At 42.7% G+C, this 57,045-nt stretch carries 59 protein-coding genes, 1 tRNA gene, 1 rRNA gene, 6 pseudogenes and 1 riboswitch (1 of these 68 only partly in view); of the genes and pseudogenes, 45 read left to right on the forward strand and 22 right to left on the reverse strand.

The window, feature by feature from the left end; genetic code table 11:
• The 6 genes and pseudogenes from NBH03_RS09145 to NBH03_RS09170 all read left to right on the forward strand — a co-directional run.
• Positions 1-183, forward strand: a 23S ribosomal RNA gene (locus tag NBH03_RS09145); the annotation flags it as partial.
• 180 nt (positions 184-363) lie between these two features.
• A tRNA-Pro gene (locus NBH03_RS09150) sits at positions 364-438 on the forward strand.
• A 397-nt stretch (positions 439-835) separates the two neighbouring features.
• On the forward strand, positions 836-1,270 hold the full coding sequence (gene rplM, locus NBH03_RS09155) for a 50S ribosomal protein L13 (protein ID WP_015515107.1): 435 nt from the start codon (positions 836-838) through the stop codon (positions 1,268-1,270).
• Between the two features lie 31 nt (positions 1,271-1,301).
• Positions 1,302-1,694: a 30S ribosomal protein S9 gene (gene rpsI / locus NBH03_RS09160; protein WP_015515108.1), complete on the forward strand. Its 393-nt coding sequence runs from the start codon at positions 1,302-1,304 to the stop codon at positions 1,692-1,694.
• Between the two features lie 523 nt (positions 1,695-2,217).
• Positions 2,218-2,652, forward strand: a complete 435-nt coding sequence (locus tag NBH03_RS16215; protein WP_442872338.1) for a helix-turn-helix domain-containing protein — start codon at positions 2,218-2,220, stop codon at positions 2,650-2,652.
• Positions 2,570-2,740: pseudogene (locus NBH03_RS09170) on the forward strand (CD1845 family protein); the annotation flags it as partial. The gene NBH03_RS16215 and the pseudogene NBH03_RS09170, both read left to right, overlap by 83 nt.
• A 73-nt stretch (positions 2,741-2,813) precedes the next feature.
• Here the strand turns inward: NBH03_RS09170 and NBH03_RS09175 are convergent.
• Positions 2,814-4,226 carry an ATP-binding protein gene (locus tag NBH03_RS09175; protein ID WP_250799462.1) on the reverse strand — a complete coding sequence of 471 codons (1,413 nt, stop codon included), beginning with the start codon at positions 4,224-4,226 and terminating at the stop codon, positions 2,814-2,816.
• Between the two features lie 117 nt (positions 4,227-4,343).
• Here NBH03_RS09175 and NBH03_RS09180 point away from each other — a divergent pair.
• A pseudogene (locus NBH03_RS09180) lies at positions 4,344-4,865 on the forward strand (relaxase/mobilization nuclease domain-containing protein); the annotation flags it as partial.
• Here NBH03_RS09180 and NBH03_RS09185 read toward each other — a convergent pair.
• A pseudogene (locus tag NBH03_RS09185) lies at positions 4,862-4,987 on the reverse strand (helix-turn-helix domain-containing protein); the annotation flags it as partial. The pseudogenes NBH03_RS09180 and NBH03_RS09185 overlap by 4 nt on opposite strands.
• A gap of 375 nt (positions 4,988-5,362) precedes the next feature.
• Here NBH03_RS09185 and NBH03_RS09190 point away from each other — a divergent pair.
• The 7 genes from NBH03_RS09190 to NBH03_RS09220 all read left to right on the forward strand — a co-directional run bounded on the left by NBH03_RS09190 (position 5,363) and on the right by NBH03_RS09220 (position 11,144).
• Complete coding sequence (locus NBH03_RS09190) at positions 5,363-6,064, forward strand: lantibiotic protection ABC transporter ATP-binding protein (protein ID WP_117528056.1); 702 nt, start codon at positions 5,363-5,365, stop codon at positions 6,062-6,064.
• A 3-nt stretch (positions 6,065-6,067) separates the two neighbouring features.
• The gene (locus NBH03_RS09195) at positions 6,068-6,793 is read left to right on the forward strand and encodes a lantibiotic immunity ABC transporter MutE/EpiE family permease subunit (protein WP_250799403.1); all 726 of its coding nucleotides are present in this window, start codon (positions 6,068-6,070) and stop codon (positions 6,791-6,793) included.
• Positions 6,794-6,799: 6 nt separating this feature from the next.
• Positions 6,800-7,531 carry a lantibiotic immunity ABC transporter MutG family permease subunit gene (locus NBH03_RS09200; RefSeq protein WP_250799406.1) on the forward strand — a complete coding sequence of 244 codons (732 nt, stop codon included), beginning with the start codon at positions 6,800-6,802 and terminating at the stop codon, positions 7,529-7,531.
• The gene (locus tag NBH03_RS09205; RefSeq protein WP_250799409.1) at positions 7,524-8,339 is read left to right on the forward strand and encodes a NisI/SpaI family lantibiotic immunity lipoprotein; all 816 of its coding nucleotides are present in this window, start codon (positions 7,524-7,526) and stop codon (positions 8,337-8,339) included. The genes NBH03_RS09200 and NBH03_RS09205 overlap by 8 nt, the downstream gene beginning before the upstream one ends.
• Before the next feature lie 69 nt (positions 8,340-8,408).
• Positions 8,409-9,068: a response regulator transcription factor gene (locus NBH03_RS09210; protein WP_044922413.1), complete on the forward strand. Its 660-nt coding sequence runs from the start codon at positions 8,409-8,411 to the stop codon at positions 9,066-9,068.
• Positions 9,059-10,423, forward strand: a complete 1,365-nt coding sequence (locus NBH03_RS09215) for a sensor histidine kinase (protein WP_250799412.1) — start codon at positions 9,059-9,061, stop codon at positions 10,421-10,423. The genes NBH03_RS09210 and NBH03_RS09215 overlap by 10 nt, the downstream gene beginning before the upstream one ends.
• Positions 10,424-11,003: 580 nt before the next feature.
• Positions 11,004-11,144 carry a hypothetical protein gene (locus NBH03_RS09220; protein WP_250799415.1) on the forward strand — a complete coding sequence of 47 codons (141 nt, stop codon included), beginning with the start codon at positions 11,004-11,006 and terminating at the stop codon, positions 11,142-11,144.
• A 51-nt stretch (positions 11,145-11,195) separates the two neighbouring features.
• Here the strand turns inward: NBH03_RS09220 and NBH03_RS09225 are convergent, their stop codons facing one another.
• The 5 genes from NBH03_RS09225 to NBH03_RS09245 form a co-directional block, all read right to left on the reverse strand.
• On the reverse strand, positions 11,196-11,564 hold the full coding sequence (locus tag NBH03_RS09225) for a helix-turn-helix domain-containing protein (protein WP_250799418.1): 369 nt from the start codon (positions 11,562-11,564) through the stop codon (positions 11,196-11,198).
• A gap of 81 nt (positions 11,565-11,645) precedes the next feature.
• A complete protein-coding gene (locus NBH03_RS09230; RefSeq protein ID WP_252193462.1) occupies positions 11,646-12,254 on the reverse strand; it encodes a response regulator transcription factor in 609 nt (202 codons plus the stop codon).
• Positions 12,232-13,812, reverse strand: coding sequence for an ATP-binding protein (locus tag NBH03_RS15990; protein ID WP_250799421.1), 1,581 nt, complete (start codon positions 13,810-13,812; stop codon positions 12,232-12,234). The genes NBH03_RS09230 and NBH03_RS15990 overlap by 23 nt, the downstream gene beginning before the upstream one ends.
• A 114-nt stretch (positions 13,813-13,926) precedes the next feature.
• Positions 13,927-15,897 (reverse strand): FtsX-like permease family protein, encoded by a 1,971-nt coding sequence (locus NBH03_RS09240; RefSeq protein ID WP_331476102.1) that lies wholly within the window; start codon positions 15,895-15,897, stop codon positions 13,927-13,929.
• Positions 15,898-15,911: 14 nt separating this feature from the next.
• Positions 15,912-16,661, reverse strand: coding sequence for an ABC transporter ATP-binding protein (locus tag NBH03_RS09245; protein ID WP_250799428.1), 750 nt, complete (start codon positions 16,659-16,661; stop codon positions 15,912-15,914).
• Positions 16,662-16,881: 220 nt separating this feature from the next.
• Between NBH03_RS09245 and NBH03_RS09250 the strand changes: the two genes are divergently transcribed.
• Entirely contained in the window at positions 16,882-17,736 is an 855-nt protein-coding gene (locus tag NBH03_RS09250; RefSeq protein WP_250799430.1) for a metallophosphoesterase, read from the forward strand.
• A gap of 226 nt (positions 17,737-17,962) precedes the next feature.
• Here NBH03_RS09250 and NBH03_RS09255 read toward each other — a convergent pair whose 3' ends face one another.
• Complete coding sequence (locus tag NBH03_RS09255; protein ID WP_250799432.1) at positions 17,963-18,400, reverse strand: MerR family transcriptional regulator; 438 nt, start codon at positions 18,398-18,400, stop codon at positions 17,963-17,965.
• A gap of 105 nt (positions 18,401-18,505) precedes the next feature.
• Between NBH03_RS09255 and NBH03_RS09260 the strand changes: the two genes are divergently transcribed.
• From NBH03_RS09260 to NBH03_RS09285, 6 genes and pseudogenes are all read left to right on the forward strand, one after another.
• The gene (locus NBH03_RS09260; RefSeq protein ID WP_250799433.1) at positions 18,506-19,045 is read left to right on the forward strand and encodes a flavodoxin family protein; all 540 of its coding nucleotides are present in this window, start codon (positions 18,506-18,508) and stop codon (positions 19,043-19,045) included.
• A gap of 3 nt (positions 19,046-19,048) precedes the next feature.
• Positions 19,049-19,813, forward strand: a complete 765-nt coding sequence (locus tag NBH03_RS09265; protein ID WP_250799437.1) for a carboxymuconolactone decarboxylase family protein — start codon at positions 19,049-19,051, stop codon at positions 19,811-19,813.
• A 2-nt stretch (positions 19,814-19,815) separates the two neighbouring features.
• A complete protein-coding gene (locus NBH03_RS09270; RefSeq protein ID WP_331476103.1) occupies positions 19,816-20,787 on the forward strand; it encodes an alpha/beta hydrolase in 972 nt (323 codons plus the stop codon).
• Positions 20,788-21,246: 459 nt separating this feature from the next.
• Positions 21,247-21,324: pseudogene (locus tag NBH03_RS09275) on the forward strand (Maff2 family mobile element protein); the annotation flags it as partial.
• 555 nt (positions 21,325-21,879) lie between these two features.
• The gene (locus NBH03_RS09280) at positions 21,880-23,898 is read left to right on the forward strand and encodes an ATP-binding protein (RefSeq protein ID WP_250799439.1); all 2,019 of its coding nucleotides are present in this window, start codon (positions 21,880-21,882) and stop codon (positions 23,896-23,898) included.
• A 40-nt stretch (positions 23,899-23,938) separates the two neighbouring features.
• Positions 23,939-24,014: riboswitch (cyclic di-GMP riboswitch) on the forward strand.
• 69 nt (positions 24,015-24,083) lie between these two features.
• Entirely contained in the window at positions 24,084-24,806 is a 723-nt protein-coding gene (locus NBH03_RS09285) for a type 2 periplasmic-binding domain-containing protein (protein WP_250799440.1), read from the forward strand.
• Between the two features lie 198 nt (positions 24,807-25,004).
• Here the strand turns inward: NBH03_RS09285 and NBH03_RS09290 are convergent, their stop codons facing one another.
• From NBH03_RS09290 to NBH03_RS09300, 3 genes are read right to left on the reverse strand one after another with little or no spacing between them, the layout of a single operon-like run.
• Positions 25,005-25,985 carry a TlpA disulfide reductase family protein gene (locus NBH03_RS09290; protein WP_215689872.1) on the reverse strand — a complete coding sequence of 327 codons (981 nt, stop codon included), beginning with the start codon at positions 25,983-25,985 and terminating at the stop codon, positions 25,005-25,007.
• Positions 25,986-26,015: 30 nt separating this feature from the next.
• Positions 26,016-26,906: a 4Fe-4S binding protein gene (locus NBH03_RS09295; protein WP_055228228.1), complete on the reverse strand. Its 891-nt coding sequence runs from the start codon at positions 26,904-26,906 to the stop codon at positions 26,016-26,018.
• Positions 26,899-27,039: a CD1871A family CXXC motif-containing protein gene (locus tag NBH03_RS09300; RefSeq protein WP_015515154.1), complete on the reverse strand. Its 141-nt coding sequence runs from the start codon at positions 27,037-27,039 to the stop codon at positions 26,899-26,901. The genes NBH03_RS09295 and NBH03_RS09300 overlap by 8 nt, the downstream gene beginning before the upstream one ends.
• 78 nt (positions 27,040-27,117) lie before the next feature.
• Between NBH03_RS09300 and NBH03_RS09305 the strand changes: the two genes are divergently transcribed.
• Both NBH03_RS09305 and NBH03_RS09310 read left to right on the forward strand, forming a co-directional pair.
• A complete protein-coding gene (locus tag NBH03_RS09305; RefSeq protein WP_250799441.1) occupies positions 27,118-27,858 on the forward strand; it encodes a response regulator transcription factor in 741 nt (246 codons plus the stop codon).
• Positions 27,855-29,033 carry a sensor histidine kinase gene (locus tag NBH03_RS09310; protein WP_015515156.1) on the forward strand — a complete coding sequence of 393 codons (1,179 nt, stop codon included), beginning with the start codon at positions 27,855-27,857 and terminating at the stop codon, positions 29,031-29,033. The genes NBH03_RS09305 and NBH03_RS09310 overlap by 4 nt, the downstream gene beginning before the upstream one ends.
• A 45-nt stretch (positions 29,034-29,078) precedes the next feature.
• Here NBH03_RS09310 and NBH03_RS09315 read toward each other — a convergent pair whose 3' ends face one another.
• A complete protein-coding gene (locus tag NBH03_RS09315) occupies positions 29,079-29,927 on the reverse strand; it encodes a hypothetical protein (RefSeq protein ID WP_215689868.1) in 849 nt (282 codons plus the stop codon).
• A gap of 261 nt (positions 29,928-30,188) precedes the next feature.
• Here NBH03_RS09315 and NBH03_RS09320 point away from each other — a divergent pair, with 261 nt between their 5' ends.
• Positions 30,189-31,265, forward strand: coding sequence for a mandelate racemase/muconate lactonizing enzyme family protein (locus NBH03_RS09320; RefSeq protein WP_178441687.1), 1,077 nt, complete (start codon positions 30,189-30,191; stop codon positions 31,263-31,265).
• 19 nt (positions 31,266-31,284) lie between these two features.
• Complete coding sequence (locus NBH03_RS09325) at positions 31,285-32,667, forward strand: transglutaminase-like domain-containing protein (RefSeq protein ID WP_250799442.1); 1,383 nt, start codon at positions 31,285-31,287, stop codon at positions 32,665-32,667.
• 3 nt (positions 32,668-32,670) lie between these two features.
• Here the strand turns inward: NBH03_RS09325 and NBH03_RS09330 are convergent, their stop codons facing one another.
• Entirely contained in the window at positions 32,671-33,651 is a 981-nt protein-coding gene (locus NBH03_RS09330; protein ID WP_250799443.1) for a D-2-hydroxyacid dehydrogenase, read from the reverse strand.
• Positions 33,652-33,799: 148 nt separating this feature from the next.
• On the opposite strand from NBH03_RS09330, the gene NBH03_RS09335 reads away from it, so the two are divergent.
• From NBH03_RS09335 to bsh, 4 genes are all read left to right on the forward strand, one after another.
• Positions 33,800-35,185, forward strand: a complete 1,386-nt coding sequence (locus tag NBH03_RS09335; RefSeq protein WP_250799444.1) for a sodium-dependent transporter — start codon at positions 33,800-33,802, stop codon at positions 35,183-35,185.
• A gap of 319 nt (positions 35,186-35,504) precedes the next feature.
• On the forward strand, positions 35,505-36,326 hold the full coding sequence (thiM, locus tag NBH03_RS09340; protein WP_178441684.1) for a hydroxyethylthiazole kinase: 822 nt from the start codon (positions 35,505-35,507) through the stop codon (positions 36,324-36,326).
• A complete protein-coding gene (thiE, locus tag NBH03_RS09345; protein WP_215632428.1) occupies positions 36,313-36,948 on the forward strand; it encodes a thiamine phosphate synthase in 636 nt (211 codons plus the stop codon). Before thiM ends, thiE begins: the two co-directional genes overlap by 14 nt.
• Positions 36,949-36,961: 13 nt before the next feature.
• A complete protein-coding gene (gene bsh / locus NBH03_RS09350; protein WP_250799445.1) occupies positions 36,962-37,936 on the forward strand; it encodes a choloylglycine hydrolase in 975 nt (324 codons plus the stop codon).
• A gap of 215 nt (positions 37,937-38,151) precedes the next feature.
• On the opposite strand, the gene NBH03_RS09355 is transcribed toward bsh, so the two are convergent.
• The 4 genes and pseudogenes from NBH03_RS09355 to NBH03_RS09370 all read right to left on the reverse strand — a co-directional run bounded on the left by NBH03_RS09355 (position 38,152) and on the right by NBH03_RS09370 (position 40,676).
• Positions 38,152-38,367 (reverse strand): ketopantoate reductase family protein, encoded by a 216-nt coding sequence (locus tag NBH03_RS09355; protein ID WP_250799446.1) that lies wholly within the window; start codon positions 38,365-38,367, stop codon positions 38,152-38,154.
• A gap of 59 nt (positions 38,368-38,426) precedes the next feature.
• Complete coding sequence (locus NBH03_RS09360) at positions 38,427-38,600, reverse strand: ketopantoate reductase family protein (protein ID WP_250799447.1); 174 nt, start codon at positions 38,598-38,600, stop codon at positions 38,427-38,429.
• A gap of 23 nt (positions 38,601-38,623) precedes the next feature.
• Positions 38,624-39,937 carry an acetyl-CoA hydrolase/transferase family protein gene (locus NBH03_RS09365; RefSeq protein WP_250799448.1) on the reverse strand — a complete coding sequence of 438 codons (1,314 nt, stop codon included), beginning with the start codon at positions 39,935-39,937 and terminating at the stop codon, positions 38,624-38,626.
• 9 nt (positions 39,938-39,946) lie between these two features.
• A pseudogene (locus tag NBH03_RS09370) lies at positions 39,947-40,676 on the reverse strand (3-hydroxyacyl-CoA dehydrogenase family protein).
• Between NBH03_RS09370 and NBH03_RS16125 the strand changes: the two are divergent.
• Entirely contained in the window at positions 40,677-40,892 is a 216-nt protein-coding gene (locus NBH03_RS16125) for a helix-turn-helix domain-containing protein (protein ID WP_284703448.1), read from the forward strand.
• 60 nt (positions 40,893-40,952) lie between these two features.
• Here NBH03_RS16125 and NBH03_RS09380 read toward each other — a convergent pair whose 3' ends face one another.
• Positions 40,953-42,293: an MATE family efflux transporter gene (locus NBH03_RS09380; RefSeq protein ID WP_215689912.1), complete on the reverse strand. Its 1,341-nt coding sequence runs from the start codon at positions 42,291-42,293 to the stop codon at positions 40,953-40,955.
• A gap of 16 nt (positions 42,294-42,309) precedes the next feature.
• On the reverse strand, positions 42,310-43,065 hold the full coding sequence (locus tag NBH03_RS09385; protein ID WP_250799449.1) for a nitroreductase family protein: 756 nt from the start codon (positions 43,063-43,065) through the stop codon (positions 42,310-42,312).
• Between the two features lie 267 nt (positions 43,066-43,332).
• Here NBH03_RS09385 and NBH03_RS09390 point away from each other — a divergent pair, with 267 nt between their 5' ends.
• Positions 43,333-43,617: an autorepressor SdpR family transcription factor gene (locus NBH03_RS09390; RefSeq protein WP_147322537.1), complete on the forward strand. Its 285-nt coding sequence runs from the start codon at positions 43,333-43,335 to the stop codon at positions 43,615-43,617.
• Positions 43,601-44,248, forward strand: a complete 648-nt coding sequence (locus NBH03_RS09395; RefSeq protein ID WP_250799450.1) for an SdpI family protein — start codon at positions 43,601-43,603, stop codon at positions 44,246-44,248. The genes NBH03_RS09390 and NBH03_RS09395 overlap by 17 nt, the downstream gene beginning before the upstream one ends.
• A 426-nt stretch (positions 44,249-44,674) precedes the next feature.
• Here the strand turns inward: NBH03_RS09395 and NBH03_RS09400 are convergent, their stop codons facing one another.
• Positions 44,675-44,890 (reverse strand): type II toxin-antitoxin system Phd/YefM family antitoxin, encoded by a 216-nt coding sequence (locus tag NBH03_RS09400; protein ID WP_250799451.1) that lies wholly within the window; start codon positions 44,888-44,890, stop codon positions 44,675-44,677.
• Between the two features lie 73 nt (positions 44,891-44,963).
• Positions 44,964-46,448: a C69 family dipeptidase gene (locus NBH03_RS09405; RefSeq protein ID WP_250799452.1), complete on the reverse strand. Its 1,485-nt coding sequence runs from the start codon at positions 46,446-46,448 to the stop codon at positions 44,964-44,966.
• A 194-nt stretch (positions 46,449-46,642) separates the two neighbouring features.
• Between NBH03_RS09405 and NBH03_RS09410 the strand changes: the two genes are divergently transcribed.
• The 4 genes and pseudogenes from NBH03_RS09410 to NBH03_RS09425 all read left to right on the forward strand — a co-directional run.
• Positions 46,643-47,638: a quinone oxidoreductase family protein gene (locus tag NBH03_RS09410; protein WP_250799453.1), complete on the forward strand. Its 996-nt coding sequence runs from the start codon at positions 46,643-46,645 to the stop codon at positions 47,636-47,638.
• Between the two features lie 97 nt (positions 47,639-47,735).
• The gene (locus NBH03_RS09415) at positions 47,736-48,131 is read left to right on the forward strand and encodes a GntR family transcriptional regulator (RefSeq protein WP_250799454.1); all 396 of its coding nucleotides are present in this window, start codon (positions 47,736-47,738) and stop codon (positions 48,129-48,131) included.
• A complete protein-coding gene (locus tag NBH03_RS09420; RefSeq protein WP_250799455.1) occupies positions 48,128-49,531 on the forward strand; it encodes a PH domain-containing protein in 1,404 nt (467 codons plus the stop codon). The genes NBH03_RS09415 and NBH03_RS09420 overlap by 4 nt, the downstream gene beginning before the upstream one ends.
• A gap of 127 nt (positions 49,532-49,658) precedes the next feature.
• Positions 49,659-49,910: pseudogene (locus tag NBH03_RS09425) on the forward strand (flavodoxin); the annotation flags it as partial.
• Positions 49,911-50,238: 328 nt separating this feature from the next.
• Here the strand turns inward: NBH03_RS09425 and NBH03_RS09430 are convergent.
• Positions 50,239-50,475 carry a helix-turn-helix domain-containing protein gene (locus tag NBH03_RS09430; RefSeq protein ID WP_250799456.1) on the reverse strand — a complete coding sequence of 79 codons (237 nt, stop codon included), beginning with the start codon at positions 50,473-50,475 and terminating at the stop codon, positions 50,239-50,241.
• Positions 50,476-50,604: 129 nt separating this feature from the next.
• Between NBH03_RS09430 and NBH03_RS09435 the strand changes: the two genes are divergently transcribed.
• The 9 genes from NBH03_RS09435 to NBH03_RS09475 all read left to right on the forward strand — a co-directional run.
• Positions 50,605-50,997, forward strand: a complete 393-nt coding sequence (locus NBH03_RS09435; RefSeq protein WP_225877015.1) for a hypothetical protein — start codon at positions 50,605-50,607, stop codon at positions 50,995-50,997.
• Positions 50,998-51,037: 40 nt separating this feature from the next.
• A complete protein-coding gene (locus NBH03_RS09440; RefSeq protein WP_005341391.1) occupies positions 51,038-51,370 on the forward strand; it encodes a DUF5720 family protein in 333 nt (110 codons plus the stop codon).
• Positions 51,371-51,557: 187 nt separating this feature from the next.
• Positions 51,558-52,466: a ParM/StbA family protein gene (locus NBH03_RS09445; protein WP_044912250.1), complete on the forward strand. Its 909-nt coding sequence runs from the start codon at positions 51,558-51,560 to the stop codon at positions 52,464-52,466.
• Positions 52,463-52,753, forward strand: coding sequence for a hypothetical protein (locus NBH03_RS09450; protein WP_006426993.1), 291 nt, complete (start codon positions 52,463-52,465; stop codon positions 52,751-52,753). The genes NBH03_RS09445 and NBH03_RS09450 overlap by 4 nt, the downstream gene beginning before the upstream one ends.
• Positions 52,754-52,907: 154 nt before the next feature.
• Positions 52,908-53,459, forward strand: coding sequence for a hypothetical protein (locus NBH03_RS09455; RefSeq protein WP_007884604.1), 552 nt, complete (start codon positions 52,908-52,910; stop codon positions 53,457-53,459).
• A gap of 70 nt (positions 53,460-53,529) precedes the next feature.
• Positions 53,530-54,825, forward strand: coding sequence for a DNA (cytosine-5-)-methyltransferase (gene dcm / locus NBH03_RS09460; protein ID WP_044919685.1), 1,296 nt, complete (start codon positions 53,530-53,532; stop codon positions 54,823-54,825).
• A gap of 2 nt (positions 54,826-54,827) precedes the next feature.
• Positions 54,828-55,784 carry an amidoligase family protein gene (locus NBH03_RS09465; RefSeq protein ID WP_006426990.1) on the forward strand — a complete coding sequence of 319 codons (957 nt, stop codon included), beginning with the start codon at positions 54,828-54,830 and terminating at the stop codon, positions 55,782-55,784.
• 12 nt (positions 55,785-55,796) lie between these two features.
• Positions 55,797-56,279 carry a gamma-glutamylcyclotransferase family protein gene (locus NBH03_RS09470; protein WP_006426989.1) on the forward strand — a complete coding sequence of 161 codons (483 nt, stop codon included), beginning with the start codon at positions 55,797-55,799 and terminating at the stop codon, positions 56,277-56,279.
• Positions 56,280-56,352: 73 nt separating this feature from the next.
• On the forward strand, positions 56,353-57,045 hold the 5' end (the start) of the coding sequence (locus NBH03_RS09475) for a SpaA isopeptide-forming pilin-related protein (protein ID WP_250799457.1). Its footprint extends 3,684 nt past the window's final position; only the first 693 of its 4,377 coding nucleotides appear in the window; its start codon is at positions 56,353-56,355; its stop codon lies off the right edge, out of view.

Genomic DNA, 57,045 nt, shown 5'->3' on the forward strand with positions numbered 1-57,045 from the left:
CAGAGTAGCCAAGTCCGGACGGGATAAACGCTGAAGGCATCTAAGCGTGAAGCCCCCCTCAAGATGAGATCTCTCATTCGAAAGAAGTAAGACCCCTTGAAGACGACGAGGTAGATAGGGCAGAGGTGGAAGGGCAGTAATGTCCGGAGCTGACTGTTACTAATCGGTCGAGGGCTTGACCTGAGACCTTAACGAAGGCGGAACGCAGTGGAGACTGAGTTTAGTTCGAAGGTCGTTCTCAGAGCGGAGCGAAGAGAACATACCCGAAAAGAGCCAGAGTTAAGAGAGCGGTTCTAAAAGGCAGAGTGTTTTATGATATGCAGTTTTGAAGGTGCATGGTTTTTATTTTATAATGCTTTATATCGGGGTGTGGCTCAGCTTGGCTAGAGCGCTTGATTTGGGATCAAGAGGTCGCAGGTTCGAATCCTGTCACCCCGACTTTTTCCAGAGATGTTTCTTCTATTTTTATAATTAATAAAATAGTAAGAGGACTCTGGTATTTTTTTTGCCTTTCAATCAAAAGGATGTATCTATTTAGGTATATGAGAGGGCGAAAAATTAAAATAAAAAATTGCTAAGAATACGCAATAAAAACATTGACAGATAAAAATATTTGCAATATAATAAGTAATTGTGACAGTATGGTTAAAAATACTTCGCCAATAGCCCCGGTGGGGTATTTGAACAATATATTTTTTAGAAAATATCTGATTGTTGGACGTTTGTTGTGATTGACGAGATCAACAGATGAAAGTGAGCTTTGATGTTTTCGGACATTTACATCAGGGAGCTAGTATTTCTTATACGATTAGATACACGAATAAGGAGGTTCACTATGAAAAGCTTTGTAGCCAGCCCGGCAACAATTGAAAGAAAATGGTATGTAGTTGACGCTGCAGATCAGACATTAGGACGTTTAACTTCACAGGTAGCAGCAATCCTGAGAGGTAAGAATAAACCAACATTTACACCAAACGTAGATACAGGTGATTATGTAATCGTAATCAATGCTGACAAGATTAAAGTAACTGGTAAGAAGATGGATCAGAAGATCTACTACAGCCACTCTGATTATGTAGGCGGTATGAAAGAAGCTACATTAAGAGAAAAAATGGCTAAGAAACCTGAAGATGTTATTACATTAGCAGTTAAGGGTATGCTTCCAAAGGGACCATTAGGAAGAGCTATGATCAAGAAGCTTCATGTATATGCAGGTCCTGAACACAACCATGCAGCTCAGAAACCAGAAGTACTTGAACTCAAGTATTAATTAATGAATTACATCGGAAGGAGAGAGAATAATGGCTTCAGTAAAATATTACGGAACAGGTAGAAGAAAAAAGAGTATTGCCAGAGTATACCTTACACCAGGTACAGGTAAGATTACAATCAACAAGAGAGATATCGATGAATATTTCGGTCTTGAAACATTAAAAGTTGTTGTTAGACAGCCACTTGTTGCAACAGAAACATTAGAGAAATTCGATGTATTAGTTAATGTTCACGGCGGCGGTTTCACAGGTCAGGCTGGTGCTATCAGACACGGTATCGCTCGTGCATTACTGAAAGCAGACGCTGAATTCAGACCAACTCTTAAGAAAGCTGGTTACCTGACAAGAGATCCACGTATGAAAGAACGTAAGAAATACGGTCTCAAAGCAGCTCGTCGCGCTCCGCAGTTCAGCAAACGATAATCTACGCGATGGCCATGAGCCATGCGACGTCAAATATGAAAAGCTTCGCCCATGCTTGCATGAGGCGGAGCTTTTTTTCATTTGACGTCATAGGGCGAAGCCCGTGACCGAGGAAAACCGAAGGTTTTTCGAGGGAAGCAAGGCGAATGTTCCCGGAAAATCAAGGTTTTCCGGGGTTTTCTTATACCTAAACGGGCTGATATAGTTTGACTTGATTTGACCAAACGAGAGCCGTTTTCACCCAATTTTTAGTGGTTAAATATAGGACAACCGGCAAAAATGGGGTCAAAAAACGGCCTTAGTGGTTAAAAAATAGGACAACCAGAGAGCAATTTCGGGGATATTTTTGAGGGTGATTTTGGTACTCTCAGACACCGGATTTTTCGCTGGAGGGTTTGGCATAATCTGACCAAATCTGAACAATTAAATACGATTCTAATGCAGGCACTCAGTAACAAATAATGATATGATACCTCTAAAGTAGATAAGGAAAATAACTAAAATCTACTTTGGAGGTATTTTTATGGGAAGAAAACCCAAATGTACGGTTGAAGAAAAAATTTCTGCTGTTGAGGATTATCTGAACGGAATACGTTCTGTCTCTCAAATTATGGTAGATTTATCTATTAAAAGCACACGAACCATAAGGGACTGGATACTGGCATATCAGAATGGAGGGATAGAAGCCATCTTTCCTGTTACAGCTAATCACTCCTATTCCAAAGAGTTTAAAACCGAAATGGTTCAAAGATATATCGACGGGGAGGGATCTGTTACCGATTTATGCGCCAGATATGGGATTCCTGCACATGTTACACTACAAAACTGGATTTCATTGTATAATGCCAATAGAGAACTTAGGGATTATGAACCCAATTGCTCTGCTTGGCGTGGCTGTGCTTATTACCTATTCCCCGCAGAATGGTGCAATTTTGCTGGTTATGGCATTTTTGATTAGCCCGATGGGGCTGCCGCTGGCTGCGATCTGGCTGCTGGGCAAGGTGCAGAGTTTGAAATTTGCGATCCAGGATTGGGTGTATGGGTAAATGATGTGAATATAATTTGGAATGAAAAGAAGCAGGACAATGGGAGATGAGACCCAATGCCCTGCTTCTCTGTTTATTCGGAACGAACTGTAATATATTTTTGATTGCGACTTTTAGGTTTATCGGGAATAGTCATTTCTAATTGCCCGGATTCTAAAAGCGGATTGATATGCTTCAAAGTGAAGTTTCTTAAATCTTTGAAGCCGCAAAATACTGCAAGCTCTTTCTTGGATTTTGGTGTTGTGCAAAAAGCCAAAATCTGTTTGGACATCGTTGATAGTTCAATATCTTGGTGGGTAACTTGGTGGATAACTTGGTGGGTATCACCCTCTAAGTTGTAGTTTACATTTTTCAAGATGACTCTGAAATCTGTCGCTGTTGAGGAAAATTCGGGCTTATATGCCTCTGTGTATCCAGGCAGCTTTTCAGTTTCACTGACAATTTTGCGTAGGCCACTTCCACGGCGTTCCATGTACTTCATGCGGTGGAACAGGTCAGCAATCACAGGGTTTCGTCGCATGGAACGGATACTGTAAATATCGTATTCCTGAATTGAGCCGCCGCCAAACATACCGCCAGGAGATGTGATTTCCACCCGATCATCAAACATATCAATATGGATTTCGCTGCCAAGCACAATATAATCACGATGGATAAGCGCATTAACAAGAGCCTCTGTCACAGCTCGTTCAGCATAATCCGGCTTGTCTACACGATACTGTGCCTCTTTGACAAAACGGACTTTGGAATTATTGCGAATAAATTCACTGCCGCTTTTCAGTAGATAAATCAGATTCCCTTCGTATTCTTTATCGTCCAGTGCATCATCAAAGATAGAGCCTTTTTCCAAGCCATTCCACCGGGTACAGAACATACGGGAGTTATAAACCGTGTGCTGATCGGTCATGAGTTTTCCGGCATTGGTCAGGAGTCCATTTTTATCAGTCAACCCAAAGGAAACATAATCGGATGGCTCAAAGCGGAGACCGGTTCGTTCCAGATAGGTTGCTTCCAGAAGTGTAAAGCTGTAATCCTTTTTTACCGCACCTGTTGTTAGGGTATCAAAGGACTGATTGGTTCCCTTTAAGATCAATTCATTTACAATGTAATCCGGGGCAATTACGCTTTCATTTCCAACACGGATATATGCTTCCATCACGCCGTCTGCCTTGTAATAATATGGGGTGCTGCGGCCGGGAGAAACCTCCAGAGCTAATAGATTATTACCATCTTCCGGTAATGGTTTTAAGATAAACTGAGGTAATGGTGTGATTCGTTCTTTGATTAAGCGGCTGATCGCCTCAGCATCCTTTTGAACATCGGACAAGCCAATAGGTTTCCGGTCATCAGAGACCCCGAAAAACAGAGTGCCGCCGATTCCATTGGAAAAGGCACTGACACTTTTTAACCAGCTTTTGGGTTTCTTTATTTCAAGTGCAACTTTGAAATCACATTCGGTTGCTTCAGCAATGAGCTGTTCTATCATAAAATCCCTCCTTTGAGGTAATGGTAGTTTCTTTATATTATACCCATAAGGAGAGTTTATTTCAACGATAGGAACAAAGAGTTCAGAGAAAATATTTTGAGAGGAGGGCCTTCTATTATGGCAACTACAAGAATCATGCCGCTTCATGTTGGCAAGGGCCGCACAGAAAGTCGGGCGATCAGTGACATCATCGACTATGTAGCAAACCCACAGAAAACAGATAACGGCAAGCTCATTACCAGCTATGCGTGTGACAGCCGGACTGCGGATGCAGAGTTTCTTCTGGCAAAGAGGCAATACATTGCCGCTACCGGACGAGTGCGTGGCGCAGATGATGTGATCGCCTATCATGTGCGCCAGTCCTTCCGTCCCGGTGAGATTACCCCGGAAGAAGCAAACAGGCTGGGTGTGGAATTTGCCAAGCGATTCACCAAGGGGAATCATGCCTTTGTGGTCTGCACTCACATAGACAAGTCGCACATTCATAATCACATTATCTGGTCATCGGTCAGCTTAGAATATGACCGGAAGTTCCGAAACTTTTGGGGCAGCACCAAGGCGGTTCGCCGGCTAAGTGACACCATCTGTATTGAGAATGAACTGTCCATTGTAGAGAATCCGAAACCTCACGGATTTTCGATATTGGCGATTTGCTTTACAGAAACATGGCTCAGATCCGTAAGCTCTTGCTGTGTCAGGTCTTTTTTTTCTCGGGCTTCCCGCATTTTTTGCCCCAAAGCAGTCAAATCATCAATCGGCATAATCGTTCACCTCAATAATATTGTATCGTTCCGGTTTATGTGATGGAATGACCTTATTATGCCGGTTAATGGGCTTGATTATACCGATTATAAAACTGAGGATACAAATTCCATTAAAGAGTAATGAAGGATGCAAACTTACCTGTATCTGTGACAGCATTCGGTGTGGTCTGAAGCAACTGGCAAAGTATTTTTAGGATAGAATAACAAAGGGCGCAAGGTCTCAAAATGTTTCCAGCACAGGGGCTTGCGCCTTATCTATATTTGGCCATTTAATAGGTTTGATTATGCAGATTAAAATTTAATATCTTTATGAAATCTTCAAATTTCCCTTGTATCCTCTTGTTGAAACCAAAAGAAAGGACAGTACAAAATATGAGTATAATCTTGAAAACAACAAATCTCTGCAAATCGTTCAACGGGCAGACAGCCGTAAATAACATATCGCTGAACATTGAAAGAAATTCCGTCTATGGATTGTTAGGACCAAATGGAGCCGGAAAATCTACAACACTCAAAATGATAACAGGTATTTTGAGGCCCACATCTGGGAGTATTGAGTTTGACGGCCACGCATGGAAACGCAGCGACTTAAACCATATTGGAGCGTTAATTGAAATGCCGCCGCTTTATGAAAATTTGACTGCCTATGAAAATCTGAAAGTAAGGACTACTATTTTAGGGCTGACAGATAAGCGGATTGACGAAGTGCTGCAAATCGTCCGGCTGACGGAAACAGGCAAGAAAAGAGCCGGACAGTTTTCTCTTGGTATGAAACAGCGTCTTGGAATTGCAGTTGCATTACTAAACAACCCGAAGCTGCTCATACTTGATGAACCAACCAACGGGCTTGACCCGATTGGGATTGAAGAACTTAGAGAGCTTATCCGTTCCTTTCCTGCAAAGGGTATTACCGTTATTTTATCAAGTCATATTCTCTCCGAGGTACAACAGACCGCTGACCACATCGGCATTATTGCGGGCGGCGTCTTAGGCTATGAGGGGAAACTTAATGCAAACGAAAATTTGGAACATCTTTTTATGGACGTTGTAAAAAGCAATCACAGGGAGGGTTAAGGCATGGACTATCTAAAATCAGAACATTTGAAATTCAAGAGGACAATATCGAACAAACTGATTTTCATTGTTCCGCTAATTACGGCTATTTTTGCATGGCTTATGGGTGGATATATAGGGTATCAGTACATGACGCTTTACTGGTGGTATGCGTTCCTGCTTCCGGGAGCAATCGCAATTTTGTGTTCTTTGTCACACAGAAAAGAAGAAAACGCCGGGAAATACTATTCGGTATTTTCTATGCCTGTAAATCTTTCGAGATTTGAATTTGCCAAGGGCATTATCTTAGTCGAAAAACTGCTTGTTTCAGCGATATTTTTAGCATTGCTTATTTCTATCAGTAATATCATTGCTCCGGCAACGGCAGTATATTCTCTTTTACACAGCATTACAGGAAGTATCGGAATTATCCTTGCGTCTGTCTGGCAAATCCCTTTGTGTCTGTACTTAGCACGCAAAACGGGAATGTTTGTGACGATTGTGTTAAATACAATACTTGGGATTGTCCTATCTACTGCTACCGCATTAGGAAATACAATAGCATGGTGGTTTGTACCGTATTGTTGGGCAGCAAAACTGGCAGAGCCACTTATGGGAATTGAAATGAACGGAACTTATGCGGGGAATTGTGGATTTTCTATAGCCATTATGATTTCCATTTCGTTGTCAATACTCTTGTTTCTTATTTTATCCTATGCCGACGCAAAGGATTTTTCCAAAGGGAGGTAGACAGAAATGGGGTTTATTTATGCGCTTCGTTCTGAACAGGAAAAAACGAAGCATACATCGTTTTGGGCTATTCATTTTTGTGTACCTGTTATGGGGGCATTGTTATTTCTTGCTTACTATTCCCTGTATGCCAGCACCGCAGACAGTAAAAAGCTCAAAATGATATTGGAAATTACGACAACGTTTTTTCCGGTGTTGATAAGCGTTATTGTTGGTCTGAACGTTGCACTGGAAGAAAAGGCTTCACACTTCCAAACGCTGCTTGCTGTACCAAACAGACACAAAAGTATGCTTGCAAAATTAACTTATCTTTATGGTTCAGGGGTATTTGCATTGTTCTTTCTGTTCCTGTTATTTGTGATTGGCATACATCTTTTGGGAATGGCTGATACAGTGCAGCTCGGAATGCTCATTGGAGCCGCCGCCGGGATGGCCTTTTGTAATTTTATAATATACATCTTGCACCTGTTCCTTAGCTTCAAATTTGGATTAGGGTTATCCCTGTTTTGGGGCGTGTTTGAAAGTCTGCAATGTATCTTATATAGCAATATTGAGCTGAAAGGTGTAGCCCGGTATATCCCCTTTGCATGGTCTATGAATTGGGTACAGGATATTTTGAGCCGACAAATTTTCAACTATGGAACAGAAAAAATATGGATTGCAGCATTAACGACAGGCGGCTTATTGCTGACCTTATTATGGTTTTCTCATTGGGAGGGAAGAAAAAATTATGAATAAAAGCAAAAAAATAATGCTACTTCTGCTGTTTACCTTTATCGTTTGTGTGGCTCTTGCTGGCTGTACTTTACAGGACAGAATCGAAGAATATTCCAGTGACAAGGAACAATGTTATTTGAATACGGAAAATGTAACACGTTTTTCCTATAAAGGTAACGATTACACCATTTTGGCAGATACCGTATCAAATGGCGGGCTTGGAGAATGGATTGGATATATCCGGCAGCTTGCCGCCATAGACGAGAACGGAAAAATATTGCTGCAAGAAAATGTTGAACCGGCAACTTTTCAATCCTTAGCGGATTTGGCGGAGAAAGCACCAGAAGCCGCTTACATTATTCCTTTTCTCAATGTATATGCGGCTCCTAACGCAGACGATTATCTTATTGTAGATGTAAACGGAGGGTATCATAAAGCTGTTATCAGCGAAAATGTCAAAGATAGCGATACTGTTTTTGATTTTAAGAAAACAGAAGAATCTATAAATGACAGCTTTGAAGTCAATCCAGAAAATGCGACACAACTTCTTTGGGGCGGGACGGTTTATCAAGTAACGTCTGATATGGTATCAGATGATGAATTAGGCAGCTACATTGATATTCTCGCTGAAAGTGTTACATTCGATACAGAAACGAAAATCCCTTTGTCAAAAGAAGATTTAAGCAAGATTGACTGGTACGGGGAAAATGACAGACAGGGGCGAGAGTCTTGGTTTTACACAGATGTCTATGAGATTTACGGAACCGATAAAGCGGAAGCGGTTGCGGTCAATGTAAATGATAACTACTATATTGCAAAGCGACAATGACAGCTTTCCTACCTTCTTACCCTTGGAGCTTGTGCTATACTAAAAAGGACAACGAAAGGAGGCAACAATATGGCGGCGATCCTTATGATTGATGATGAACGGGCTATTTTAGAGCTTGTCAAAAACGGGCTGCGAAAGGATGGGCATTTTGTGACCACTTATACCTCTGCTGCACAGGTACCGCTTGATAAGCTGAACAGATATGACTTGATTATACTGGATATTATGATGCCAGATGTAGACGGCTTTTCCTATTGTGATAAAATTCGTTCCCTTGTAGACTGTCCTATTCTTTTTCTGACAGCAAAGACAATGGAGCATGACATCACATTTGGGCTTGGTCTGGGAGCAGACGACTATCTGACAAAACCATTTCGTATTGCAGAATTGCGGGCGAGAGTAAACGCCCACCTACGGCGTGAACGTAGGGAACGACATACCGCACTTACCTTTGACCGCATAAAAATTGATTTATCTGAAAAAGAATTACGGGTAGATAACACGCCTGTTGCCTTAACGAAAAGCGAATATCTGATTTGTGAATATCTTGCAAGGAATAAAGGACAGGTATTTTCAAAAGAACAGATTTACGAAGCTGTTTTCAGCTTAGAGGGCGACAGTGATAATTCTACGATTTCTACTCATATCAAGAATATCCGGTCAAAATTGAACAAACTGGATATTCAGCCGATAGCGACAGTCTGGGGGATTGGATATAAATGGGAATGAAAAAAACAACATCACTGAAAGCGTCTTTTTGGAAATTCTTATGTATGCTGTTGATTGGACTAATAGGTGCGGTGGCAATACCATTTAGTCTTATTTTAGCTGGAACCAGTACAGGACTTATTACCTATGCGGATTATTCAGAACGCTGCACAAAAGATCTTGCTCCTGTTATTGCCGCAACGCCGGATTTGGCAGATGTGCAGCTTCCTATGGGCTGTGAATATTTGGTGCTGGATAAAAATTATCAAGTGACGGAAACGACCTTAGAGGGCGACGATTTGGACCGGGCTATGGAATACGCAATATCTGGGCAGATAAATACAAACCTCAACAAACAGTATTTGCTTGTGACCCGCGAAAATGAATATGTAGTGCTGCAATATTACATAGGTTCACAGTTTACAAATGAATGGCTTTATGAGCATTTTCCCTCACCGGAAATTCTACTTTATATTTTTATAGCAATCAACTGTATTGCAGTATGCGTGATATTGATAGCGAAGTTTGCAAAAAATATGCGGACGCAGCTCTCTCCGCTTTTTGAAGCGACAAGGCAGGTAGCAGAACAAAATCTTGATTATGAAGTGGGACATTCAAAAATCAAAGAATTTGAGGATGTACTTTGTTCTTTTGCAAATATGAAAGATAATCTGAAAATATCTTTAGAGAAGCAATGGAACGCGGAACAGTTACAGAGAGAACAGATTGCAGCACTCGCTCACGATTTGAAAACACCTCTGACCGTCATTCAAGGAAATATTGATTTGATAAATGAAACGGAGCTTGACGACGAACAACGTCTATATGCGAGTTACATCACTGAAAGCTCCGAGCGGATAGGCATTTATATTAAAGCGTTAATTGACATTTCCCGGACAATCGCCGGGTATCAGCTTCATTTGGAGAAATTTGATATAGCTGATTACATGGGCCAGATTAAAGCGCAGGCAAGCTCTTTATGTCTTACCAAAGGAATTTGTTTGCAACTGGAAACGGGGGTTAACCTGGGCACACTCAAGGCGGATAAGCTGCTGTTGGAACGGGCAATTATGAATGTGATAAGCAATGCGTTAGACTATTCTCCACCACAGGGGACAATTTATGTAACGGTGCAAAAAACGGACTGCTTTTTGCATATATCTATAACGGACGAGGGAGGCGGCTTCACACCGGAGGCTCTACATCATGCACAGGAACAGTTTTTCATGGGCGACAAAAGTCGTACTTCTAATATGCACTTTGGTATGGGACTTTATATCACAAGCAGCATTATCAAGCAACATGGCTGGCAGCTTGTTTTAAGCAATTCTAAAAAGACTGGCGGCGCACAGGTTATTATCAAAATTCCATATTAAAAGTAGTGGGCGGTACTGTGGTATCGCTCATTATTTTTTCAAATCTTTATGAAATCTACAAACTTTCCATATAGCATATGGGTAAAGAATAAAACTACAATCTGCCGGACGACGGCAAAAGAAAAAAGCCGTCGTAGAGCAGACAATTTGACACGCCCATTTGAAACGGCGGCTTTGATTTCAGAGCCGCCGTTTCTTTGCGTTTACACAATCCTATGACGACTTGCAGGGACACGGTAGCCGATTGGAGGTTATTTTGCCGTGTCCTTTTCTCTTTTTCGCAGTATCCATGATCTGCACCAGCTAAAAAAAGCGTAGCCCCTCCATCGGAGCAGTCCGGATTTGGATATGAACTATACCATGTAAGCAATCTTCTTTATAAAACATTTCTGCGTCCAGCAGGTCCGTTGCGACTTGCTGGGCGCTTTTTGCTGTTTTCCGAGGACAAGCCCGCCTCGAAAAAAATTTTTGAGAAATTTTCAAAAAGGAGGCTTTTAGCGGGTAGCGAGCGGATTTGCGTTCGCCTTGTTAGCGGAAAGGGAGAAACCCACCTCATTCCCCCAGGAAAGGGGGTGAAAAGATGGATATGATCCCCCGCAATGACTATGGCGAGCGGTGCCAGTTCGATGCTTACTGCAAGCTGGTACTGTACCATGAAGCAATCGACTACCTTCGGGAAATGCAGAGGCACCGTGATACCGTATCTTATCTCTACTTATAAAGCGTTGCAGAAGTCCAAAAATGCCCGCAAAATAAGAAAAACAGAGGATGTTCAGACAACCTCCGTTTCTTCATTCGGCTTTTCAATTTTTAAGGCCCCGTCAATGGCACCTTCCACGATAGGCAAATACTGTTCCGGGCAGAGTTTCAACTTCTGTCCGGCCCGCTGGCGCAGCTCGCTTTCCTCTCGCATGACCTCTGGATTGAAATATCTCTCCATCGGCAGGCCGCAGATTTTTACAAGCTGTATGATGACCGGCAGGCTGGGGATCGTGCCCTCGTTTTCAATGTTGGCAAGATACCTGGTATCAATATTCATCTTTTCGGCTAAATCTTTTCGTGCAAGGTTCTTCGCCTTCCGTGCTTCTTTTACATCCGCACCGAAAGTTTCAAAACCGGGGCAATCTTCGATTTTTGCCATATTGCATCATCCACATACATTCTATATTTCATAGTCTGCCTGTGGAATGTTGCGATATGTGCTTGTTCTAAACTTTATATTTCATATTACCGATTGAGCAATATATCCGAGCTTAATAGCTTTTGTTATCATCTCAACGGTAGAGCTAACTTGCAATTTTTCAAAAATATGTTGCAAATGATTTGATACTGTTCGTTCACTAATAAAAAGCTGTTCAGCGATTTCGCGGCGCCTAACTCCTGATGCAACCAATTCGAGAACTTTTCTCTCTCCGTCTGTCAGCTCTTCTATAAATACTTCTTCCCGTGGGAAGTGTGTTGCCCCATCTTTGATGGTCAATAAAATGTGCAATAACTCATCTGGTTCTACATCCTTACTGATAAACCCTCTTGCACCGATCCTCTTTGCTTCTTTGCGATAAACAGGAAGATTATAGCCAGAAAGAATGACTATTTTTTGATCTGGAAAACGCTCCAACAAATGTTGTGTGAGCATTAAACCGTCCTCGTCTGTCAGTCCTCCTAAGTTAATGTCAATCAGTAAAATATCTGGTAGTTCTGTGGCAATTTGTTTTTCCAAATTTTGAATATCCTTTGTACTGGAAAATTGCTCAATCTCTGGATTATCACACAGGGCAATCGAAAGACTTTTGGCAAAAAGTATATGGTCATCGACCAACAAAATTTTCATACGAATCACCTCCGTTCATAGGCATAGAAATGACAACTGCCGTTCCGCCGCCAGTAGCGGGTTGGATGTTCATAGTGCCATCTAATAAACTGACCTGTTCCCCAATAGAAGCAAGCCCCTGATGTGAACCTGACTTATAAGTGAACGGTTTGAACCCAATACCATTATCCGTCACCTTTAGGGTAATGCGTCCGTCCTCCTGCATCAGCAGCACATCGATTGTCGTTGCGGAGGAATGTTTTAACGCATTTGTTACCAGTTCTTTTATCATTCGATAGATGAGTACATTATATGGCTCTACAAGAAATACATCTTTATCGCAGTCCAAACATATATTTGCAGAATGGTTTTCTTCCATTGAATCAAGCAGATTTTGAATATTTTCCTTTAAGGTCAGACTTTTTACCAGATTTGGGTGATAAGTCTGCATTTGAAAACGGATGGAAGCATTTAATTCTGTCAACGTATCGAGAAGTAACCTCCTTATCTCTGGCTGTTCTGCTTTACATAACATGTTTTTGATGGAAAGCAAGTTTTGCAAAATATTATCGTGCAAATAGTTGGAAAAATCTTTTTTTAAGTTTTCTTCCCGTTTAATCTGTTCCAGTGAATAGGCGTAGAAGTGCTGACGATCCGTGGGGTTATTATAGTTGGTCGGCTGTCTGCAAATCCGCACATACAAAAGGATATTGTAAACCTGTGCCAGCAGAACCACTATGTAAACACTCATCAAAATTGCCATAAGTGGGATTTGAAAAAGATATGCCATTCCAACAAGTCCAACCAATCCGACAAAAACCAGAGCAACGATATATCCCCCTGACAGCGTTAAAAATTGTACCTGCTGTGGATGGTATTGGAACACGATACTATGAATACATACAAATGCCAGCATAACGGGGATGTAGCTCCCCATGCTTGCCATATATTCCGCTTCCCTGTGAAAAACGAAAAGGTATATTACAAATGGAATTACTACAAGAGCCAGTGGAAAAAGCAGACGTTTCCTTTGACTTTTCAGCACAAAGACAATTCGTTTTCTCTGTATGATACCAACGACAGCAAGAGCCAGTGTCGAGATAAAAAATTGCAGTTGGTAGGCTGTGAAAAAAGCCCTATCTGAAAAGAAGAAGCAAATAATTGCTGTTACGCAGGAAATTTTCAAAAAAGCAAGCAGCGCTTTTTGCCCCCGATAGGCGGAACTCTGAAATAAAAATGTCTGTATGAAATATGCTGACTGATAAAAACAGACAGGCAACAACAGCATGGAAACCGCTTTGGATATTGGCCGGAAATCAAACAGGTACAATAAGAATTGCCAGCCCAGCAACAATAACAATAAGGAAAAGTGGTTCAGAACCTTATTACATTTTACATTCTTATATGAGATATACGCCGCGTCAAAAAACAAGAGCGACAAAGATAGAAAATGAACAAGGTAATTGCTTTCTATATAATGTCCGTTGTACGCTATAAAGCCGAGATAAATGATCACGGCAAATTGATTCAACACACAAATAATCTGTCTTGAGAAATATGTGCTTTTCGTATTTTCCACCCCCATTCCTTTTCTAATATTGTACTGTCCTTTCCCAATGAGTTCAAGGTTACTATTCCAAAATATTTTTGAATAAACCAACGGCTGACACTGATGAAAGTGCCAGCCGCCGCTTTATATCAAGGCAATTTTATAGCAGGAACGTTTTGTTAGCTGGTAATAGATAGCATAGATAATGGAGAAGATCGCCACCGCCAAAAGGATCGGCGCAACAACGGCACTGTTCCGTCCGAGTAGATCGTCCATCAGTGCAGACTTATAACAAATCATCGCAAAAATGCTGTGCAGCGATCCAATAACATAGGGAATACCGTAATAAATCTGTATCTGCCGACGCACACATTTTTTAATCATTGTGTGACTATATCCCATTTTCAGCATGATTTCATAGTCCGGTTTGTCATAGGTTACGGACGAAATATTTTGAAAGTAAAGAATACTGCCCGTAGCAATTAAGAAAATAATCGTAGTAAAACAAATTAGCAAAAAAGTGGAACTTGCATCGCGGACAAAGGTACTTTCTCTTTGCCATGCGCTTGCCAGATAAATGTTGTCCGGCATAGACGCTTTCAAAGCTGTGTAGGCAGTTTCATTAGAGCGCATTTTTTCACCATTAATACTGATAACCGAAACTCTATCTATGGTACTGTCACGCATTTTTTGATAAAGGTTATCCGACAAAATCAGCGTTCCAACACTGTTTGAAAAGCCAATAGGATTATCAATGCTTGTCTGTTTTACTGTTACATCGGTTATTCCTGTTCCAAAGTCCAGACGATACGAGGCTCCCATGTCAGAATGTTCATGGTCTGGATAGTATTTGATTAAAATGCAATCCGTATCTGATAATTCTGGAATATCCGTTTTCTTTCCCTGCTGAGAAAGCAGGGTGGCATAGTCTGTCCGGCTGATACATTCAAATCCGGGAATACGCCCCTTATCTTCACTGATACAGTATTCTGTCGGCAGACGATCAGAAGTTGCTTTTACTTTGAAAATAATCGTTTCATAAACTTCGTATTCCTGTTCGTCGCAAGCCTCCTGTAAAGCCTGCAAAGAGATTTCCTTTTCCTGCTCATTTGTCACTCGGTATTCAATGGCAGAGGGGATAATGCGCCGGAAAGATTGGTATGGATACCACATAGAAAGAACCGTCGAGCCAAAGACCGCCAGCGTCCCCGCTGTCAGCAGGATCAGCAGAATCAGTGATTTCGCATTAGAACGGATGCGGTGCATAAACTTTGGCACTACAATAATGGTATCTTCATGGTAAAGTCTGCTTTTTTTCTGCCGGATTTTCTGACAGACATAGGGTAGGAATGAGTACATAAACAGAATCGTTCCTGCCACAACACAAAGAAGTGTCAGCATGGCAATAGGAGAAAATCCAATGGTATTCCACAATGACTGCTTTCCCCGCATAATGTCCAATGCAAGGCCGTACCCTGCGCTGAGAAATCCGACACCCAATATCGCTGTTATTGCATGGGGATGGATCGGTTTTTCCGTTTTATTTTCCAGTCGCACCAAATCAAGCAGGGTAGATTTTCGGAGCAGACTTGCGTTAGAAAGTGTAAGTGTAATCAGCACGACGATTACAAAGGAAAGGATTCCCTTTACTGCTGCCGGGTAAATTAGAGGGATTGCGCTTTGATCTACGGATATTTCCAAAAGGGTCACAATTCCGGCGATTACGATTTTGTGGAGAATACTGCCAGTCAGAATCCCAAGAATCATACCGCCAAAGCAGATCATTACATTTTCAAAGATCAGTAATTTCAATATAGTTGATTTTCGATACCCAAGTAGCGAATAAATCCCTAATTCTCTCATACGTCGCCGCATAAAAAAACTATTGGAATAGAACATATAAAAAATGACAAATGCCATGATGAATACTGCTACTGTCCGGCACATGGTTTCCACTCTGCCATCCGAAGATATTTTTTCCATGATGATCTGGTTCATGGAAAATGAAGTAAAGCAGAAGTAAATCATCAAGACAAAAGAAACGGAAAAAAGGTACAGGAAATAAAACGAAAAGTTCCGTTTCAGATTTTTTAAGGCGATTGCGGATAATTTCATGTTGCCACCCCCCCTTAACGCTTTTCGTCCTGTCTGGCGGTTTCTTGCATGATTTCCTCATAGAATTCACGGCGTTCCCTGTTACACCGTTTCAATTCGGAAATGATATGCCCGTCCTTAAAGTACAAAATGCGATCTGTATAGCTTGCCGCATACGGGTCATGTGTTACCATTAAAATTGTTGTCCCTAAAGCCTGATTGACTTCTGAGAGGGCAAAGAGCAGTTCCGTTGCTGAACTGCTGTCCAATGCCCCGGTGGGTTCGTCTGCAAAAATTAACGGCGAGCGTTTTACCATTGCACGAGCCGCCGCTACACGTTGCCGTTGACCGCCAGACAATTCACTGGGATATTTTTTCAGTTGTGAAGCAATTCCGAACAGTTCCGCAAGCTCCATCACTTTTTTATCAATCGTCTTTGCGCTTTCATGGAGCAAAGTCAAGGGAACTGCAATATTTTCCTGCACAGTCAGACTGTCCAACAAAAAATACTCTTGAAAGATAAAGCCGAGATTATTCTTACGAAAATCGGCTGCCTGTGTTTGACTAAGCTCTTGAATTTTTTTCCCTCCCATGCGGATGCTGCCGCTTGTAGGAATATCAATAGTGGATAGCACATTCAAAAGCGTTGTTTTGCCGGAGCCGGAAGCTCCCATAATACCGAGAAATTCACCCTGCATTACTTCAAAAGAAACATGATCCAGTCCTGGTTTCGGCTGGTTTGGATAGATTTTGGTGATGTCTTTTACTTCCAATAGTGTACTCATAATTGCTCGCTCCTTTCAATGTACACAGGCAGTATATCGAACACAGTAAAAAAGCGCATGAGTAAATCACGCAGAAAACATGCGTGATTTACTCATGCTGGATTTGTCCTTCCTTGATATGATATTCATAAAATAGAAAAAACCATATCTGACGGACGGCGACAAAAGAAAAAGCCGACGTACAGCAGAGATAATTACGGAGGATGGGAAAAGAGGAAACATGAAAAAACATCTTAAATTATGCGTAATAAGCTCAATATTTTTTGCCCTACTCGTTTATTTGATCTGGGGTAATACGGCGTTGACGGTAAGTAACATAAAAATTTCAAGTAGCCGTATTCCTATCGCATTTTCCGGGTTCCGAATAGCACAGGTATCAGACCTGCACAACGCAGAATTTGGGAAAGACAATAGAAAGTTGCTGGAATTGCTGTCAGAAAGTAAACCGGACATTATTGCAATAACGGGGGATTTAGTGGACGCAGGGCATACGGATATTGGTGTAGCTCTTGATTTTGCAAAAGAAGCGGTTAAGATTGCTCCTGTCTATTATGTAACAGGAAACCATGAAGCAAGCCTTTCACAGTATAATGAACTCAAAGCAGGACTTGAAACCATTGGCGTAACTGTGCTTGACAATGATGCCGTACAATTAAACCATGGCAAAGAAGCAATATCGCTTATTGGACTTTCTGACCCCGATTTTACGATAAAAGGAGATATATTCGGAGAAGTCCCGGCTATGGTTAGTACAAAGCTGAATAATCTTGCTGATGATGAAAATAGCTACACCATTTTGCTGTCGCACCGGCCAGAATTGTTTGAAAGCTATGTACATTGCAATATTGATTTGGTTTTAAGCGGACACGCACACGGCGGTCAATTCCGCTTGCCATTTATCGGCGGGTTGATCGCACCCAATCAAGGGCTATTTCCACAGTATGACGCAGGGCTATATACAAGTGGCAGTACAAATATGATTGTTAGCCGTGGATTAGGTAACAGCATTATTCCCATCCGTTTTAACAATCGCCCGGAAGTCGTTGTAATTGAACTTCTCAATATGGACTGTTAAGACAAATTTATAGAAAACCGAATTATAAAACAGTCTGCCGCGCGACGGCAAAAGAAAAAAAGCCGTCGCAGAGCAGACACATTTTCACGCGCCTATGAAACGGCGGCTTTGATTTTCAGAGCCGCCGTTTCTTTTTGATTTTCAGACTGATTCTCATGCAATCAGGAGTGTTGTATAGTTTATCACAACAAATCGACAAAATCAGACAATACGGAATACGGAAAGGTTAGCTATGCGCGTTTTCATATGCTTTTCGGATTTCCTCCGGCAAGTGGTCGGGAATCAGTGACTTTAGTCTGTCCTCACTGCCGTCTTTGATTGCCTGCTCATAGTACCAGCATTTGAAATTCAGCATATCCAGAGTGCGATTCATCTGCTCAAGCTCTGCCTCCATGTGCGACCGTTGCTCCTCAAACAGTGCCTTGCGTTGCGGGTAGGTGGACGGCCCTTCTACACACCAATCCATGAACTGCCGGATGTCCTTGATCTCCATGCCAGCCTTTTTCAGGCATTCAATGACCCGGAGTGCTTCAATCTCCGTGTCACCGAATTTGCGGATGCCGGACACCCGTTCCATGTTCGGAAAAAGTCCCTGTTTATCATAATAGCGCAGCGTGGAGATAGGCAATCCGAACATCTCTGCCACCTGTCCAATTGAATACATAAATTTCCCTCCCAAAATTTTCAAAAATATCTTGACCTAAAGTCAGGTTTAGGTGATACCATGAGAATACCACAGAGAATATAAAAATGCAAGGAGTGTTCTACGATGAATAAAAAGGTACTAATCATTTCCTCAAGTCCCCGTAAGGGCGGCAACTCCGAAACGCTGGCGGCAGCATTTGCCAAGGGCGCACGGGAGGCAGGCAATCAGGTAGAAACCGTATATCTGCGGGAAAAACAGGTTGGCTTCTGCAAGGGCTGTCTTGCCTGCCTGAAGTTGGGGCACTGCGTCATTCAGGACGATGCCGTGGAAATTGCCGCCAAAATGCACGATGCGGATGTGCTGGTGTTCGCAACACCCGTCTACTATTACTGCGTCAGCGGTCAGCTCAAGACTATGCTGGATCGTGCCAACCCATTGTTCGATACGGATTACGCCTTTACGAAAGTCTATTTGCTGGCAACAGCGGCAGAGGACGCACCGGAAACCTTTGCGGGCACAGAGAAAGCTGTGCAGGGTTGGGTAGACTGCTTCCCACGCTGTGCGCTGGCTGGCACAGTGTTTGCAGGCGGCGTAAACGGCGTGGGAGAGATCGCAGGTCATATTGCATTGGAGCAAGCTTATCAGATGGGCAAGGAGGTGTGAGCCATGGCAGTTAAACAAACGGCAGGCAGAGAGGCTTTGGGAAAATTTGCTCCCAAATTTGCGGAATTGAATGATGATGTACTGTTCGGGCAGGTGTGGAGCAGGGAAGACAAGCTTTCCCTGCGAGACCGTAGCATTGTAACAGTGGTGGCGCTGATGGCGCAAGGGCTGACGGATTCGTCCTTTCAGTACCACCTGACAACTGCAAAGAACAATGGTGTGACCAAAACGGAAATTGCGGAGATCCTGACACATTCGGCATTTTATGCGGGCTGGCCCAAGGCATGGGCGGCCTTCCGTATGGCAAAGGAGGTATGGGCGGAGGACGATGCCGCCGACGCAAAAGCAAAACACCAGAACGAGATGGTATTTCCTATTGGCGCACCCAATGACGCCTTTGCGAAATATTTTATCGGACAAAGCTATCTTGCACCTCTATCTACGCAGCAGGTCGGTATTTACAATGTGACCTTTGAACCCGGTTGCCGCAACAACTGGCACATTCATCATGCGAAAAACGGCGGCGGACAGATCCTCGTCTGTGTAGCTGGTCGAGGTTATTATCAGGAATGGGGCAAACCGGCACAGGAGCTGCGCCCCGGCGATGTGGTAAATATCCCTGTGGGCGTCAAGCACTGGCACGGTGCTGCGCCGGATAGCTGGTTCTCTCATCTGGCGGTAGAGGTTCCGGGGGACGAAACCTCTAATGAATGGTTGGAAGCCGTGGACAACACAGTATATTTTAAGGCATCAGGCAAGGAGGTCTGAATATGGAAAAACTGAATCTGACACAGGAATGGGACAAGGTGTTCCCGAAAAGCGACAAGGTGGATCACAAGAAAGTAACCTTTCACAACCGCTACGGCATCACACTGGCGGCGGATATGTACACGCCGAGGGGCGTAGAGGGCAAGCTGCCTGTTATTGCCGTCAGCGGTCCGTTCGGTGCGGTAAAGGAGCAGTCCTCCGGTCTGTATGCGCAGAAAATGGCGGAGCTTGGCTTCTTGACGATTGCCTTCGACCCATCCTACACCGGCGAGAGCGGCGGTACACCCCGTTATGTCGCTTCGCCGGACATCAACACCGAGGATTTCTGCGCAGCGGTAGACTTCCTTTCCGTGCAGGAGAATGTGGACTTCGAGCGTATCGGTATCATCGGTATCTGCGGCTGGGGCGGTATGGCAATCAACGCTGCTGCCATTGATACCCGCATCAAAGCTACCGCGGCAATGACCATGTACGACATGACCCGTGTAACTGCCAACGGATATTTTGATGCTGAGAATTCTGAGCAGGCACGCTATGAGAAGAAAAAAGCCATGAATGCACAGCGCACTGTAGATTACAAAAACGGTACCTATGCTCTGGCAGGCGGTGTGGTCGATCCGCTGCCGGAGGACGCACCACAGTTTGTGAAGGATTATTACGCCTACTATAAAACGCCCCGAGGCTATCACCCCCGCAGCTTGAACTCTAATAACGGCTGGAATGTGACATCCTCGCTGTCGTTCCTGAATATGCCGATTTTGCAATACAGCAGCGAGATTCACTCTGCTGTGCTGCTGGTACACGGAGAGAAAGCGCACTCACGCTATTTCAGCGAAACAGCGTACAGCAAGCTGACCGGCGATAACAAGGAATTGCTCATTATCCCCGGTGCAAACCACACTGACCTTTACGATCAGATGGACATCATTCCGTTTGAAAAGCTCAACGCATTCTTTACGGAGTATTTGAGATAAAGCGGCATATTATGTGTTTTGGCGTAAGCATCTGGAGGAAGGTGTATATCAGGTTTCGGCTGCTTCTGCATCGGATGTACTGAAACGAAATACAGACTCTTTACGCTGTGCGGTCGAGAATGATGTGTTTGCCTCGTTTACGCAGGATTCACTTTTGGACGAGTTGGAAATCTATTCAGGCGGGAACGACTGTCGTTTTGGTATTTGATACTGATGTGCCACAGACATCAAACCTTAAAAAGAACTTGAAACTTCTCACCCGGTATTGCGGAAAGCTGAAAATCATTTTTTCCACAAGTTTTGAATTTGGAGGATGAGTTGGTTCGGTGTACAGACGTGCGAACTGCGATGGAACTGACCAAAAGTGGAAGTGTTAAAAATTTCAAGACGGACTTTTGTAAAATGAAAGCAAAAGATTGTCGTTCCATGCTTGAGCGTCATAAGTTGGGCTAATTGTGGATGAAACAGCTGATGGCTGGCGGCGTGGCACTGATCGGCACAACTCTGGTGCCGCTGCTTTCTGGACTTTTTGGTTAAACTACGGTATTCTGAAACTGCAAGGAAACAGAATTCGACACAATCCGAAAAAGTCGATGGAAACCAATAGGAGTTGCGGTTTATAATCGCAAAACCTATTGATTTTTTATGCGCTTGCGGTATTAATGACCGGTTGTATGTGCAGGTCACACAGGAGATTAAATCCGAAAAAACAGAAAAGCGCGAATATGAACGGCTGCTGGAAATCCGAGATAACTATCCGAAGTATGTTTTGAGAACCGATGAATTTGCCGGAGGAAATTACCAAGGCATTAAGAGTATGCACATTGCAGATTTTCTATTGAGCACAGAATATTAACGATGAGGGCGGCGGTGAGCCGCCCTTTTTACATAGCCAGGTTTCTGATTGAAATTGGAGACCTTGCTATTTTTTTGAAAAAAGATGGCAGAATAATATGTCGCTGTGCTATAATAAAGAAAACAATTTGACATTTATATTCGGAATATTTGGAAGAGAATGAAAAGTGGATAAACTTTAGAAATAAAACAGAAAACTTAAAGCCACTTAAGACTTTTTAAGCACGAGGGAAGCGTATGGATGATTTCAAAAAACTCACAGAGCAACTTTTTAAAGTATATATTAATGCCGAATCAGTAGATAATTTTGGTATAGAGAATTATTTTGATGAAAATATTAGTCTGATTGGAACTGGGAAACATGAGTTATTCACGAATCTGCATGAGTTTTTAGAATCATTTAAATTTGATGTAAAACGGAGAGGTAAAATCAGACTTGAAGTACAAAATTTACATCAGAAAGAAGAATGGCTTGATGATGACCATGTTCTTGCACACGGAACAGTAGATTTTACTGGTCTGTTTAAAGATGGTTCTATTTGTTTTAAAATGGAGACAAGATTTACGATTATCTATAAGTGGACGAATGGGAAATGGCTGGTTCAGCATCTGCATCAGTCAACACCAGATTTGGAGCAGATGGACGGTGAAGAGTTCCCTGTTACATTAGGAAAGCAGGTGAAGAAAACCCAGCAGGCACTTCAGGCATTAGGTACTGCCTATTATCATATCTCAAGGCTGAACTTAAAAACAAAGAAAATAGAACTTGTCAAAAGCTCTCGAGAAATGGATAAGGGTATTAAAGACAATACTGCAGATTGGGATCCTCAGTTCAAGATTATCGAAGATACTATAGCAGAGCCGTTTGTGCAGAAGTATATAGATTTTTTTGATATACAAACCATGGCGGCACGGCTTCATAATAAAGAATCAATATCTTCCGAATTCAAAGAGAAGAATGGATCATGGTTTCTTTCTATGGTTGTTCCTCAGAGTTATGATAAAAATGGAAATGTTACATCTGTGCTGTTTGCGAATCGAGATGTGACAGATGAAAAAATGCGGGAATTAAGACAAGAGGAAGAATTACGGGAAGCTAAATTAAAAGCAGAATGTGCAAATAAAGCAAAATCATCATTTCTGTATAATATGTCTCATGATATCAGAACTCCTATGAATGCAATCATTGGTTATGCAGAACTGGCGTCCAGACATTTGCAGGAAACAGATAAACTTGGCAGATATCTTGAAGAAATTCAAATATGCGGAAAAGAACTTCTGTCGATGCTTGGTAATGTTTTGGATCTTGCAAGAATTGAAAATAATAAAGTCGAAATGGAATACACTGTTTCAAATGTCCATGAGTGCTTTGAAAATTGTGTCATTATGTTCAAACAACAGGCAGAAAGTAAAAATCAGACACTCTCTCTGACAGAACAAATTATATATCCGTATGTTTATATGGATGTACCGCACCTGTCAGAAGTCTGTCTTAATATTATAAGCAATGCAATAAAGTATACAAATACAGGAGGCAGGATATCCTGTAATGTTGTACAGAAATCCTGTGAAAAAGAAGACTGGTGCAATATGATCATTACCATTACCGATAATGGGATTGGTATGTCTGAAGAATTCCAAAAGCGTATTTTTGAAACTTTTGAAAGAGAACGTAACACTACATCCAGTCATATTGAGGGCAGTGGCATCGGAATGGGCATCACGAAAAAGCTTGTAGAGCTCATGGATGGCACAATAGAAGTGAAAAGTAAGCAGGGTAAAGGTTCCACATTTACAGTAACTATTCCTTGCAGAAAAGCGTCAGAAGCCGATTCTTTGGTGAAGAAAAATAGTAATCTGTGCGAGAAAAAATGCTTGAACGGTGTTCGAATCTTATTAGTCGAAGATAATGAGATCAATACAGAAATCGCAACGGAACTATTGACGGAAGAAGGATGTATTGTTGAGACCGCCAATGATGGTGTTGCATGCGTCGATATGATTGAAAAAGCTGATGCTGATTATTACAAGATGATCCTTATGGATATCCAGATGCCGATTATGAATGGATATGACGCTACATTAACTATTCGAAAGATGAAGGATACGAAAAAAGCCAGTATCCCAATTATTGCGATGACGGCCAATGCTTTCGCAGAAGATACACAAAAGGCTCTTTCTGTTGGAATGAATGCTCATGTTGCAAAGCCTGTTGATATGAACATTCTTGTGCCAACAATGATGAAATATTTATAATAGACAGCTTCAATGAAAAATGTACAATATAATACAAAAAAAGATTCGTCGGCAAATTAGTCGAAAGGCTGAGACGCAAAGCTATAGGGTCTGTAAAATGACAGCCAGTTGCAACGTTTAGGATGCATTGTCGGAAAGGGCAGTGCATTTTTCCTTTAGATGTTACCACGATTGGCAAGTCAGGCATGTATTTTGCAATAAATAAAGAGCGCAGCGATATCAAGACGGAACTGGATTATGCTATGCATCAGCTGGATCAGGATAGTCCTTTTTTTAAGGCAGACCTATATAAGAAGTATTTTACGCTTGATTATAATCAGAGTCTTACAGGCGGAGAAAAATCCTGGCTGGAAGAACATGGTGACATTCGGATAGGATTTTTAAATAATGATCCGGCAATTTTTTCCATGGACGATGCAACCGGAAAACTCACCGGTACGCTGGCAGAATATATTTCCTATGCCAAAGACTGCCTGGGGAATCAGACACTGAAATTTAATATACAAGAATATGATGATTACAGCGAAATGCTTCAGGCGCTGCAGGAACATGAAATTGATATGATTTTTTATGCCGGCAGAAATTCTGATCTTGCAGAAAAGAAGGGCTATACACTTACAAACACAGCCTGGACCTACAGTCTGATGGCAGTAACTGATGAGAAATATTTCAATGAGGATGAGTCGTATACAGTAGCTGTGCCAAAAGAACAAGAAGCCTTAAAACAGCATATTGCTTTCAGTTATCCTCAATGGAAACTGGTAGATTACGATTCGCTTACTGATGCGGCAGATATGGTCATGAATGAAAAAGCAGACTGTTTCCTCATGGGAGCAAGTCAGGCACTGATATATGATAACAATCGTGATTTCAAGAGCGTTCCACTTACAAAAACAATGGAGATTTGAGGATGAAGCAGAGAAAATAAGAGAGAGGTTATTGCAGCTGGAATGAATGCTCATATCGCAAAGCCAATCCAGGTTGATAACATGCTGTCGATATTATCGGAAATCATAAGGCAACAAGAAAAGTAAATGAGCTGACGATTATAGTAATAGCGAGGACTTGAAAGCCCTCGCTATTACTATGCATCTTCAGTAAATGAATTATTTCTGGTCCAGTACGGACTGAATCTGCTTCATCAGCTGATCGTAGTTTGACTGATCATCGATTCCGCCCATGAAAGGTTCGCCAATGATATTTCCGTCTTTATCTACGAGAACTGTTGTCGGGAATGCCATAATGTTTCCTGCATATTTTCCGACGGTTGAATCGGAATCGAAAGTCAGGTTTTTGTAGGAAGCTCCCTGGGCCTTCAGGATTTCTTTCGCTTCTTTGATTCCATCCTGATTATCATCTAATGTATCTGTATTGATACCAACAACTTCGCCGCCCATTTCTTTGAGTTTCTCATTTAATTCATTCAGCTTAGAGAGCTCTCCGACACATGGCTTGCATCCACTGAACCAGAAATTTACAACTGTAACTTTATTTTTAGCGAAAAGACTGTCATCTACATCGTTTCCATCCAGATCTTTTCCTTTGAAACCTTTGAATACAGCTGTGGATTCGTCTGATTTGGAGGAAGAGCTGTCAGAGGAATCGGATGCAGCAATCTCTTTCTCAAGCTTGGCAATTTCTTCTTCAATTCCGCGGATTGTCTCGATGTCTTTGCACAGAGTTTTATATTCTTCTTCAGAGAAAGAGTCTTTGTTAGATTCCACTGTGCTTGCGAGGGAATCAGCATAGTTTTCGCTCATGGCATCACCGGCAGCGTTCTTGTTCATAAGACCAAAGGCTTTGTCCCATGCATCTTTGTGATCAGCAAAAAGCTGGTTTTCCTGCTGGTAAAGGTCATCACGTTTTTCGTTCAGCTCGTCTGCGCTGCCCGTTTCTGTTGTGGAAGAAGATTCCTGTTTTGTGTTTGTATTGTCTGTTGTGGAAGAAGATTCCTGTTTTGTATTTGTATTGTCTGTTGTGGAGGAATTTCCGCAGCCTGTAAACGCAAAAAGTACAGAAATGGCAAGGGATGCAGCAATTACCTTTTTTAATTTCATTGAGTTTGTTCTAAGTGTTTTGTTTTTCATGATTTTAAATCTCCTTTAAATTACGTTTTATTAGTTTTTATTTTCAGCCTGTTTCTTAGTTGAAAATCCGTAATGATAGCAGATTGCATCAGTCGGACAGGCTTTCATACATTCTCCGCATCGGATACACTCCGGATGGTTTGGTGTGTCTACTACATTGACATCCATCTTACAGACACGACTACATTTCTGGCAGCCAACACATTTCTCATGATCAACCTGAATCTTAAGAAAAGATACCTTGTTAAACAGTGAGTAAATAGCACCCAGCGGGCAGATCCATTTACAAAATGGACGGTAAAACAAGATGCTCAGGATGATGAAAAGCGCAAGGATTGTGAACTTAAATGTAAATAAATGTCCGAGTGCGGCACGGATTCCTGAGTTGGCAAGTGCCAGCGGAATTGCGCCTTCAAGTACGCCCTGTGGGCAAATGTATTTGCAGAAGAAAGGATCTCCCATACCAAGTGAATTGGTTACAAATGCCGGAAGTAGTATAACAAAGACGACCAGAATCACATATTTCAGATACCGCAGAGGCTTCAGTTTTGCGGTGGAAAGTTTCTTGCCCGGAATCTTATGCAGCAGATCCTGGAACCATCCAAACGGACAGAGGAATCCACAGATAAACCGTCCTAACAGAACACCTAACAGGATGAAAAATCCGGTGATGTAGTAGGTAAATTTGAATTTTGAAGAACCGACCACGGCTTGAAAAGCTCCAATCGGACAGGCACCTGTGGCGGCAGGACAAGAGTAACAGTTTAGTCCCGGGACGCACATTGTTTTTACATTTCCCTGATAAATTTTCCCTTTAAACAGATTCGGGATGTGAATGTTGGTCAGCAGTGTAGCAGCTGCCTGAATCCATCCGCGGAAGCGGGCCAGAAAGTTTTTGTTTGATTTCATTTTCTTATCCAATTCCGACACACTCCATACATAATTTTATTGCTTTACTGAGTACAACTGCAGCTTCTCCACGGAAAATTCCAACAAGAAAAAATACCATACCGGCTGCAAGTAAAAAAACTTGTGTTGCTTTTTCTGATTTCATTCAAATACCTCTTGTTACTGTAAGTAGTAACTGTTCCTTTCAATGTTATTGCTCTTTAAGCGTCTTATTGACCGTTCAATGGTTACATTATATAATATAGAATGTAAATTTCTTGTTAAGAAAATGGAGAAAAGTAAATTGAGATTATTAGTTGTTGAAGATGAGAAGAAATTATGTGATATGATTGCGAAAAGTCTGCACCTGGCAGGTTATGAGGTGGATACGTGTAATGACGGAGAGCAGGCACTGGATATGATCTATGCGGAAATGTATGATCTGATTGTGCTTGATCTTAATCTGCCCGGGTTGGATGGAATGGAGATTCTTCGGGAGCTTCGCAAAGAAAATGAAGAGACAAAAGTGTTGATCCTGTCTGCGAGAAGTCAGGTTGCAGATAAGGTTGAGGGATTGGATTCCGGTGCAAATGATTATATGGAAAAACCATTTCATCTGCAGGAGCTGGAAGCTCGCGTGAGAAGCCTGACAAGAAGAAAATTTGTACAAAAAAATATCTGCCTGGAATGTGGAAAACTTCGATTTGATACGAGAGAAAGGGTTGCCTATGCAGAAGATAACCCGGTTACGTTGACGAGAAAAGAAAATGGAATTTTAGAATATCTCCTTTTAAATCAAGGAAGACCGGTCAGTCAGGAAGAATTGATTGAGCATGTCTGGGATTCTTCTGTGGACAGTTTCAGTGGTTCAATCCGAGTGCATATGTCTTCTTTGAGAAAAAAACTGAAAGCAGGACTCGGATATGATCCAATCGTGAATAAAATCGGTGAGGGCTATAAGATAGGGGGAGATAGCAGAGCATGAAAAAAATATCACTTCAGTGGAAATTAACATTTCTTACAACAGTGTTGATCACCATATTATGCGGATGTCTTACATTTTTCTTATATAAAAACGGCGTCTATTATTTCGATACGCTTCAGGAGTCTATCACGGATCAGAGCACAGCGCCGGAAGCGGTGTACATTGATATTCCGGATGACGAGTGGGATGACTTTGTGGCACAGTTTTCCATGAAGGTTTATAACTCCAAATCAGACTATAGAAGCAGAAGCCTTCTGATTACTGCTATTGTAGCGCTGTTTGGCGGCGCAGTGACGTATTTTATCAGTGGACGGGCATTGAAACCACTCAAGGAATTTTCAGAGACAGTGGAAAAAGTTCAGGCACAGAATCTGACAGATTATATAATCGAAGAGAATAAGATTGCAGAGTTAGACAGACTTCGCATATCTTACAATAAAATGCTTATGCGGCTTTCAGAATCATTTGAGACGCAGCGTCAGTTTACGGGAAATGCAGCTCATGAATTGCGTACGCCACTGGCCTTAATCCAGGCACAACTGGATCTATACCATACAACAGAACATCCAGAGAGTACAACAGCGGCAGAAGAGACAATTCAGATGGTAACGGAACAGAATGAACGTCTTAGCAAGTTGGTCAGAACGCTTTTGGATATGAGCGAATTACAGACGGTAGCGCGAAATGACAAAATTGAGATCCATAGTCTGATTGAGGAAGTACTGACAGATCTGGAACCGCTGGCACAGGAAAAGAAGGTTGAACTGATACAGAAGTCACAGGGAGCAGGAGAAAAGGCAGATGAAGAATTATTTTTGACAGGAAGTGATATTCTGATTTACAGAATGTTATATAATCTTGTGGAAAATGCGATTAAATATAATCGGACCGATGGAACTGTTACAGTATCAGCAAAGAGGGAGAAGAACGAAGTTGTTCTGACGGTTTCGGATACAGGAAATGGAATTGATGAGGCATTCAGGGAGCAGATTTTTGAACCGTTCTTCCGGATAGATAAGTCAAGAAGCCGGGAGCTTGGAGGTGTGGGCCTTGGACTTGCGATGGTTCGAGAAGTTGTGAGGGTTCATGACGGGACGATTAAAGTTTATACAAATGAGCATGGTGGGACGACATTTGAAGTATGCGGCCTTGCCGAATATCGCGATAACGAGTGAAACTCGCAGAGCGTGTTTCACTCGTTATCGTGTGTTTTATCTCATTTATTCTGCACGTAATCCGGTAAGCTCTTCGAAAACCGGTAATTCATAACAAGGAATATAGATTCCATAGGTTTCTGTATTATGTACAACCTCAAGAATATAGTAGGAATTACAATTGAGACAGCCAAACTTGTCAATTGACATATGATACGGTTTATATATTCCCTTATCATAAGGCTCCTCTTTATGCCATTCCTTAATAACTGTATGCTTTTTTACGGTACGAATAGATGAAAGAGAAGACAGCGGGAAAGCATATTTTCCGTTACAGTTGGTTAAATACAGGTTTTCATTATCACGGTAAGCTTTAAATATCAGATTGGAAAACTGATGAACCTGAAGCCCTTTTTCTATCGCTTTTATTTTGCCGTTACGTTCAGTGTAGTAGCAAGACAGCACATCCACATTTTTAGCATTATCGGGTACAGCAAGCTCTGCCAATATGTCTTTCATGACACGATCATGGGTAGCCAGCGCGTGTTGATTTTCATCCGTATCTAAGACCTGATGGGATTTTACTTTTTCACAAATTGTTAATAGGACGAATAGAATAACGCAAATAGGAAGAAGCCAAAAAACCCAGGGTGCGTTGTGATATGCTTCGGCAAGGGAAACCCGTGCTCTCAATAGGGCGCTGACGCAGATAAAAGCGAGAAAGAGACATATGGATTTAATAATGCGCAGAAGTAAAGGCATTTTGGACTTTTGGATAATAACATCTTTTTGCTCGGTGGTTTTGGCCAAAGTCTGGGATAATATTTCAGATGGTTTAAGTATTAAAAATTCATTGCCGTTTAAGCGTTCGTTTTTGCGGTTGGTAGTTATATCAATACCTAAAAATGGTTTCATAAGCGAAATTCGCCTCCTATTCGTACTTCAAGTTAACAACATGTTTTAAAATAAGATAGTGCAGCCAAGGACTGAGTGCCTGTACATCTCTGGTGTTTATATATCATTATTATACATAGATCTGTACAGAATTAAAAGAAGGTTTTAGTGTATACATTTGGAAGTATCTATCAGTTTTCGCATGTGGTTTTGTTGATATTTTCTAAAGTTTTTGTATAATAGAAGCATATTGATAATTACATTTTATGGGGGAAGAGACAAATGAAAATTACAGGGATTAAAGTGCGTCAGGTGGAAGTACCGTTAGTGGAACCGTTCCGTATTTCGCTCGGGGTTATTACGCATTCTCGAAGCGTTATCGTGTCAGTGGAAACGGATGAAGGTCTGGTTGGTTACGGAGAAGGGGCGCCGGCGATTCTGATTACAGGAGAGAGCTTATCCGGTACAAGCGATGTGATCAGAGAGATGGAGAGAGATCTCATTGGTGTCGATCCGACGGATCTGGAAAAGGTATACTGGACGATGGATCATGCTGCAGCGCATTCGGGATGTGCCAAGAATGCTATCGATATGGCATGTTATGACCTTCTTGGCAAGAAAGCAGGCATGCCGGTCTATAAGCTTTTGGGCGGATACAGGAATTATATTGAAACGGATATGACGGTTGGTATCGATACGCCGGAGGTAATGGCGGCCAAGGCTAGACAGTATGTGACGGATGGTTTTGATACAATTAAGACGAAAGTCGGTACTTCCTTTGCGGAGGATATTGCCAGAGTCAAAGCGATTCGTGAAGCGGTTGGGGATGACATTAAGATTCGTGTGGATGCGAACCAGGCTTGGACAGCAAAAGAGGCTGTCCGTCTGATCAAGAGGCTGAATGAGTATAACCTGGAACTGGTAGAGCAGCCGGTTGCCTACCATGATATTGCAGGTCTGGAATATGTCACTAAACATTCAGACGTGCCGATTATGTCGGATGAGAGCTGTTTTAATTCAAAGGATGCACTTCGACTTGTAGAGCGCAGAGCTATTGATTATCTGAATATTAAGCTGATGAAGTGCGGCGGTATTCGCGAAGCACTGAAGATAAATGCCATCTGCGAGGCAGCAGGCATTGAAGTGATGCTTGGATGCATGGTAGAAGAGAGCAATCTGGGTATTACAGCAGCAGCCAGTCTCGGTGCAGCCACAAGAAATATCACACGCGCGGATCTCGATGCGACTTTTAACATGACAGAGAGGCCGTTTAAGGGAGGCATTTATGTGGAAGACACGAAGAAACTGGTGCTTCCGGATGTTCCGGGCTTTGGATTTATTGGTTTTGATAACGAATAGTTGATGGGAGGTGTGAAGCATGTATCAGGATTTATCATTTATGAAAATTCCTTTGCCGGAGGATGTTTTAAAGCTAAAAAATTATGGTGATTATGCCGGTGCCCAGAAAATGATCCGTTATTTTCTGGAACACAAGGAGATACCGAAGGCGCTGCGTAAGCGCCTGGAAATTGAGCAGGAAATTATCGGGGTGATGGGAGCAGATGAGTATCCTTACACTTATGCCGAAGCATTGGAGATGATGACCAGTCATCTGCGTGATTTCAAAGAAGAAGAATTGCAGTATCTGAAAGAGATTGGTGCGGCGGACTGGATTTATATTGATGGAGAAGTTCATTTTCAGCGCCTTTTCTATGATAATCTGACACAGACGCGTCCCGATCTGGCCGCTCGTGTGATTGTACAGAATGAGGAACTTGAAAAAGAGAATGCAATGAAACAGAAGCTGCTTAATGGGAATGTTCATTATATGAAGGAACACGGAGGCAGAACAGTTCATACACGCATCCGTGCAACTATTAAGGCCAAAAAGGAATTCGAGGAAGTCGGACGAAAAGTTTCTGTACATTTGCCGATTCCGAAGGTGTATGAGCAGGTTTCAAATGTACAGATTCATGCTGCGAATCCGGAGATTACTTTTATTGCACCGGAAGATGCAGCGCAGAGAACAGTTTACTTTGAGACAGAACTGCAGCCGAATCAGGAATTTATGGTGGAGTATTCATTTGATTATCATATTAATTATGTGGAACTGGATCCGAAGTGTGTCGCTGGTGAACAGCCGGATTTCTGCCTTGAAGAACAGTCACCGCATATCATGTTTACACCTTATTTAAGGGAACTGAGGGATGAACTGGCCGGTGATGAGACGAATCCGGTCATTCTGGCACGCCGATTTTACGATTTTGTGACGACAAAGGTCATGTATTCTTTTGTGAGAGAATATTTTACAATTGAGTGCATTCCGGAATACTGTGCAGTCAATTTAAAAGGAGACTGCGGTGTACAGGCCCTTCTTTTTATCACGCTTTGCCGAATGTCCGGTATCCCGGCACGCTGGCAGTCTGGGCTGTATGCGACAGACTACTATACAGGCTGTCATGATTGGGCGCAGTTCTATGTTGCGCCTTACGGATGGGTATTTGCAGACCTCTCTTTTGGCGGAAGTGCATGGCGCGCAGGCGAAATTGAACGCTGGAATTATTATTTCGGTAATCTGGATGTTTTTCGAATGCCTGCGAACTCGGAAATCCAGAAAGCTTTTGTACCGGAGAAAAAATGGCTTCGCATCGACCCGATTGATAACCAGCGGGGCGAATTTGAATATGAGGACCATGGCCTTCGTTTTTCTCAGGTGGAAGTGTCACAGAAACTCATCTCTATGGAAGATATTGAGAAATAACAATTAATAGCCTTGCCTTAAATCGACGATATGGTTCAGTACCTGACCGGCAAGAAAGCGTTCAATATTTTCAAAACACAGGTTCCAGATGGCCTGTTCAACATCTGTGTTGCCACCAAAACTTGGACCGGCGATATGAGGGGTGATGAAGACGTTTGGCAGATCCCATAACGGAGAGGCCTTTGGCAGCGGTTCAATTTCTGATACATCCAGAGCAACCCCTTTTAAGTGCCCTTCTTTTAAAACATGCAATAAAGCATCATTTTTAATCAGATTGCCGCGGCCGACATTGATCAGCAATGCCTCTTTTTTCATCAGACGCAGACGTTTTTCATCAAAGAGGCCGATGGTTTCTGATGTATTTGGCAGACATCCGACAACGATGTCTGCTGTTTTAAGTTTGAGATCTAACTGGTCTGACCCGATGACTTCATCAAAGTCCGGAAGTGCTCTATGGTTCGGATGGCGGCGGAAGCCAATGATGGATGTATCAAAAGCTTTTAAACGGTGGGCAAGGGAAGAACCGATGTCTCCAGTGCCGAGAATCAGGACTGTTTTTTTGTAAATCGTGCCACAATTGTCAGATGGAAGCCAAGTGTGAGCTGCCTGATGATGTGAATAAACTGAAAATGATCGGTATAGTGCAATAATAGTGCCAATCACATATTCGGATATAATGATGCCAAAAGCACCGGAAGCATTGGTGATCGTCAGATGGGAAGGCAACCGTTTCATACGTGCGTATTTGTCTGCGCCGGCCCATGTCAGCTGCAGCCATTTCAGACGAGGCGCTTTCAGAAGATCCGGTTCGTCAGGTTCGCCGATGATAACATCTGTGTGGCGAAGCAGAGATTCAGGGATGGTCTGACTGGAATTGATAAAGGTAAAATGACATTGTGAGCCAAACTGTGTACTGAAACGATCACGGATTGATGGTGGACAAGGGACAGCCACTAAAATATGGATGGGATAGTATGTGTTCATTGTGATATTTCCTTTCTGACTCTAATCATAACATAGAATGTCAAAAAAATAAAAAGAATCTGTCTGATGAGTTGCGACTCTTGACTAAACATGTTAAAATAAAATGCTATCTATAAATATAAAGAAAGAAACATTAATGGGGTGTATCATGGATCACGACAAAAAAACAAAACATGGTGGCCACCGGGGAAGCTTCTCCGGAAGACTCGGCTACATTCTGGCAGTTGCCGGTTCAGCGGTCGGCCTTGGTAATATCTGGCGTTTCCCGTATCTGGCGGCAAAGTATGGCGGCGGAATTTTTCTGCTGGTGTATATTCTTTTGACAGTATCTTTTGGGTATGTATTGATCATGTCGGAAACGTCAATCGGACGTATGACGAAGAAGAGCCCGGTGGGGGCCTTTTCCTTCTTTGGCAAAACGGCACCATTTAAGATCGGCGGTTGGTTGAATGCAGTCATTCCGATGCTGATCGTGCCTTATTACAGCACCATTGGCGGTTGGGTCATTAAGTATCTGGTGGCATATCTCAGCGGCAAGGTGCAGGTTGTAGCGGAAGACGGTTATTTTTCAGCATTTATTGCAGATTCCTGGCAGGCAGAACTCTGGTTCATTGTGTTTGCAGCATTGGTATTTATCATTATTCTCGGAGGTGTCAAGAACGGTGTTGAATTGATGTCAAGAATTATGATGCCGATTCTTGTGGTGCTGGCGATCATTGTGGCGATTTACTCTGTAACCCGTCCCGGGGCCATTGAGGGTGTGAAGTATTTCCTGATTCCGAATTTTGAACATTTCTCATGGATGACAGTTGTAGCGGCCATGGGACAGATGTTTTATTCGCTTTCCATTGCCATGGGTATTTTATACACGTATGGTTCTTATATCAGTAAAGATATTGACCTTGAACAGTCTACCACACAGATTGAGATTTTTGATACAGGCATTGCGATTCTTGCAGGTCTGATGATCATTCCTGCGGTTTTTGCCTTCTCAGGCGGTAATCCGGAGACGCTGAATGCAGGTCCTTCTCTGATGTTTATTACATTGCCGAAGGTTTTTGCCAGTATGGGCATCGGAACGGGTGCCGGTATTCTGTTCTTTGTGCTTGTATTACTGGCGGCACTGACAAGTGCTGTTTCACTGATGGAGACAAGCGTTTCCACATTCATGGATGAGCTGCACTGGAGCCGCGGTAAGGCCAGTCTCTTGATGGCAGTTGTGATGATCGTATTCGGCAGTGCATCATCTCTTGGATACGGTATCCTTGATTTCATCAGGATATTCGGCATGAATTTCCTGGATTTCTTTGATTTTATGACGAATTCAGTTATGATGCCGCTGGCAGCGCTGGCTACATGTTTCCTTGTGACCAAAGTGGTTGGCTTTGACAGGATTGCGAAAGAAATCGAACAGTCATCCAAGTTTGGCAGAAAGAAATTGTATAATTTCTTCCTGAAATATCTGGCACCGATTTGTCTGATTGTTATCCTACTCAGCTCTATTGCCAATGTTTTAGGCATTATCAGCATGTAGAAAATCCTGAATGCCCATCCGGAGATGGAGATTTATTGTGTTATCCTTGCAAATACAGTGTGATGACGCTATAATAGAGTGTGACAGCGGGGAGTCTGCCGGAGCAGGCTGAGAACAGGCTGAGCCGCCTGGACCCATAACCTGATTTGGATCATGCCAACGTAGGGATAGGTATGCACATCGTCGCATAAAGCGAATGAGAATTTTGATGCGGATATGTCTTTCGGGGCATATCCGCTATTTGTTTTCCGGATATTCAGGTAGAAAACTTGTGAATAATTTTGGAAAATGAAGCAAAGATTAAAAGGAGCGTAAGAAAATGCTTGGAAATTGTATTGAGAATGTGAGAAAGAATGTTCCGCTTGTTCATAATATTACGAATTATGTAACAGTCAATGATGTAGCTAATATACTGCTGGCCTGCGGCGGCAGCCCGATTATGTCTGCGGAGCCGGAAGATGTGGAAGATATCACATCCATCTGCGGCGGTCTGAATATCAATATCGGTACACTGACAAAGAGTAGTATTGAAGGTATGTTCCGCGCCGGAAGGAAAGCGAATGAATTGAATCATCCAATCCTTCTGGATCCTGTGGGTGCCGGTGCCTCTGCACTTCGAACAAACACAGCAGTTCAGCTGATGGAGCAGCTGAAACTGACAGTTATCAGAGGCAATATTTCGGAGATTAAGACACTGGCTCTCGGCAGCGGTACTACAAAGGGCGTGGACGCGGATGTGGCAGATGCAGTGACTGAGGAAACACTGGATCAGGCGGTTCAGTTTGTGAAGCAGTTTGCAGCAAAATCCGGTTCCATTGTCGCCATTACAGGTGCCATTGATCTTGTATCCGACGGTGAGAAATGCTATGTGATCCGCAATGGCAGACCGGAGATGGGTAAGATTACAGGTACAGGCTGTCAGCTGTCCGGCATGATGACGGCATTTCTGGTGGCGAATCCTGACAATCATTTGGAAGCAGCAGCTGCTGCTGTATGCACCATGGGTCTTGCAGGTGAGATCGGATGGGGAAGAATGCAGGAAGGCGACGGCAACTCTACTTACCGTAACCGTATTATCGATGCAGTTTACAATATGGATGCATCAACTTTAGATAAGGGGGCAAAATATGAAGTGCGCTAAAGAAGATTTGTTATTGTATGCAGTTACAGACCGTCATTGGTTAAACGGACGGACATTATATGAAGTGGTCAAAGAAAGTCTGGATGGCGGTGTGACATTTCTTCAGCTGAGAGAGAAGACGCTGGATGAGGCTCATTTCCTTGAAGAAGCCAAAGAACTGCAGAAACTCTGTAAGGAATATAAAGTACCATTTATCATCAATGACAATGTGGATATCGCCGTTGCCATGAATGCAGACGGTGTTCATGTGGGGCAGAGTGATATGGAAGCCGGAGATGTACGTGCCAAATTAGGCCCGGACAAGATCATCGGTGTTTCAACACAGACTGTGGAGCAGGCTATTCTGGCTGAGAAGCACGGCGCTGATTACCTTGGTGTCGGTGCAGTCTTTCCGACAACTTCCAAGGATGATGCAGCAGAAGTTTCCTATGACACATTAAAAGCCATTTGTGAAGCTGTGTCCATTCCTGTTGTAGCCATCGGAGGCATTACACAGGAGAATGTTGTCAAACTGACGGGCAGCGGCATTGACGGTGTGGCAGTCATCAGTGCCATTTATGCACAGAAAGATATTAAGAAAGCAGCGGCTGATTTGAAGGCAGCTGTTAAAGCAATCGTATAAAGGAGGCAGCTGCATGTGTACAGCGGCAACTTATCAAACAAAAGATTTTTATATGGGAAGAACTTTGGATTACGAGTTTTCCTATGGTGAAGAAATCACCATTACACCGAGATACTATCCCTTCCATTTCAAACATGGTGCGGTGCTTGAGGATCATTATGCGATGATTGGCATGGCTCACGTGGCAGAGAATTATCCCCTTTATTATGAAGGGGCCAATGAAAAGGGACTTGCTATGGCGGGTTTGAATTTTGTGGGGAATGCTGCTTATGGTCATCCGATGGATGACAAGGATAATATTGCTGTATTTGAGCTGATTCCATGGCTGTTGGGGCAGTGTGCCAGCGTGGCGGATGTGAGAAAACTGGTTAAGACGTTGAATATTGTGGATACGGTTTTCAGTCCGCAGTTTCCAAATGCCCAGCTTCACTGGCTGATCGCGGATGCCAATGAGGCTATTACCATGGAGTGTATGAAAGACGGCCTGCATATTTATGATAATCCGGTGGGTGTGATGACGAATAATCCGCCCTTTGACAAGCAGCTTTTCAGGCTGAATGATTATATGGCACTGTCACCGAAACAGCCATCCAACAACTTTTCGGACAAATTGGATCTTGGCAGTTACAGCAGGGGCATGGGCGCTCTTGGATTGCCGGGTGACTTGTCTTCCTCTTCACGTTTTGTCCGTGCGGCTTTTGTGAAAATGAATGCTTTATCCGGAAATTCTGAAGTAGAAAGTGTCAATCAGGTCTTTCATATTATGGGATCGGTGGAGCAGCAGAGAGGCTGCTGCGAAGTGTCCGAAGGTCATTATGAAATAACGATTTACACGGCTTGCATGAATGTCAGCAAAGGTATTTATTATTATACAACTTATACGAATCATCAGATCACAGCTGTGGATATGCAGAAAGAAAATCTGAATGGAGAGATGCTGGTGCGCTATCCGATGCTGCAGGAAGAAAAAATTTTGATTCAGAACTAAAAACAAGGAGCTGTCGCTTTAAAGATTAGAAAATCTTGAAGTGGCAGCTTTCTTTTTGACTTTTTACTAACTGTAGTTATGTTGGCTCAGTAGGAAACACATTTATATCTAAAAAGCTGTACGTGTGTTTTGAATGCAAAAAGGTGCCGCCTCTTGCGTATCCGGCAATAGACGGCACCTAAATGAGAGGTGTATAGGTGTTACATATTATAATATTATGCAATAGGTAAATCCGGCATGGCATCCAGATTGTTTTGAAGCGGGCGTTTTTTATCTTCGATTTCAGAAACAATTGCAACAACAGCATCCGTATATGGCGTCAGGATACCAAGCTTTTTGCCTTCATCGGAAACAACCCCGTCGATGAATCGAATTTCACATTTTCTGCCCTTTTCAAGATCCTGCAGCATGGAGGCTTTTCCCTGAATCAATGTAATACCCATCGCATGGCAGACACGAATGCATTCATGGCCAATCCGCACAGCACAGGTTAAAGCACGTTCATCTGCACACTGCCGGTGACGGTTGCTCCTTTACGATTGAGAATGTCTACATGCTCTTTCCAGGCATCCACCATCATAACATCTAAACCGGCTTTATTTAAGTAAGCACCTAAAATTGTTCCCAGAGATCCGCATCCCATAATTGCTATTCGCTTGATCATACACTTTCCTACTTTCTTTGATATCAGATGAGGTCGACGTGTCGTGCTTTTTCTGTCAGCTCGTCCCGGAAGTCAGGGTGGGCCAACGAGATCATGGCTCTGACACGGTCAGCCATTGTCAGGTGTTTCAGATCGATACAGCCATACTCAGTCGCTACATATTCTATATCAGATCTTGGTGTTGAAATTGGTGTACCTTCCGGAAATGTAAAGTTGATTTTGCTGTATCTTTTTCCGTTCTTTATGTAACTGGAATCCATTGCGATAATGGATTTGCCGCCTTCGGACCATTGGGCACCGCGAACATAATCAAGCTGACCGCCGATTGCGCTGTATTGATGATAACCGATGGCGTCAGCAGCTGTTTCTCCATAAAGATTGATAGCCATTGCGGTGTTAATAGAAATCATTTTTTTGTTTTTCATGATCATTCGTGGATCATTAGCAAATGAAAAATAAGCATTGTAGATATTCTCATTATGATCCATGAAGTCATACATGGCTTTATCACCGGCAGCAAAGGCATAAACAGATTTGCCGTCCATAAATCCCTTGTATTTATTGGTAACATTTCCGTTTTTCATCAGTTTGACCATGGAAGGGCAGAGCATTTCGGAAAAAATACCCAGATCGTTTTTGTCGGTCAATTTGTTTCCAATCGCAGAGGACAGACCACCGATGCCAAGCTGGATGGTGGCCCCGTCAGGGATGAGCGGGACAATCTGATCTGAAATTTTTTCCGTTATCTCATCAGGTTCACCTTCGGCCATTTCAGGAATTGCTTTATCCGACATAACAATGGCGTCGGCATCTTTGATATTGAAAATATTGTCCTGACCGTAAACGTAAGGCATATTAGGATTCAGTTCCAATATGATTCTATCGGCTGTGTCAAGGAGAAAACGATAGACACTGCCGCCGGAAACACCGAAGGAAACATTGCCGTTTTCGTCAGGCATAGAGGCAGATATAAATACAACGGATACTTTGCCGATATTATGAAACCAATCGTCAACCTGGCTCAGGTGCAGCGATGTAAATGCAGAAGGTCGGCCAATTTTCATGGCCGTTCTTTCGAAAGGGCCGAGAAAAAGGGAGAGCATTTTAAATGGCTGATTTTCTGCAGGTTCGGTGTAGAGCCGTGTCGGCCTTAGTAGAAGTCCGCTGATGATGGTGATATCATTGAGTTCATGACGTCTTTCCCATAAAGCATCGGAAAGCACAGGTGTGATATTGGAAACAAGGCCGATAAAGACACGGTCATGATCATGAACCAGTTTCACAGCTTCTTCCGGGGAGGTCAGTTTATTTTTCAAGTCGTTTTTTGTCATTTCCATAATTTCTATTTATCTCCTGTAATCATAGAAACCGATACCTGTTTTCACACCAAGCTTGCCGGCACGAACCATTTTGCGAAGCAAAGGACACGGGCTGTATTTATCACTGCCGAGTTCATGCTGCAAGGTTTCCATGAGTGCAAGGCATATATCGAGACCTACATAGTCTGCAAGCTGGAATGGTCCCATCGGCATATCCGGCGGATTCATTGACTTCAACGGGATCTTTGCCAATATCTTTGGCAATTTCAATGATTTTGGCAACCTGTTCATCTGTGGAGAGTTCGCCGCGGATAACTTCAACCAGCTGCATAACAGGGGCAGGATTGAAGAAATGCATGCCGATGACAGGGCGGCTCAGGCCATTGCTCATTTCGGTGACAGAAAGGGAAGACATATTGGATGCAAACATACAGTTTGCAGGAACAATGCTGTCTAGTTCTTTAAAGGTTTCTTTTTTTATTTGCATATTTTCTTTGACAGCTTCAATGATCAGATCGGCATCTTTAAAGATTTCTTTTGTGCCGATTGTGATCCTGTCTAGTATAGCATTTTTTTCACTATCTGTCATTTTTCCTTTTTTGACCTGATAAGCAAGTGTTTTATCAATACTTTTTTTGCCTTTTTCAGCAAGTTCTTCTGTGAGATCACAGAGATAAATGGAGTAATTGCCATTCATTGCAAAGACCTGAGCAATACCGCTGCCCATAGCGCCTGCGCCAAGAATTCCGAAGAAGATTTGACATATTATGAAAAATTATATCAGGCGTATCCGGAGCAGTTTTCTTTAAAGAATTGTCTGGAGAATTTTGAGTCGTCGTTGATAAAGAGTGTGCTTGACCATACACATAATACTTATAAGGCGGCTGAGATTTTAAAAGTTGATCAGTCTTCGATATCCCGTAAAATTAATAAGTACCATATAAGCTACAATAATATGATAAAAATAAAATGATGAAATAATGCATCCCCTCTTTGCCGAAAGTATGGTGAAGAGGGGATGCATGTATTTATTTTAAACGGCAAAATGTGCCTTTAATTCCCGATGAACTTTTTTTCTTACAAAGTAGAAGCAGATGATCTGCATGATAAATGTAATGATCCATGAAGCCGGGTAGGAAATAAACAGGAAATCCAGTGACCGGTTGTGCGGGAACAGCAGGAAAATCCATACTATTCTTAAGCCCACGGTTCCTACAATGGACAGGATCATTGGTACAGTGGAATGGCCCATACCGCGCAGGGCACCCGGGAACAGATCCATCAGTCCGCAGAAGAAGTAAGTCAGGGTGGTGTAGGTAAGAATTTCCATACCGCATTGGATAACATCTTCTTCAGAAGTGTAAATGTGCAGCAGTTCCGGTCCGAAAACATAGACAAGGATGCCCATGATGAGCGATACGGAAACGGACAGAATCATACAGTCCCGGAGTACCCGGTCCATTCGCTTATACTTGCCGACACCGTAATTCTGACTGGTAAAACTCATGCAGGCCTGTGTGACGGCATTGACGGAAACGTACATAAATCCGAAAATATTGTTGGCGGCGGTGTAACCGGCCATGGCTGTCGAACCGAAAGAGTTGACAGAGGACTGCAGCAGTACATTAGAAAAGTTAATGACGGTACTCTGGATACCTGCAGGGACACCCACCTGAAAAATCTGTTTCATATACAGGGGTTGGATTTTCAGCTTTGAAAAGCGAAGCTGGTAACTGCTGTCGGAACGGTAAAGACAGGTCAGGACAAGGGTACATGAGATCATCTGTGCAATAACTGTCGAAATAGCGACACCGGCCACATCCAGATGAAAAACAATGACAAGGAGCAGATTCAGGATGGCATTGACGGATCCGGATATGATCAGGAAAAATAAAGGCCTTTTGGTATCACCGACGGCACGCAATATGGCAGCGCCATAGTTGTACAGCATGAAAAACGGCATGCCCAGGAAATAAATACGCAGATACAGGGATGACAGATTAATGACATCATCCGGGGTTGCCATCAGTTCAAGGGCACTTCTGGCAAAAAGCTGACCGATGACCGCCATCAGGATACCGCTGATCAAAGCCAGGGTGATGGCGGTATGAACAGTTTCGGACATTTCCTTGTGTCTTCCGGCAGCATAAAAGCGTGCTGCCAGAACATTGGCCCCAAGGGAAATACCGATAAACAGATTGGTAAATACGGCAATCAGTGCGGTTGTGGAACCCACAGCGGCCAATGACTGGCTGCCGCTGAAACGGCCGATGACAATAATATCAACGGCATTGAACATCAGCTGTAGGATGCTGGATACCATCAGCGGCAGGGCAAAAGAAATCAATTTGTCCATGATGGAGCCATTGCACATATCAATTTCAAATTTATTATTTTTCAAGGTCGGAGACTCCTTCCTTTTCTAAAAATGGTTTCAGATAAATTTCCATGGAACGGTTCATTTCTCTTGAAAAAGCAGATTCATATTTGCGATTGCAGAAAGCCTGCATCCAGGCATCATAGCCCTGAAGACCGGTGCGGCCTGCAAACATTCGTCGGATATCGCTGCTTTCTTTTGCCTGATAAGCATTTTCGCAGACAATATCACTTAGATCAAAACGGGATGGTTTCGTACGGTTTTGCTGCTGCGCTGTGGGATGTCCGAATACAAGCATACAGGCCGGATAGACATATTCCGGGAGTGCCAGCAGTGTCCGGATTTCTTCGACATTCTCCATAATGTCGCCGATATAGCAGGAGCCGATGCCGAGACTTTCAGCTGCAACAACTGCATTCTGCGCAGCAATCATGGCATCTTCCACAGCAAGGAGCAGATCACCGGCACCGGGACAGCGCGGTGAGATCCCGGCCTCCTTATAGAAAGCATCCCATTTCTGACAGTCGGCACAGAAAATTAGTACCATCTGCCCTGCGGCAATGAAAGCCTGATGATCGCAAAGGTCAGCTAAACGATCTTTTTTGGTCTGATCAGTGATATCCAGAATGGTGTAGAGCAGCTGGCATCCGGCGGAGGGCGCCTGGATGGCGGATGTCAGGATCAGTTTCTTATCTTCATCTGTGATAGGGTCATCTGTGAAAACCCGGACGGATTTCCTTTGATAAAGCGCATTAATGATTTCATTCATATTTCCAAAAACCTCTTCTATGATAAATATAGTTATAATCAGTCTGAGCCCGAATGATCCGATAAGCATCAATTGGACTCTAAAATCTATTATCGCACATCTATTGCTGAATCCACAACAGTTATTTGTAACTTCTCCATAGAAAAGATGAATAAGACTAGTATTTAGAAAAATATCTAAATAGCTATTGACAGGGAAGGGCGACGGATATATACTGTATTTAGAAATATTTCTAAATAGCTTTAAATGATAAAAAGGATGGTGGTTATGGGATTTGCTGAGACATTCAAGGCATTGTCTGATTCTGTGCGAAGGGATATCCTGATGCTGCTTCGGGAAGGACGGATGTCTGCCGGAGAGATCGGTTCGCATTTTGATATGACGGGAGCGACGATTTCCTATCATTTGAATATTTTGAAGAAAGCCGGGCTTATTTTTGAGACGAAGGAGAAGAATTATATTTATTACACGCTGAACACTTCTGTCGTAGAGGAAGTAATGCTGTGGCTTTCGGAATTGAAGGGAGGTTCTTCTGATGATCAAGGAGAATAAGCGTATTTTAATGATTACAAGTCTGATTATTTTACTGCCTGTACTGGTGGGACTGCTTCTGTGGCATCAGTTGCCGGAACAGATACCGGTGCATTTTAATAGTGAAGGCGTAGCTGATTCTTACCAGAGCAAATTGTGGGGCGTGACATTTATTTATCTTGTTATATTCGCCTGCCATTGGCTCGCTGCCATTATTACAAGCGTTGATCCACGACGGAGAAATATCAGCAGTAAGATTTATCGACTGGTGCTTTGGATTTGCCCTGTTATTTCTGTTTTTGTGGGGGTTACGATTTATGGTACGGCTCTGAACTGGCCATGGGTGAATATCAATTTTATGGCCAATCTGCTGCTCGGTGTGATATTCATTGTCATCGGCAACTATCTGCCGAAATGCCGCCAGAATTATACAATTGGTATCAAGCTGCCATGGACACTGAGTGATGAAGAAAACTGGGATAAGACTCATCGATTTGCAGGCAAGATTTGGATGCTTTGTGGTGTTTTGGAGATCATAGTTGGATTTTTGCCGATTGCTCAGTTTGAAATTGTAACGATAGCTCTGATTCTTCTGGCAACGATTCCAGTTGCGGTGTATTCGTATCTGCTTTACAGGAAAAAGATGGGATAGAGAATCAGATTGAAAATGGACAGACAAAAATATTATAGTTTTTGATATCAATGGTGATTGTGTCAATATACTTGGCGTATTTCATCAGTTGGAAAACTATCGGGGTAAATTATAAAAAGGCTGCGTCTGCAGACAGAAAATTCTTTTAAAGAATGAATGTATCTGCAGGTGCAGCTTTTTGCGTGCCAGATTGAACATTCCAAAATTATTCAAGATATACTGGGCAGAGAATTAATAGATATCATTGACATCATCATTTTTCAATAGATTCCAGAATTCTATGGGATCATATATGGGAATTTCTGCTTTTGTATAATCTTTTTTATTTCGTGTAATAATGCAGTCCATTTTAGAGGGAATAGCTGTTTCGGTCATAACGGCATCCTCAAAAAAAGTCAATAACAACACAGGTATCTATTAATACTTTCATACTTTACTCAATTGCTCCTTTCGTGCTTCTTCAAATGTAATCTTATCTGGGATAGAACCAAAAAGAGCATCTACCGTATCTAATTTGTTTTGATAGGGAGATGTGAGTTTGGCAATTGTTTTACCGTTTTTGGTAATAAAAATATCTTCAGTGGCGGCAAGAATTAAATACTTTCCAAGGTTATTTTTTAATTCGGTAGCAGTAATAGCCATGATATCCCTCCTTTGATTGATATATATTATTACAACAAAAACGAACGAAAATATCAATTAAATCGTACGAAATTTAAGCATCCGACCTGGAATAAGCATTCTTCATCTCATTGCTGAGTTCATAGAGCACCTTACCCAATGTGTCAGAAGTGGCTGCTTTCAGCATATCAGCGACAGCCTGATTCGCTTCATGTTTTAATGCAAGATGTTTATCCGTATCTGCCTCGTTCTGGATCATATCGTCATAACGGTTAATGATTTCGTGTCCTTTGGACAGGACATGTTCCTGATAACGCTCAATATGGAAGACAGATTTCTTATAGGAAGCGTCGGCCATAGCAGCGATCATTCGGCTGGACCAGTAGAAGTTGTCTGTGGAGACGTCGCCGGTTGTGTTGGAGAGATAATCCGGTGTTGTCTCGATATCGGCATAAAACGGCACCATCACGTTGAAAGCGTTGGATGCAAATGCAAGCCACTGAATAGCTTTGATGTCATCAGGACGGTTATCGTTAATCTGAATCAGGGACATAAAGTCATTGCGATTGATGCCGATGGAGCGGTAGGCACCCCGCATATTGCTCTCTCCGTATCCTGCATAAGGGTCGTATGGTGTTCCCTGAAAATGGGAGGAGAGGACATATTTGACATCCTCAACGGTGACTTTCTTTTCAGGCACCATGCACCATGGAATATTGTCAGAATATGGTGTGAAATCTGCGGCAGGGCCATCCCAGCGCCATGTGCGCGGATTCAGGCAGCGGCCCATATACCATGCACGTGGGGTATTGTAAACGTGGTCGGAATCGTCATGACTGCCAAAAGCATTTCTTGGGTTGAGAACGCCGTCCATAGCCAGATTCAGGTGATATTTCTCAATGAAATCCTTCAAATCTGCAGAGCACATATATTCTTTCTGCTCGGAAAAAGCATCTTCCAGATTAAACTGGTCGATACCAAGCTGATTCGGCATGATCACATAGACATCATCCGGTACTTTGCGGGCTATCCAGTGATGACCGCCAATCGTTTCAAGCCACCAGATTTCATCGGCATCCTGAAAAGCAATGCCGTTCATTTCATAAGTGCCGTACTGTTCAAGCAGGCAGCCGAGGCGTTTGACACCTTCACGGGCACTGCGAATATAAGGCAGAACCAGGCATACAATATCTTCCTCGCCGATACCGCCTTTAACCTCTTCCTGTTCATCTTTGGCCGGCTGATAAACAACCAGAGGGTCAGCTCCCAGAACTCTCGGATTGGAAGTGATGGTTTCTGTGGCTGTCATGGCCACATTGGCTTCATTGACGCCGCTGGCCGCCCAGATACCATCGCCTTCAAGGGCGTTGGGTACAGCGGTATAACGCATCGGATTGTCCGGAAGGTCGATTTCCACATGGGAAAGGACAGATATGTATTTGCGGGGCTGTTCATCAGGGTGAACCACCACATATTTCTTTGGGGTAAATCTGCCGGATGGTGAGTCGTCGTTGCGGGCAATCATGGTAGAGCCGTCATAGGACGCTTTTTTGCCGACAAGAATTGTAGTACAAGCCATTTATAATTCCTCCTTGTGTTAGGTTATTGCAACTATAAGAATGATACCACTTTTAGAATGGTTCGTACAGTCATTATAAGGAATCGGAATAGTAAAAGCGTTGCATGGCAGGGAAGATTTAATGTATACTTTTATTAAGTTGTGATAAGCCCGTAGTTACGATGGAATACGGGTATTTTCAAAGGAGGAATTTGATGAAAGCAGCAGTGATTGACAGATTCGGAGGACCGGAGGAGATTTATTACACCGACATTGAGAAGCCGGTGCCGGGGCCGGATGAAGTTCTTGTAAGGAATGTTTATATTGGCGTGGGAAAGCCGGATTATATTATGAGAAGCGGTATCTGTCCGTTTCTTGAGGCAAAGCCACCGAAGCTGGTGGTGGGCAATGAATGTGCCGGTATTGTGGAGGCAGTGGGTTCAGATGTAAAGGGGATTGAACCCGGCATGCAAGTCTGTGTCAACAGCGGTCTTGGATATGGCGCTTATGCGGAGTATATTGCTGTACCGCAGAAGTTTGTGACGGTATTTCCGGATGAGTTTCCGTTGAAGTATGCACCGGGATTTCTGAATTATATGGTGGCCTATGCGCTGCTGAATGAAATCGGCCGCGGAACGGACGGTAAGTCTATTTATATTTACGGCGCTGCAGGCGGTGTGGGTACGGCTGTTATCCAGACTGCGCTTTTGCAGGGAATTGAAGTGATTGCTTCTGCCAGCAGCCAGGAAAAATGCGACTACATTAAGTCTTTGGGAGCACAGTGTGTGTTTAATCATAAGGAACAGGATGCCAAAGAAGTTATTATGGATTACACCAGAGGCCGTGGGGTGGATCTGATTTTTGATCAGCTGGTGGGCAGACGTTTTGCAAGTCAGTTCGAATATCTGGCGGATTTTGGTATGATTGTCATTTATAACTGGCTGGATGGCAGTCCAGAACTGGATCAGCTCGATACAATTATCAAACAGTCCAGTCATGCATCGGCCGTTCGTTCATTCTCTTTCCATATATATGATGATAAGCCGGAACGTCTGGCAAAGATTCGGAAGATCTGTATGAATCGGATTATCTCGGGTGAAATAAAACCGCATTTTTATATGGATCTGCCGTTGTCAGAGGCAAGGAAGGCTCATGAACTGATGGATGGTTTGCAGATTATGGGTAAACTTATTCTTCATGTAGAGGAATAAATTAAGAAAGATTATCAGAGTCGGAAAGATTTTGATAATCTTTTTCTTGTATTATTTGTATTATGACGTATAATATAAATAATAGGAGGAGAAGGCGATGATTATTAAAATTAATTCCAGATCGGAGATGCCGATTTATCTGCAGCTGCGCAATCAGATTGTTAAAGGCATTGGCAAGGGAGAACTTGAACAGGGAGAGATACTACCTACAGTGCGTCAGATGGCGGCGGACCTGGGAGTGAATGCCATGACAGTGAGTAAAGCCTATCAGCTGTTGAAAGCAGAAGGATTTATAGAGACGGACCGGAGAAAGGGCAGCATTGTCTGTATACCGGAGAAAGAATATCCCACGCAGCAGGCTGCTTTTGAGGAAAAACTGGAGGATGAGTTGGAGCTTCTGACTGCGGAAGCCAAAATCCGCGGGATGGATAAGGGACAGTTTATACAGTTCTGCCAGCACATTTTTGAGGAAATGGAGATGGTGCCGGAATGATAGTAACGATCATTATGATATTGACGGATTGGCTGATGGTGGGGGTTACGAAGTTGGTTTACAGCTGCAAAGTGGCCTATCGTCAGGGAATGCTATTTGGTGTTCATGTGCCAGGTGATGCAGCGGAACTGCCGGAAGTGAAGACGATGATTGAAAAATATCAGTCATGGATGAAGGCTTTTTATCGCTGGCATTTTGCCATTGGAACGGTGATTTGTTTTCTGGGAATGTGGTATATGTCCATCTTTTTTATTGCATGGACTGTGTGGATGACGGCCTTTTTCATCGGTGTTATGGGCAAAGTCTGGCAGACACACCGGCATATGTATGAATTGAAGATGCAAAAGGGCTGGTATGAGGCGACATCAGAAGAAGAGCAGGTGACAAGTGCCGTGGATACAAAGACAGCCGCCAGAACAGCCCAAATGGCAGTGCCGATGATTTGTCATGCGCTGCCGTTGATTGTGCTCTGTGGGCCGTTGGTGATACCGGGGCTTTGGCATGCCATGGCTGTCAATTCAGAGAGCTGGATTATCTTTGTGTGCTGTTTGCTTGTCTGTGGCTGTCTGCTGGGAGCAGCTTTGTTTTACGACAAAATGGGCAATAAGATTTACAGTGAGCATTCGGATATTAATTTTCAGGTAAATTGTTTAGAGAAACGTATGACGTCCGTTGGATTTCTGGCCAGCAGTATTTGTAATTCAATGGCTTTCTGGCCAATTGCCGGGGCGCTGCTATCAGGAAAATGGATGGACTGGAGCTGGCTGGGGTTGTATGCGCTTTTTGAATCGGCGGCGGGAATCGTGATGGTTGTACTTTTTTTTATCATCAGGCGCCGGAAAGAGGCACTTTTGAAGCAGGATACAGCACCGATGTATATTGATGACGATTATTACTGGCGAAATGGCTGGTACAGCAATCCGGATGACAGACGGCTGTTTATACAGGACCGCTACAGCAGTATGAATTATACCGTGAATTTAGGCAGGACGGCAGGGAAAGTCATAACAGGCATTACTTATGGGTTGCTGATCGTCATGATGGCGGGATTTTGTCTGTGGCTTTTGAAGATTGATTTTACACCTGTGCGCATGCAGATGACGGATACTACAGTGACCGTTACATCCGGGTACTCGAATATTTCATTTGACAGAAATGAGATAGAAGATGTACAGCTTTTGGATGCCCTGCCGGATGATAATTTCTATAAAATTAACGGATCAGCCGATGGTAAGCAGTATCTGGGTAAATTTAAAGGCAAAGAGACCGGCAAATGTCAGATGTATGTGACGTTGGATGTGACACCGATACTTGAGATTAAGATGCCGGAGTATACGGTTTTTATTAACAGTCAGGAAGAGGGAAAAGCAGAGAAATGGTATCAGGAATTGAAACAGTAGCCGGGAGTGAAGTATCTTCTGAAAGATAATAAAGGCTAGAACATTGATATTGCGGTCAAAAAAGACTATAATACAAAATAGAAATATTGCTCAATGTCAAGATGAGAACAGAATGGGAGGTATCAATATGAGTCAGACATTAGTGACCTATTTTTCAGCAAGTGGTGTAACCGCCAATGCGGCAAAGATTCTGGCACAGGCAGCAGGGGCTGATCTGTATGAGATCAAACCGGAAGTTCCCTATACCAGAGCCGATCTGAACTGGATGGAGAAGAAAAGCAGAAGTACCGTTGAGATGAATGACCCGTCATCAAGACCGGCCATAAACGGCAAAGTCGAACACATGGATCAGTATCAGAATATTTTCATTGGGTTCCCTAAAATGGAGTACAGTTTATAGTAGTGTATAGCGTGTACCAAGTTATAATTATGGGGTTGAAAATAACAGTATACACAGATAATGTGGAAAAATGTGTATGACGTTTATATAGAAAATAACATTGAAAAAGAAATTCAAGAATGGGTAAATTCATTAAATTTAAAATAGAATAATAATTACATGAGTGACAGAAGATAAGAATCTGAATTCCCTGTCACTTTTATATTATTTGATAAGAAAAAAGAACTGGTTTATATCCGATAAGAATATAGACTGGTTCTTATTTTTAATATGCTATTATATACACAGGGAGTCGGGGAATGTCGAACTATAGCAAGCCGGAAAAGAAAGCATTGATATCGGTATGAAAGAGTTTTGCAAGTGCAACTAATTCAGATACCTTAATGTTCATGCGATTTGTTTCCAGTTTGGCATAGGTACTTTTGGTGATGGAGATACCCATAAGATTTAATTTTGCAACTACTTGGTCTTGAGTCATATTGTTTTTATATCGAATTGCTTGGATATTTTTACCAATATCCATATCTGGTCTAATCTTTTGCATAATGATGAACTCCCCTTATAAAATAAAAAGTTTCGTAATACAGAAACATATATATTGATTCTAAAGAATTTAAATTTTATAATGTTTCGTAATAAGGAATTATTTTTAACAGGAAGAGGTAAAAGTATAATGGATGTGGAGATGGAAAAGAGAAAATTTTTAAATCTATGTGGCAAAAGAGATCGAGCATTATTGTCAGATGAAAAAAGAATGACATTGGGGGATATGGAACGATTGACATATCTGACAGAATTTTTTGAACTGGAGAACTATGGAATCGCCTTATGGAAAGAATTTGGTGATGATGTAAAAGAGCCATTTGAAGCGATGATGAAAATGTTAGATGAGCCGGAGTGCATAGAAGATCGATGGCTTGATGACGAAGCAAAAGGGGAAAAGTGGTTGTTAGAATTTCAGGAACTGGCATTAACGGAAGAATACAGGGAATGGATTCGAAATTATATCGATAAAAAATATGAAGAAAGAGGATTACCATATCCGACAGGAGCAGACTTCGATTAAGAGGTCTGCTTTTTTCTGGTCTTTTGGGAGGTGATAAGAGGTGGAAGTAAGTATTTATGAACTCTTGGCGGCAGCAAGAGAATCGGCTAAATCTGATTATATAAAAGGGGACAGCATTTTGTGTGAGAAGAGATTTCATCCAGATACCCATTACATGGTAGAAATAGAACTGCTGAAAAATGATAACAAGCTGGGAAAAAAGGGCAATTATATACGGAAGTTTTTGACAGAACCGGAGTATCTTCCCATTTTACAAAAGCAGGAAAAACATCTCATAAAAATAAAAAGACAGGCAATTGTTCAAAAAGGAAACTTGCGATATATCCCTCCCCCGGACAGGCTGGACCGCCGCCGGGAGAGGGATCTTTTATAACCGGCTGGGAAGGAACAGTAGTGTTCCTCTGGCGATAGTGGTATAAAAAAGCCAGATTTTCCGCAGGTTTTGGGACGCTGGAACATAGAAAAGTGTTCACGAATGGCACTTTTGCAACGATCCGTTGCAGCAGTGACAACATTTTTGACCTTACGTTAAACAGAAAAAATGAAAGGATGTGATTGCGATAATCATAGGAATTGATCATGGCTATTATGCCATTAAAACAAGACAAGTGTCTTTCCCAAGTGGAATTATTGGGTATGATTACGAGCCGTATACCATGCAGAATGTTCTGCAATATCAAGGAAAGTATTATGTCTGCGGTACGGGAAGACAGACGCTGGTAAAAAATAAAACGTCCAATGATAATTATTATCTGCTGACGTTGGCAGCCATTGCAGAAGAAATCAAGCATCGGAAAGCGGAACGAAAGACAGAGGTAATTCTGGCTGTTGGACTTCCGCTTTCAAGTTTTGGAAGAGAGAAACAGGGATTCAGGGAGTATCTGTTGCGGAAAGAGCAGCCAGTGCGATTTTTATATGAAAGTGAGTTATATGAGATAACAATAAAAGATGTGAAACTGTTCCCACAGGGATACTCTGCGCTTGCTCTGCATCCAGAGTATCTGAAGAATGAACCGTCTGTTCTGCTTGTTGATATTGGTGGCTGGACCGTTGACCTTATGAGGCTGGACAATGCTGTTCCGAATGCAGCAACGTGCAGAAGTCTGGAACTTGGAGTAATCCGATGTATTGATGAGACAGCAGAACAAGTGCGTAGAAATACCGGACTGTCTGTGACAGAAACTCAAATTGAGCGTGTGCTTCGGAGGGAATCTTGCAGTATGGCAGAGGAGGCCAGACGGATCATACAGGAAAACGGACGGAAATATATAGAAAGAATACTGTCTGCGGTGACAGAATCCGGGTTTGATCTCCGGGCAGTACCCACCGTATTTATGGGGGGAGGCTCCGCAATTTTAAAACGCCACGTGACCGCACAGGACGCGATTTGCCGCCCCGTTTTTATAGAGGACGTCCATGCCAACGCAACAGGGTATGAACGGATTGTAGAGCAGATGTGGACGAGATGACACGCCCGGTATATTCGTTCCGCCCGAACCTGAAAAATCCAGAACACCAGAGGGCATGGGAGAAATTTCAAAGTGTTCCAGAAGGGCAGAAAAGCCAGTATCTGGTTCAGGCAATTCTGGAAAAAGAGGATCGGAAATGGATGGAAGAAGTCATTCAAAAGACGATAAAAGAAAGTGTTCGGGAATTAGGAATATGTGGCACTACGGAACAATTGAAAACGAAACCATCATCGGAAGAAATACCAGATCAGATGATGGATTTTCTATCTCAAATGGAAAATTTGTAAAGGGGGTGAGGCCTATGATTGCACGATACATACATTGTTGGATCTGCTAGGGGTAAGGCAAGAAATGCATCGATATCTTTGGTGGGTATTGTGAATAGCTTTCCATGCGGCTTTGGAGTATGTTGTGTGTAGCAAAAGTGAAAGGAGAAAGGTTATGGCAGAGATGAAAAATATCTGCGGAAAGATCCCGATGGACTTACATGAGAAAGTAAGAGAAGAGATTGAACTCACAGAAAGCAGCACACAAAAATTTTTACAACAGGTCATTGAAGAACATTTCAACAGAGTGGAAGGAAAAGGAGAAATAAGCATGGGAGCAGTAAGAACAGTAGCAGTACAGGTATCAGAGGAATTATTCCAGAGATTAAAAGTAGTCATCGGAAAGAAACACATGAAACAGAAAGACTTCTTAATTCAGATTATAGAAGAAGCACTGGAAAAGGTAGAGGTCGAATGGCAAAGCAAAGAGCAGCCTGAAGAATCCGAACAGACAACTGGAGAATTGGGAACAGAAGAAACTCAACCGGAAGAAAGAACTGAGCCGGAAAGGGAAAGTGAACCAGAAGAGGAAGCCGAACCGGATGGAGAAAGTGAACCGAAAGAGGAAAACAAACCAGAAGGGGAAAGTGAACCGGAAGAGGAAACTGAACCAGAAGGAGAGACTGATCCGGAAGAATCCAAAGCAGAAGAACCAACAGAATGGTAACCAATTGATACAGAATAACGAAGGGCGGTATGAGAGATCATGCCGCCTGTTTTTATCAGCAAAAAGGAGGTTGATAGCCGCAACCATTCAATTTTTTGATCTCTTTAGCGGAATCGGGGGATTTCGTGAAGGCTTAAGACGGGCAGGAAACTTTGTCTGTGTCGGACATTGCGAGGTGGATACTTATGCGGATAAGAACTACCGATTGCTGTTTGATACGGAAGGGGAGTGGTATTGTAATGACACAAGAACAATCGAACCAGAACGAATGCCAGATTTTGATTTACTCTGTGCAGGATTTCCTTGCCAGGCATTCTCTATCGCCGGAAAGCGAGAAGGATTTGCAGATGCAAGAGGAACTCTCTTTTTTGAAATTGCCCGGATTCTTGAAGCTAAAAGACCCTCGTATTTTATCCTTGAAAATGTTCCCGGTTTGTTATCGCATGACAAAGGCCGGACGTTTTGCACCATCCTCAGTACGCTTTCTGAACTGGGGTACCATGTCGAATGGAAAGTGCTTAACAGCAAGGATTTCGGAGTCCCCCAAGCAAGAAAACGGGTGTATATTGTCGGATATTTTGATTTCCGATGTGCCGGAAAAGTATTACCTGAACCAGAAACAAATGGAGCAGCTCTTGTTCAAGTCCGGGCAGGAAGTCAGGGGAAAAGAGTCTACAGTCCCAAAGGACTAAGCTGTACCCTGACATCACAGGCAGGTGGAATGGGCGGCAAGACAGGATTATATGATGTAGGTGTTCCAATCAAAGAGAATACAAAGCTCGGCTACAAACTTGCAAGAGAAGGGGACAGCATCGATCTGGGTTATGCGAATCTCAACAGCAGGAGAGGAAGAGTCGGACACCAGATCGCACATACCCTGACAACAGGTGTTCAACAGGGAACGCTGCACTTTGTCGATCTTTCACCTCCGCCGGTGGTAACGGAAGAATGCAGAAGCCTGAATACCAGACAATGCGGTGTCCACAAATACAAAGGAGAATGTTCTGGTGTATTAGCAGAGGATGGAGCAAGAGCAGTCTTAACACCAGCAAAAGAGAATGTTCGTCAGAACGGCAGACGTATGAAAGAACCCGAAGAACCGATGTTTACAATTACTGCAACCGATCGTCATGGCATCTTGTATCACGGCAGAATAAGAAGGTTAGTTCCGAGGGAATGTCTGCGACTGCAGGGTTATTACGACTGGCAGATTGATAAGATCATAGACAGCACTTCTGACGCACAGCTTTATAAACAGGCTGGAAACGGAGTAACTGTCAATGTTATCGAGGCAATTGGCAGATTGTTACAAAAGGCAGACTCCGAACTTAACACACAGAAAGTGTCTGAGAAAGGAATCCATTAGGCATGATCGGAATAAAAGACCAATACTTTGGCACAGAAATCGAAATGACAGGGATTACCAGACAACGTGCTGCAGAAGTTGTTGCTGAAATGTTTGGAACAGAAGCATATTATGACGGCACTACTTATGGAGTCTGGTCAGTGATAGATCTGGAAGGAAAAAAGTGGAAATTTATGTCTGATGGGAGCATTTATACACAACGGAAAGTATACGGTCGAATTGTAGACGCAGGTGGAGAATATTCAACAGAAATGGTATCACCGAAATTATCCTATGATGAAATGGGAAAGTTACAGGAAGTAGTACGATGTCTGCGACAGCATGGAGGTTTTGTAAATGAGTCCTGTGGTCAGCATGTTCATGTAGATGCATCGAATCATACACCGCAGAGTCTGAAAAATGCACTGACAATTATGTATGCAAAGGAAGATATCCTGTTCAAAGCACTGAAAGTGCAGGAGAGAAGAGCAAATAGTTATTGTCAGAGGGTGCGACCGGAGGTATTGGAGAAAATCCGAAAAATACCAAATAAATCAATCACAATGGACCGAGTAAGAAATGTCTGGTATGGAGGCAGGGATGGAAGTCATACCCATTATGATCATACCCGTTATTATGCTCTGAATCTTCATGCTGTGTTTTCCAAGGGAACTTTGGAATGGCGTTGTTTTGAAAGCACACTACATGCAGGAAAGGTGAGAGCAAATATTACACTGGCATTAGCCATTTCCGCACAGGCAATCAATCAGAGATCGACACAGATGAAAAAGACACTGATATCAGAAAACCCGGCATTTACATTTCGTACATTTTTATTGAGACTTGGGTTAATTGGAGACGAATATAAAAATGTTCGAAAACATCTGCTGGCAAATCTGGATGGTGATCTTGCGTGGAGATATGATAAAAGCACGTATGAGTGTCTGAAGAAAAATCAAAGGACAGAAGGAGTCAGATAGAGGTGAGAAAAAATGAAAGATAGATATTACTTCGCTTATGGCAGCAACATGAATCTGGAGCAGATGAAGTACAGGTGTCCGGCTGCGGAAGTTGTGGAAAACGTCCGGCTTGAAAATTATCGGCTGGCATTTCGGGGAAGGGCTCCGGGCAATGGGGTAGCAACGGTTCTGCCGGAAAAAGGAAGCTATGTCGAAGGAGTCTTATGGAAAATCACAGAAGCGTGTGAGAAGAGTCTGGATTTTTATGAAGGATTCCCAAGTTTTTATGGGAAAGAATCGATTCGGGTAAAAAATCAGGATGGTGTGGAGAAAGAAGTGTTTGTATATATGATGAACGCTCCGCACAAAGATGTTCCGGCAAAGCCATCGAAATTTTATCTGGATGGAATTCTGGAAGGATGTAAGGATAACCAGATTCCAACGGAGTCTGTCATGGAAGCGGTAAAACGTACCAGACAGGAAGTAAAAAAAGAAAAAAATCGATATGCAAGATAAAACGTACCGCAGAGGAAACATCTTCTGCGGTATTTTACTGAAAAAATCTATTTATAATAGGAAGGAAAAGCACATGAAGGTTAGAAAATTAAAGACCAGAATTGCTGCTTTTGGACTGGCTGTCCTGATGGGCATCAGTACCTTGAGCGGTGCGAATGCGTTTGCGGCCGAACAGACAGGCTCGGAACAGCAGACGGAAGTACAGGCATCTGAACAGGCGGTAACAAGCCAGAAAGATACATCAGTTACAGCAGATGATATCACAAAAGCAGTTTCAGATGATACATTTGCAGTGGAAACCAGTATGGAAGGAATCCATTATGATGCAGAAAAAGAAGATGTTACGCTTGTAAGTATCAAAGATGAGAATGGTGGAGAGTATCATTCAGACAAAGCAGGAACATATATTGCCACTTATATGGTCGTTCCAAAAGATAAGAGTGACAGCTATACCATCACCCGTAAAGTGACTCTGACGGATACCGAAGGACAGGCACATTCCGAAGAAAATGGTGGAGAGAAACAGAAGTCAGATACAGAATCTGAAGATGATTCGGATTCGCCTGTGCAGAACTACACAGATGTAGAAATTGAAACATCCGAAGAAGATGCATCTGCACAGGCAATCAAAGAACTGAAAGAGGACATCGAAGAGGGAAATGTGATGGTATTGTCTGCGGCTGAAAGAGCTACAAGCAGCGGTTCCACAGTTACATTGACAAAGGGGAGAACTATTTATTATCCAAGTTATATTGGAAATTATCTT

The organism is Coprococcus intestinalis, from assembly GCF_023656595.1.
GTDB lineage: Bacteria > Bacillota > Clostridia > Lachnospirales > Lachnospiraceae > Coprococcus_A > Coprococcus_A intestinihominis.

Bases quoted from the DNA above. Each gene is read 5' to 3' on its own strand.
- NBH03_RS09365 (WP_250799448.1), bottom strand. From the start codon at position 39,937: ATGGAAATGACAAAAAACGACTTGAAAAATAAACTGACCTCCCCGGAA.
- NBH03_RS09325 (WP_250799442.1), top strand. From the start codon at position 31,285: ATGTATCAGGATTTATCATTTATGAAAATTCCTTTGCCGGAGGATGTT.
- bsh (WP_250799445.1), top strand. From the start codon at position 36,962: ATGTGTACAGCGGCAACTTATCAAACAAAAGATTTTTATATGGGAAGA.
- NBH03_RS09410 (WP_250799453.1), top strand. From the start codon at position 46,643: ATGAAAGCAGCAGTGATTGACAGATTCGGAGGACCGGAGGAGATTTAT.
- NBH03_RS09415 (WP_250799454.1), top strand. From the start codon at position 47,736: ATGATTATTAAAATTAATTCCAGATCGGAGATGCCGATTTATCTGCAG.
- NBH03_RS09380 (WP_215689912.1), bottom strand. From the start codon at position 42,293: ATGTGCAATGGCTCCATCATGGACAAATTGATTTCTTTTGCCCTGCCG.
- NBH03_RS09360 (WP_250799447.1), bottom strand. From the start codon at position 38,600: ATGATCAAGCGAATAGCAATTATGGGATGCGGATCTCTGGGAACAATT.
- NBH03_RS09250 (WP_250799430.1), top strand. From the start codon at position 16,882: ATGAAAAAACATCTTAAATTATGCGTAATAAGCTCAATATTTTTTGCC.
- NBH03_RS09225 (WP_250799418.1), bottom strand. From the start codon at position 11,564: ATGGCAAAAATCGAAGATTGCCCCGGTTTTGAAACTTTCGGTGCGGAT.
- NBH03_RS09335 (WP_250799444.1), top strand. From the start codon at position 33,800: ATGGATCACGACAAAAAAACAAAACATGGTGGCCACCGGGGAAGCTTC.
- NBH03_RS09220 (WP_250799415.1), top strand. From the start codon at position 11,004: ATGGATATGATCCCCCGCAATGACTATGGCGAGCGGTGCCAGTTCGAT.
- NBH03_RS09230 (WP_252193462.1), bottom strand. From the start codon at position 12,254: ATGAAAATTTTGTTGGTCGATGACCATATACTTTTTGCCAAAAGTCTT.
- NBH03_RS09265 (WP_250799437.1), top strand. From the start codon at position 19,049: ATGGCAGTTAAACAAACGGCAGGCAGAGAGGCTTTGGGAAAATTTGCT.
- NBH03_RS16215 (WP_442872338.1), top strand. From the start codon at position 2,218: ATGGGAAGAAAACCCAAATGTACGGTTGAAGAAAAAATTTCTGCTGTT.
- rplM (WP_015515107.1), top strand. From the start codon at position 836: ATGAAAAGCTTTGTAGCCAGCCCGGCAACAATTGAAAGAAAATGGTAT.
- NBH03_RS09395 (WP_250799450.1), top strand. From the start codon at position 43,601: ATGATCAAGGAGAATAAGCGTATTTTAATGATTACAAGTCTGATTATT.
- NBH03_RS09285 (WP_250799440.1), top strand. From the start codon at position 24,084: ATGTATTTTGCAATAAATAAAGAGCGCAGCGATATCAAGACGGAACTG.
- NBH03_RS09240 (WP_331476102.1), bottom strand. From the start codon at position 15,897: ATGAAATTATCCGCAATCGCCTTAAAAAATCTGAAACGGAACTTTTCG.
- NBH03_RS09455 (WP_007884604.1), top strand. From the start codon at position 52,908: ATGGCAGAGATGAAAAATATCTGCGGAAAGATCCCGATGGACTTACAT.
- NBH03_RS09420 (WP_250799455.1), top strand. From the start codon at position 48,128: ATGATAGTAACGATCATTATGATATTGACGGATTGGCTGATGGTGGGG.
- NBH03_RS09195 (WP_250799403.1), top strand. From the start codon at position 6,068: ATGGACTATCTAAAATCAGAACATTTGAAATTCAAGAGGACAATATCG.
- NBH03_RS09210 (WP_044922413.1), top strand. From the start codon at position 8,409: ATGGCGGCGATCCTTATGATTGATGATGAACGGGCTATTTTAGAGCTT.
- NBH03_RS09300 (WP_015515154.1), bottom strand. From the start codon at position 27,039: ATGAAATCAGAAAAAGCAACACAAGTTTTTTTACTTGCAGCCGGTATG.
- NBH03_RS09255 (WP_250799432.1), bottom strand. From the start codon at position 18,400: ATGTATTCAATTGGACAGGTGGCAGAGATGTTCGGATTGCCTATCTCC.
- NBH03_RS09205 (WP_250799409.1), top strand. From the start codon at position 7,524: ATGAATAAAAGCAAAAAAATAATGCTACTTCTGCTGTTTACCTTTATC.
- NBH03_RS09330 (WP_250799443.1), bottom strand. From the start codon at position 33,651: ATGAACACATACTATCCCATCCATATTTTAGTGGCTGTCCCTTGTCCA.
- NBH03_RS09435 (WP_225877015.1), top strand. From the start codon at position 50,605: ATGGATGTGGAGATGGAAAAGAGAAAATTTTTAAATCTATGTGGCAAA.
- NBH03_RS09465 (WP_006426990.1), top strand. From the start codon at position 54,828: ATGATCGGAATAAAAGACCAATACTTTGGCACAGAAATCGAAATGACA.
- rpsI (WP_015515108.1), top strand. From the start codon at position 1,302: ATGGCTTCAGTAAAATATTACGGAACAGGTAGAAGAAAAAAGAGTATT.
- NBH03_RS09245 (WP_250799428.1), bottom strand. From the start codon at position 16,661: ATGAGTACACTATTGGAAGTAAAAGACATCACCAAAATCTATCCAAAC.
- NBH03_RS09175 (WP_250799462.1), bottom strand. From the start codon at position 4,226: ATGATAGAACAGCTCATTGCTGAAGCAACCGAATGTGATTTCAAAGTT.
- NBH03_RS09315 (WP_215689868.1), bottom strand. From the start codon at position 29,927: ATGAAACCATTTTTAGGTATTGATATAACTACCAACCGCAAAAACGAA.
- NBH03_RS09310 (WP_015515156.1), top strand. From the start codon at position 27,855: ATGAAAAAAATATCACTTCAGTGGAAATTAACATTTCTTACAACAGTG.
- NBH03_RS09320 (WP_178441687.1), top strand. From the start codon at position 30,189: ATGAAAATTACAGGGATTAAAGTGCGTCAGGTGGAAGTACCGTTAGTG.
- NBH03_RS09400 (WP_250799451.1), bottom strand. From the start codon at position 44,890: ATGGCTATTACTGCTACCGAATTAAAAAATAACCTTGGAAAGTATTTA.
- NBH03_RS09390 (WP_147322537.1), top strand. From the start codon at position 43,333: ATGGGATTTGCTGAGACATTCAAGGCATTGTCTGATTCTGTGCGAAGG.
- NBH03_RS09430 (WP_250799456.1), bottom strand. From the start codon at position 50,475: ATGCAAAAGATTAGACCAGATATGGATATTGGTAAAAATATCCAAGCA.
- NBH03_RS09280 (WP_250799439.1), top strand. From the start codon at position 21,880: ATGGATGATTTCAAAAAACTCACAGAGCAACTTTTTAAAGTATATATT.
- NBH03_RS09270 (WP_331476103.1), top strand. From the start codon at position 19,816: ATGGAAAAACTGAATCTGACACAGGAATGGGACAAGGTGTTCCCGAAA.
- NBH03_RS09470 (WP_006426989.1), top strand. From the start codon at position 55,797: ATGAAAGATAGATATTACTTCGCTTATGGCAGCAACATGAATCTGGAG.
- NBH03_RS09290 (WP_215689872.1), bottom strand. From the start codon at position 25,985: ATGAAAAACAAAACACTTAGAACAAACTCAATGAAATTAAAAAAGGTA.
- NBH03_RS09450 (WP_006426993.1), top strand. From the start codon at position 52,463: ATGACACGCCCGGTATATTCGTTCCGCCCGAACCTGAAAAATCCAGAA.
- NBH03_RS09405 (WP_250799452.1), bottom strand. From the start codon at position 46,448: ATGGCTTGTACTACAATTCTTGTCGGCAAAAAAGCGTCCTATGACGGC.
- NBH03_RS09385 (WP_250799449.1), bottom strand. From the start codon at position 43,065: ATGAATGAAATCATTAATGCGCTTTATCAAAGGAAATCCGTCCGGGTT.
- NBH03_RS09305 (WP_250799441.1), top strand. From the start codon at position 27,118: ATGGTTACATTATATAATATAGAATGTAAATTTCTTGTTAAGAAAATG.
- thiM (WP_178441684.1), top strand. From the start codon at position 35,505: ATGCTTGGAAATTGTATTGAGAATGTGAGAAAGAATGTTCCGCTTGTT.
- NBH03_RS09260 (WP_250799433.1), top strand. From the start codon at position 18,506: ATGAATAAAAAGGTACTAATCATTTCCTCAAGTCCCCGTAAGGGCGGC.
- thiE (WP_215632428.1), top strand. From the start codon at position 36,313: ATGAAGTGCGCTAAAGAAGATTTGTTATTGTATGCAGTTACAGACCGT.
- NBH03_RS09200 (WP_250799406.1), top strand. From the start codon at position 6,800: ATGGGGTTTATTTATGCGCTTCGTTCTGAACAGGAAAAAACGAAGCAT.
- NBH03_RS09190 (WP_117528056.1), top strand. From the start codon at position 5,363: ATGAGTATAATCTTGAAAACAACAAATCTCTGCAAATCGTTCAACGGG.
- NBH03_RS09215 (WP_250799412.1), top strand. From the start codon at position 9,059: ATGGGAATGAAAAAAACAACATCACTGAAAGCGTCTTTTTGGAAATTC.